This window comes from Rhodobacter sp. JA431 (genome assembly GCF_900217725.1).
GTDB lineage: Bacteria > Pseudomonadota > Alphaproteobacteria > Rhodobacterales > Rhodobacteraceae > Rhodobacter > Rhodobacter aestuarii.
The window spans coordinates 282085-339226 of record NZ_OBMP01000004.1; the positions used below are offsets into that span (position 1 = coordinate 282085).

A 57142-nucleotide genomic window follows, 5' to 3' on the forward strand; every position below is an offset into this window, starting at 1 on the left:
CCGCTTGCCGGTTTGAAGCTGATCACCCCGCGCCGGTTTGGTGACCATCGGGGGTTTTTCTCAGAAAGTTACTCTGCGCGGGCCTTTGCGGAGCACGGGATCGACACGGTTTTCGTGCAAGACAACCATTCCCTCTCGATGACACCGGGCACGATTCGCGGGCTGCATTTCCAAAATCCCCCGCATGCCCAAGACAAGCTGGTGCGGTGCGGAAAAGGCTGCCTTTTTGATGTGGCGGTAGATATCCGCAAAGGCAGCCCGACCTATGGCAAATGGTTCGGTGCGGAGCTGAGCTTCGAAAACGGTCGACAACTGCTGGTGCCCAAGGGCTTTGCGCATGGCTTTGTGACCCGCACCCCGGAAACCGAGATCATCTACAAATGCTCAGATTACTACGCGCCGGAAACCGAGGGGGCGTTGATCTGGAATGACCCGGAAATCGGGATCGACTGGGGCATGGGCGATCTGGAGCCGATGCTCTCCGCCAAGGATGCGGTGGCGGGAACGCTCGCTGCGCTCGACAGCGCTTTCGTCTGGGAGGCGTGACAAAGCGCCACCCAGCGCGCAATTAACCAAGTTAACTTCTTGTTGACCAAACCGGTGCAAAACGGGGTCAAACAGTGAGGAACCAATATGAAGATTTTGGTGACAGGCGGGGCCGGTTTTATTGGCTCTGCCGTGGTGCGTTTGGCGATTGCGCGCGGCCATCAGGTGGTCAATCTTGATGCGCTGACCTATGCCGCCTGCCTTGAGAATCTGGCCTCTGTGGCCGATGCGCCGGGCTATGCGTTCGAGCAAGTTGATATCCGCGATGGTGCGGCTTTGGCGCAGGTCTTTGCCAGCCACAAGCCCGATTGGGTGATGCATTTGGCGGCTGAAAGCCATGTGGACCGCTCGATTGATGGGCCCGGCGTGTTCATTGAGACCAATGTGATGGGCACCTACCAAATGCTGGCCGCCGCGCGGCAGTATTGGGAAGATGAAGGGCGGCCAGAGACGTTCCGCTTCCATCACATCTCGACCGATGAGGTATTTGGCTCCCTACCGAATGACCCAAAGGTCAAGTTTACCGAAGACACAGCTTATGACCCACGCAGCCCTTATTCGGCCTCGAAAGCTGGGTCAGATCATCTGGTGCGAGCGTGGCACGAAACCTATGGCTTGCCGGTGGTGCTGACCAATTGTTCCAACAATTACGGGCCGTTCCACTTCCCGGAAAAGCTGATCCCGGTGATCATTCTCAACGCGCTCGCGGGTAAACCGCTGCCGATCTACGGCGATGGTTCCAATATCCGTGATTGGCTTTATGTCGAAGACCATGCCGATGCACTTTTGCTGGTGGTGGAAAAAGGCGCGCTGGGCCGCAGCTACAATATTGGCGGCGAGAACGAGCGCACCAATCTGCAACTTGTCAAAACGCTTTGCGGCATCCTTGATCAAAAACGCCCCAAAGACAGCGGCTCCTACGCCGATCAAATCACCTTCGTGACCGACCGCCCCGGCCATGATGCGCGCTACGCCATCGACCCAAGCCGCATCCGCAATGAGTTGGGCTGGCGGCCCAGCGTCACGGTGGAAGAGGGTCTTGAGAAGACCGTGCAATGGTATCTGGACAATGAACCGTGGTGGCGCGCGTTGCAAAACCGTGCGGGCGTTGGACAGCGGCTCGGCAAGGGGTAAGCAATGCGCATTCTTGTCTTTGGAGAAAGCGGGCAGGTGGCAACGGAATTGCGTCACCAAGCCGAGGTCACGGCGCTGGGCCGTGATCTGGCCGATCTGAACGATCCCGACGCTTGCGCCGCCCGTGTCACCGCGATGGATGCCGATGTGGTGATCAACGCGGCCGCTTATACGGCGGTAGATAAGGCTGAAAGCGAAGATGAACTGGCCCATGTGGTCAACGGGCTTGCTCCGGCTGCGATGGCGCGCGCCGCTGCGGCGCGGGGGATTCCGTTCCTTCACATCTCTACCGATTACGTTTTTTCCGGTACGGGCGCCGCGCCCTGGGTGGAAAGTGATCCGGTCGATCCGCCCAATGCCTATGGCCGCTCGAAACTGGCCGGTGAAGAGGGCGTGCGCGCCGCTGGCGGGCGTCATGCGATCTTGCGCACCTCTTGGGTGTTTTCTTCGCATGGGGCGAATTTCGTCAAAACGATGCTGCGGCTCAGCGAAAGCCGCGACACGCTCAATGTCGTTGAAGATCAGATTGGCGGCCCTACCCCCGCCGCCTATATCGCGGCAGCGCTTCTCGCTATGGCCAAGGCGATGCAAGCCGGTCACGCGGGCGGCACCTATCATTTCGGGGGCACGCCCTGGGTGAGTTGGGCAGATTTTGCCCGTGAGATTTTTGCCCAAGCGGGACGCAAAATGGTGGTCAACGGCATTCCGACAACGGACTATCCCACCCCTGCCGCGCGCCCGTTGAATTCGCGCATGGATTGCACCGCGATCCAAAGCGATTTTGGCATATCGGCCCCCGACTGGAAGGCGGGCCTTTCTAAAGTACTGAAAGATTTGGGAGTGTAAGCCATGCAACGCAAAGGCATCATCTTGGCGGGCGGCTCAGGCACGCGGCTCTACCCGATCACCACGGGCGTCTCGAAACAGCTACTGCCGATCTATGACAAGCCGATGGTCTATTATCCGCTTTCGGTGCTGATGCTTTCGGGCATCCGCGAGATTGCGGTGATCACCACGCCGGTTGATCAAGACCAGTTCAAGCGCACCTTGGGCGATGGCAGCCAATGGGGGCTGAGCCTGACTTATATCGCGCAGCCCTCGCCCGATGGGCTGGCACAGGCCTATCTGCTGGCAGAGGAGTTTTTGGCTGGCGCGCCTTCGGCGATGGTTTTGGGCGACAACATCTTCTTTGGCCACGGCCTGCCGAAACTTTTGGCCGAGGCGGATGCGCAAACCGAAGGCGGAACGGTCTTCGGCTATCGCGTGGCCGACCCGGAGCGCTATGGCGTGGTCGATTTTGACGAAGCCGGCAAAGTCAGTGCGATCATTGAAAAGCCGACCGTCCCGCCCTCGAATTACGCGGTGACGGGTCTTTACTTCCTTGATGGCACAGCGCCCGAGCGCGCCCGCAAAGTCACGCCTTCGGCACGGGGTGAGTTGGAGATCGTCTCTTTGCTTGAGATGTATCTGGCCGAAGGGAAGTTGAAGGTCGGCCAAATGGGCCGGGGCTACGCTTGGCTTGATACCGGCACCCATGCCAGCTTGCTTGATGCGGGGAACTTTGTCCGTACCCTTTCACAACGCCAAGGCACGCAAATCGGCAGCCCGGATGAGATTGCCTATGAACTTGGCTGGATTGATGCGGATGCGCTGCGCGCCCGCGCCAAGCTCTTTGGCAAGAACGATTACGGCGATTACCTGCTGAAGGTGTTTGAGGGGTAAGGCAATGGAACGCGCCTCGGTCACGATTGTCATGGCGACCTATAACGGGGCCGAGATGCTGCCGATGCAGCTGCAAAGCTTTGCTGCGCAAAGCCTGCGCCCCGCGCGGTTGTTGGTCAGCGATGATGGTTCGCGTGATCAGACGCGCGATCTGGTGCACGATTGGGCGAAGTCCCATCCCGAGATCGAAGTCACGCTGCGCGATGGGCCAAAACGCGGCGCCGCACAGAACTTTCTGTCGCTGCTGCGGCTTCCGGTCGAAGGCGATTTTCTCTCGATCTCTGATCAAGATGACATCTGGCTTGAGGGAAAGCTTGAAGCCGCGGTGACGGCTTTGCAGCAAATCCCCGCCGAGACGCCCGCGCTTTATTGCGGCCGGACTTGGGAGGTATACGGCGATCTGAACCGGCGCCGACTGTCACGTGGTGCGCCGCGTGGGCCGAGTTTTGCCCATGCTTTGGTGCAAAATATTGGCGGCGGCAATACGATGGTGCTCAACCGCGCCGGGGCCGAGGCTTTGCGCGCGGCGGCGCAGGTCACCGGCGAGATTGTTGTGCACGATTGGTGGATCTATCAGGTGATCACCGGGATCGGCGGTGTGGTGCTGTTTGATGAAGTGCCACATATGCTTTACCGCCAGCATGCGGGCAATGAGATTGGTGCGAACCGTGGTTGGCGCGCGACGATGATGCGCGCGCGTGCCCTCGCATCGGGCCGCTTTGCCGCGTGGTGCGCCTGCAATGTTATGGCGCTACGCCAGATTGAACCGCGGCTCACCCCTGAAAACCGCGCACTTTTGAACAGCTTTGACGCCGCGCGCCGAGCCCCGCCCTTGCAAAGCTTGGCGGCGATCCGCCGCGCCGGGCTCTATCGGCAGGGGCTGCGCGGCCAGCTATCGCTTTATGCGGGCGCATTGTTGCAGCGGCTTTAGCCTAGACCCAACGCCCGACCGCCAGCAGGTCGATGGAAAAGGCATCGACTGTGGGATCTGCGCCTAGGCGGATCACCTGCACCCCAGATGCGGCTGTGGTTGAGACATCGCCCACCCCTGCGAGCGCGCGGCGCCTTGCCGTGCTGCTGCCCGCTGGGGCAATGGCGCTGGCGGTCACGACGGGTGGCGCGATGAAGGGAGTGGGAAAGCTCCAACTGCCTTCCGCGCTGCTGTAGGGATCATCCCAAGCGCCGGTGCCGCTCGCGGTAATGGCCCCCAGTGCACGGGTGGCAAAGCAAATCTGAGTGCCATCGGCAAGCCGCAGATAATCGCCATCGGCGGTGGTGCCGCGTTCCAAAACAGCGCCATCGGGCAGGCCACCGTTTTGCGACACGGGGCCCAGAAGGTTGCCGGGTCCATAGCCATAATCGGACCGCATCAGCCGCCCCGGCGTCGTGTCGCTGGGGGATTGTTGGATTGCCGCGCCGCTCGCCAGCCCCGTGGCGGCTGCAAGGCTCAAAGCGGTGGTCCACCCGCTCCCATCAGCACTCACCTTGATGGCAAAATCATCACTGCCGGTGGTGCCCATTTCGGCCCGTCCACTCCATGAGGTCTGAAACAGCAGGCTGGCTGTATCGCTCGGCAGGGCTTTGTTGATTTTCATCTGATGGCCTGCGCCATCGTGGCTGAAAAGGCTGGCCTGAGCAAAGATGGTCAAACGGTTCGTTGTATCGGCGCTGGCGTTGATCCCAACGCCGGCCAGATTGTCGAAGCTTTGTGCGGGTGGCGCCCAATGGCTGCCATCAAAGACCACGATTGCCGCGTCTGACAGATCGCGGGCAGACCACCCTGGCTGCGGCGTGGCAAAAATCCAGCCAGTCTCGGTATAAAGCGCCACTGCATGCGCATGCCCCGCCCAAGCAGAGGTGGGGGCCGATCCGATGATGTAACGGTCCCCCGGCGCGGGTGTCGCGGGCGGGGTGTTCTGGTTCCGGTTCAGAACGGCAAGCTGCACCACCGCATCCAACAAGATCAGCGCCTCGTTGTGGGTGACGTGCTTTTGAGCTTGTGAGGGCAGGATGTGGGGTAGCCCCAGCAGCGGGGTTTGATCGGCCATGTGTCTCTCCGCAGGTGAAGGATTTGCCTCACCCTTCCGCTACGAAGATGAAAATCGGCCAAGTGCCGCGCGCGCCGCTCAGGCGGAGCGCGCAACACTTTTGAGGGTTAGGCAAACAGGAACCAGCCCGCTTCTAGGTCCGGGGCGGTGTAGCCATTGAGGGTGAGGCTGTCGCCCGCGCCGAAGTCGAGGAGTGTTGACCCCGAAATTGTGCTGGCAAAGCTCATCAAATCGGTGAAGTCTGTCACAGCGGAAAGCCCTGTTAGATCAATAAGATCGCCCGCTGCTGCCAAGAAATCGGCAATCACATCCGCACCATCACCGGTGGCAAAGACAAAGTGATCCGCCCCGCTTTCACCATAGAGCGTATCATTGCCCGCCCCACCAACGAGCGTGTCATTATCTGCGCCGGCCAAAAGCAGATCATTATCGGCCCCACCATACATCAGGTCGTCGCCTGCTTCGCCGGCCATGAAATCTCCGCCATCCCCGCCATAAAGCGTGTCATCGCCGGTGGCCGCAAAAAGCTGGTCATTGCCCGCGCCGCCATCAAGGACATCGGCGCCGTCGCCCGCTTCCAGCCGGTCATGCCCCGCCTCGCCCCAAAGCGTATCATTGCCATCTTCGCCACGGATCGTGTCATTCTCGGTGCCGCCCAAGAGCATGTCGTTATCCGCGCCGCCATAGATGTCATCATCCCCGGCTTCCCCGGCGATGAAGTCGCCGCCCTCGCCGCCAAACATCACATCATTGCCGCTGGCACCAAAAAGCTGGTCATTGCCGAGCCCGCCGAACAGGAAATCGGCGCCATCGCCCGATTCAAGGCGATCATCGCCCGTCTCGCCCCAGAGCGTGTCGTTGCCGTCGTCGCCGCGCAGGGTGTCATTTTCGGAGCCGCCTAGCAGCAGGTCATTGCCGAGCCCGCCGTAAAGATCATCATGCCCGGCTTCCCCTGCGAGGAAGTCATCGCCATCTTCACCACGCAATGTGTCGTTGCCGGTCGAGGCAAAAAGCTGGTCATTGCCCGCGCCACCACCCAAGAAGTCAGCGCCATCGCCCGCTTCGAGCCGATCATCGCCATCCTCGCCCCAAAGCGTGTCATTGCCTGCATCGCCACGGATCGTGTCGTTTTCGGTGCCGCCCAACATCAGGTCATTGCCAAGCCCGCCGAACAGATCATCATCCCCCGCTTCGCCAGCAAGGAAATCATCGCCATCCTCGCCGGACAGCGTGTCATTGCCCGTGGCCCCAAAGAGCACATCATTGCCCACGCCGCCGAACAGGAAATCGGCGCCATCGCCGGCTTCCAGCCGGTCGTCGCCGTCTTCGCCCCAAAGCGTGTCATTGCCGTCTTCACCGCGGAGCGTGTCATTTTCGGAGCCGCCAAACAGGTAATCGTTGCCAAGTCCGCCAAAAAGCTCGTCGGCCCCAGTTTCGCCCGCCAGAAAATCGTCACCGTCTCCGGCCTCCAGGCGATCATCCCCGTCTTGGCCCCAAAGCGCATCATTGCCGCCTTCGCCGCGCAGGGTATCATTGCCAAGCCCGCCATCCAGCCGGTTGGCCAAGCTATTGCCAGTAATCGTGTTGGCAAGCTCATTGCCTCGCCCGTCAACGGCGCTTCCGGTCAAGGTCAGGTCTTCCACAAAACTGGTGCCGACGCTCGCAGCAAGCGAGAAGCTGACACTGCTGAAGATCGTATCATTGCCACCCGCATCACTTAGATCGACGGTGCTGACGGTTTCCAAAACCACGTCGGCAGCGTTATCCACCATGTAGAAGTCATTGCCTGCGCCGCCCAAAAGCAGGTCTGCCCCGGCACCGCCCGCTAGCGTGTCATCGCCGTCACCGCCATCGAGCGTGTCATCGCCGCCATTACCGGCCAAACGGTTCGCAGCGGCATTGCCGATGATGAAATCGTTGCCCTCGCCGGTGATGCCATCTTCAATCACCGTGTCGCGCGCGATCGCCAGATTGCCGACAAGCCCTGCGATATTCGAGAAGCTTTCGGCCAGCAGGCTCAGCACCTGATCTGCGGTCGAGTAAGAGACATCAATCGTATCAAGACCACCGCCGTCATAAATCGTCAGCGCGACGGGGTTGCCCCCATAAAGATCGCTGCTCGTGCCCGGCACCAGCGCGTCAAAAAGCGGGCTGAGATACCCTGCCGAGCTTGCGCCCGCACCATAATAGGTATCGCCTGCAAACAGGGTCGAGGCGCCATAGATCGATTGGATTGCAATGACATCAGCCAGCATCGCGCTGACCACCCCGGCATAGGAAGCCGAGGTCGTGTAGTTATCTGTCTGGCTGAAATAGGACATGACCGATAGCTGCCAGCTGTCATTGCCGAAGGTGGCGTCATTGGGGAAGCTGGCGGTGCCGTCGTAATTGCCCATATGGCCAAGGCCCAACGCGTGGCCCAGTTCGTGCACATAGGTTTGGAAGCTATAGCTATCGAGCGTGGTGCCATAGCTTGTGAGCCAAGCCGACGAGATATTCACCACCGATTGCACAATATCGCTGCCCGACGTGGTGAGAGAGGTGAAGGCCCCCGATTGGCTATCGTCAAAGACAATATCCGCAGTGCCAGTGGCAGTGCTGAACTGCACATCTGCCACGGCCTCCCAAGCGGCCATCGCCCAAAGCGCAAGCTGTTGCCCCTCGGCGCTCAAGCCTTGCAGATCATAGGTGATGACACTGGAGCCGCTGGTATCAAAGGAGCGGGCAGAACTGCCAAGGTCGCTCCAATAGCCGTTCACAAGATAATCGGCCATCTCATCTAGGCTGCCATCGGCGGGCAAGCTGGGCGCGGCGGTCTGCACCACGTTCAGCGTGTAGCTGCCAGTAAGCATGTCAAAGGCATCTTGCGCCTGAATGTAGTAATAGCCGCTGGAGGTCGCGGTATGGGTAATCACCGCGCCATCGCCATCATCATCGTCATAGGCGAGCGTCTGCCCATTGCTGTTGAGCAAGGAAACGAAGGGATCGGCCAAGGTGCCGCCTGTCAGTGTGATCTGATAGCTTGCGCCTGCATCCATCCAAAGCCGCACCGCATCTTGATCGCCCGCGCTGGAAATCGCCCCGGAAAAGCTATCGCCCACTTGGATCGTATAGCTGGTGGCTGTGCCCGCGGCGGCATCGGTCGTCTCGACGAGTGCAGCCTGCACCGTGGTAGTTTCAAAAGCGCAAGCTTCCGAATCCCGTTCAATCATTTGGCACATGTCGCACATAAAGCGATCCCCCACTCAGAACAGGAAGGAGACGGTCACGCCAAACAGCGCCCAAAGTCAGACGCGTGGTCAAACAAGGGCGCGGAGGCATTCGCTGGCGTCAAACGGGCGCCACACTACCGTCTTTCCTTCCGATCAAGATGGCCGAAGGCGGCCACGGAGAAAGAGACTGCACCCGGCTCATGCCTGCGACAATCCAGATAATCCTTAGAATTTATTAGGAAATACTTTGTTCACCATGCGCGCATTTACTTGCTGAAGCAAGCGGCCCGCCCATCGGCACGGATCGTGGCAGCGCCATCTGCAATGGCTGTGGCGCGGTTGGAGACAAAGCGCGAGGGCTTTGCCGCAGAACGTCCTTTGGGATCAGGCAAAATTGCCGCGAGCAGTGCCGCTTGGCGCGGTGTCAGCTTGTCTGGCGTGGTGCGGAAGTAATGGAAAGCGGCAGCATTCACGCCAAACACGCCCTCGCCAAATTCAGCGACATTTAGATAGATTTCCAAGATCCGCCGCTTGGTCCAGATCGCTTCTACCGCCGGGGTGAGCAGTGCTTCCATCGCTTTGCGTGCCCAACTGCGGCCCTGCCACAGGAAAACGTTCTTCACCACCTGCTGCGACAGTGTCGAGGCGCCGCGGTTGGCCCCTGAGTCGATCGCTTGCCGGATCGCCCCCATGTCAAAGCCCCAGTGGTTGCAGAAATTGGCATCTTCCGCAGCCACCACAGACCGCAGCATCACCGGAGCGATGTCTTCTGCATCGGTCCATTCTTGGTCAACACCGCCAAGGCGGCGGCTTTCGCTCCACATCGTGTAGGTCGTGGGCGGGTTCAGAAAGTCATAGACGACGATCAGGGCCAGATAGGCGGCCAAGATCCCAAAGGCGAGCCGCACGGCCCAGCCAAGTGCAAGCCGCCACAGCCCGGTGATCTTGCTGCGCAAGCCGATGCTGATCTTTTTCTGTGGTGATTTTTTCTTGCTTCGCCCCATGCCGCCATAAGCCATGCCGGGCGCGGGCTGGTCAAGCTTTTGCCCGGCCCCCGCGCGCCTTGGCCACGGGGCAAAACAAAAGGGCGGCGCTTTGCAGCACCGCCCCTCATCATACTTTGCGGGCCTTACTCGGCCGGAACCGCTTTCGGCTCATCCGACAGCGGGAAGGGCAGGTGCATCAGCATTTCTTTCGGGCAGACCTGCAAGAAGTTCTTCTTCTCGGTCTCCCAATCGGTCAGCAGCGCCAGGCCTTTGGCCGAGCCGGTTTCTTTCACATGCCGCTCGATCAGGCCTTTGAGTTGAGCTTCCCAATGCGGATGGGTCACGGCGCAGGTCACTAGGCTTTCGAGGTTCATGTAATCTTCGGCCACGCTGTCGGGGTCGTAAAGATAAGCCATGCCCCCGGTCATCCCGGCGCCAAAGTTGGCGCCGATGCTGCCCAAGATCACCGCAACGCCGCCGGTCATATATTCACAACCGTTCGAGCCGCAGCCTTCGACCACAACCTTGGCACCCGAGTTCCGCACCGCGAAACGTTCGCCCGCGCGGCCCGCCGCAAACAAGAAGCCATCCGTGGCGCCATAAAGCACGGTGTTCCCGACAATCGTGTTCTCGGCCGCAACCAGCGGGCTGGCCATCGGCGGGCGCACCACGATGGTGCCGCCCGAGAGGCCCTTGCCCACATAGTCGTTGGCATCGCCCGAGACTTCGATCTTCAGACCCGGAGCCGCGAACGCGCCCAGCGATTGCCCGCAAGAGCCGGTCAGCTTCACCGTCAGATGGTCGGGCTGCAGCGCGTTGCGCATCCCGAAGTTTTTGACGATGTGGCTCGAGGCGCGCGTGCCGATGGTGCGCAGCGTGTTGCGCACCGCGTAGCTAAGCTGCATCTTCTCGCCGTCTTCGAAGAAGCGGTGACCATCTTTGATGATTTCCGCATCCAACGTATCGGGCACGTAGTTGCGCGGTTTGGAGCGGTCGTAGACGATCTTGTCCCAGCCATCGACGGTGATCAGCAGCGGGTTCAGGTCAAGGTCGTCCAAGTGGGCCGAGCCACGCGAGACTTGGGTGAGCAGGTCGGCCCGGCCGATGATTTCATCGAGCGAGCGCGCCCCGATCGAGGCCATGATCTCGCGCACTTCTTGCGCATAGAAGGTGATCAGGTTCACGACCTTATCTGCGGTGCCGGTGAATTTGGCGCGCAGTTTCGGGTCTTGCGTACACACGCCCACCGGGCAGGTGTTCGACTGGCACTGACGCACCATGATGCAGCCCATCGCGATCAGCGCGGCGGTGCCGATGCCGTATTCCTCAGCACCCATCATCGCGGCCATGACAATGTCACGCCCCGTGCGCAGGCCACCATCGGTGCGCAGCGTCACCCGCTCGCGCAGGTTGTTCATCGCCAGCACCTGATGCGCCTCGGTCAGGCCCATCTCCCACGGCAGACCGGCATATTTCACCGAAGTCGCGGGCGAGGCCCCGGTGCCACCATTGTGGCCCGAGATCAGGATGATATCGGCTTTCGCCTTCGCCACACCGGCGGCAATCGTGCCAACGCCCGAGGAGGCCACGAGCTTCACCGTCACCTTGGCGCGCGGGTTGATCTGCTTGAGGTCGTAGATCAGCTGCGCGAGGTCTTCGATGGAGTAAATATCGTGGTGCGGCGGCGGCGAGATCAGCGTCACGCCTTTGGTCGAGTGCCGCAGACGCGCGATGAGTTCCGTCACCTTCATGCCCGGAAGCTGGCCACCCTCACCGGGTTTCGCGCCTTGGGCGACTTTAATCTCCAACTCTTCACAGGCGTTGAGGTATTCGGCGGTCACACCAAAGCGCCCCGACGCCACCTGTTTCACCTTCGCCGAGGGGTTGTCCCCGTTCGGTTCGGGCACGAAATGCGCCGGATCTTCGCCGCCTTCGCCGCTGTCGGATTTCGCACCGATGCGGTTCATCGCGACGTTCAGCAGCTTGTGCGCTTCGGGCGACAGCGCACCCAGCGACATGCCGGGGGTGACGAAGCGTTTGCGGATCGCGGTGATGCTTTCCACTTCTTCGATCGGCACCGGTTTGCCCAAAGGCTTGATGTCGAGCATGTCACGAATGTGGATCGGCGGGTTCGCCCGCATCATCGCGGAATATTGCTTCCACATATCATAGCTGGAGCGGTCACAGGCCGCTTGCAGCATATGCATCGATTGCGCGCCCCAAGCGTGCGTCTCGCCGGTTTTGCGGGCTTTGTAGAAGCCGCCAATCGGCAGAACGTCTTGGCCACCAAGCCAGCCTTTGGCGTGGACTTCTTCCAGTTTCCGCTGAATGCCGTAAAGGCCCATGCCCGAAATACGGCTTTGCATGCCGGGGAAGTATTCGGCCACCATCGCCCGCGACAGGCCGACCGCTTCAAAGTTCAGACCACCGCGATAAGACGAGATGATCGAGATCCCCATCTTCGACATGATCTTCAGAAGGCCCGCGTCGATTGCATCGCGATAGCGGCGCAGGTTGTCTTCCAGCGAGCCATCCAGCAGGCCGCGCTCGATCCGATCGGCAATGCTGTCTTGCGCCAGATAGGCGTTCACCGTGGTGGCGCCCGCACCGATCAGCACGGCGAAGTAGTGGCTATCAACGCATTCGGCCGAGCGGACGTTGATCGAGGTGAAGGTGCGCAGGCCCTTTTTCGTCAGCCACGAATGCACCGCCGAGGTCGCCAAGATCATCGGCATCGCGACTTTATCGGTGCCTTGGTGCTCGTCGGTCAGCACAAGGTGCGACGCGCCCGAGCGCACGGCATCTTCGGCCTCGGCGCGGATCCGCTCCAATCCGGCGCGCAGGGCATCTTGGCCCGCGCCTGCCGCGAAAGTGCAGTCAATCGCCGTCACCGTGGTGCCAAAAGCTTTCATCATCTCGCCGAATTCGGCATTGGCGACGAAGGGGCTTTCAAGGCTCCAGATTTCCGTTTGGGTCGCGTTTTCTTCCAACACGTTCTTGAGGTTGCCAAAGCGCGTTTTGAGCGACATCACGCGGCTTTCGCGCAAGCTGTCGATCGGCGGGTTGGTGACCTGGCTGAAGTTTTGCCGGAAGAAATGGCTCAGCGGGCGGTATTGCTTCGAAAGCACTGCGGGCGGCGTGTCATCGCCCATCGAGGCCACGGCTTCTTTGCCGTCTTCCGCCATCGGCGAAAGGATGTTTTCCAACTCCTCAACCGAGTAGCCCGCCGCAATTTGGCGTTTGCGCAGGTCCGCCCCGGTGTGCAGCGCTTTTTCCGGCACGTCGCGCAAGATCGCGTTCAGTTCCACCACTTTGCCGACCCATTCGCCGAAGGGTTGGCTGTTGGCGAGACGGTCTTTGATATCGCGGTCGTGGTAGAGTTTGCCTTCGCGCATATCGACGGCGATCATTTGGCCCGGGCCAAGCGCGCCTTTTTCCCGCACGGTCATTTCGTCGACCGGCACCATGCCCGCCTCAGACCCGGCAATCAGCATGCCGTCGCCCGTCACCACATAGCGCATCGGGCGCAGGCCGTTCCGGTCAAGGCCACCGCAGACCCAGCGGCCATCGGTCATCGCCAGCGCGGCGGGGCCGTCCCACGGCTCCATCACCGCGTTGCAATAGGCATACATGTCTTGCCACGCTTGCGGCATGTCAGAGGCCGACTTCGACCACGCTTCCGGCACCAACATGGTTTTCGTCATCGGCGCCGAACGGCCCGAGCGCACCATCAGTTCAAAGACCGCGTCGAAGGCGCCCGAGTCCGAGGCGCCCGCCGGGATGATCGGCTTGATGTCTTCGGCGGCATCGCCAAAGGCATTGGAGGCCATGCGGATCTCGTGGCTCTTCATCCAATTGATGTTGCCCTTGATCGTGTTGATTTCACCATTGTGGGCCAACATGCGGAAGGGCTGCGCCAGCCACCATTGCGGGAAGGTGTTGGTCGAATAGCGCTGGTGATAGATCGCGAAAGCCGAGGTGAAGCGCTCGTCTTTCAGATCGGGGTAGAACTCGGCCACTTGCTCGGCGAGCATCATGCCTTTGTAGATGATCGAGCGGCACGACAGCGAGCAGATATAAAGCCCGTTGATCTGCGCGGTGACGGCGGCTTTCTCGATCCGACGGCGGATGATGTAGAGTTCGCGTTCGAACTGCTCGTCGTCGATGTCTTTTTCGCAGCGGATCAGGATTTGCTCGATTTCCGGGCGGGTGGCATTGGCCTTCTCGCCCAGCACCGAGGTGTTCACCGGAACGTGGCGCCAGCCATAGATATAATGGCCCATGCGCAGCACTTCGGTTTCGACGATCGTGCGGCAGGCTTCTTGTGCGCCAAAATCGGTGCGCGGCAGGAAGACTTGGCCAACGGCGACCAGCTTTTCGCGGTCCGGCTCATGGCCGGTGCGGCGGATTTGGTCGTAGAAATAAGGGGCCGGGATTTGCACATGGATGCCCGCGCCGTCGCCGGTTTTGCCATCGGCATCCACGGCGCCGCGGTGCCAGATCGCTTTCAGCGCATCAATGCCCGAGGCCACAACCTTACGGCTCGCTTTGCCATCCAGCGCCACCACAAGGCCGACGCCGCAAGAGGAATGTTCGTCTTCGCTTTTGTAAAGCGAATGCTCGTCCATCCATTTGCGCTTGGCTTCCTCAGCGGCAACCCAGGCTTCATCGTAGTTCATCATCTCACTACCTCCTTCGAGGGATGGTCAAGCAGGGGCGACAGATCGGTTAGCATCATGTCGCAATCATATTCGGGGGTGGCGGCGGCAAATCCAGCCTCGCCGGGGAAGGCAAAACTGACCGGTGTGTCATTGCTGGACGAGCGGTCGCCATAGCTGTTTTGATAATCTTCGGTGGCCCCGAAGAAGACGCGCATTTTGCGGCTGATCAGTTGCATGCCCTTGCGGGTGGCTTGGTAATTGCCCTGATCATCTTCGATCCGCATTTCAAAGCGGCAATATTCGAGCGGCACGCCGTCAACGCTGGTGGCTTCCCCGGTCAGTTCATCAAGGCCAATGAAACGTTGCGCTTCGCCAGTGTTAGAGCGGGTGACGAAATCATACTCGTCTCGCCCCTCGGACAGCAGCGCCGAGAAAGAGGCGTTGTCGGCAGAGCCTTCCGCATCAAGCAGTTCCAACTCGCCCGAGTAAAGCGAGACGCTTTCCACCCAGCGGGTTTCCGCGTCGATATGGCTGAGGAAATATTCCCCCTCGCCATCGGCAAAGGAAATCCACTGATCGCCTGCAGGATCGCCCGCACAGGTGTAATAGTTTGCCACCTGACACGAACGCATCTGCACCGTCATATTGAGCGTACAGCCCGAGGGCGGGGTGAACACCGTTCCGGCATGTGCGAGCGGGGCCGCGAAAAGCGCCCCGATCCCTGCCAGAATGGTCCAATGCCGCAGCATGGCTCTACCCCTTGTGAAACATTGCCCGGGCGCTTGTGGCGCACCGGTTGTGATCATTCCGCCGCGACGCGCTCTGCGCCATCAAGGAAGCGGATGATCTGCTCGCCCGCTTCGCGGCCATCGCGGATCGCCCAAACCACGAGCGAGGCACCGCGCACGATATCGCCAACGGCGTAAACGCCGGGCAGGCTGGTCGCATGGGTGCCGAAGCCCGCTTTGATCGTGCCCCAACGGGTCGTTTCAAGCTCTTCGGTGCCCCATTGCTCGGGCAGGTTTTCGGGTTCAAAGCCAAGCGCGGTGATCACCAGATCGGCTTCTTCCTCGTAAATGCCGCCCTCGATCGGTTCGGGGCTTTGACGGCCCGAGGCATCAGGCGCGCCAAGGCGCATTTTCTGCACGGTGACCGAAGACACCGGGTTGCCAGAGAAGCCTTTGGGCGCAGAAAGCCAAACGAATTCGGCCCCTTCTTCCTCGGCATTGGTCACTTCGCGTTGGCTGCCCGGCATATTCGCGCGGTCGCGACGATAGAGACATTTCACCGAGGTGGCACCTTGGCGAATGGCCGTGCGCACGCAGTCCATCGCCGTATCGCCGCCACCGATCACCAGCACCCGTTTGCCTTCGGCGTTGAGCGTGCCGTCTTCAAACTCTGCCACTTCATCGCCAAAGCTTTTGCGGTTCGAGGCGGTCAGGTAATCAATCGCGCGTACGATCCCTTTGGCATCGCAGCCCGGATCGGTCAGCGCGCGGGTTTTATAAACGCCGGTCGCGATCAGCACCGCATCATGTTTGCCGCGGATCGCATCAAAGGAAATGTCGGTGCCGACATTGCAGCTCAGTACAAATTCCACGCCGCCGTCTTCGAGCTGTTTCACGCGGTTCATCACCACGTCTTTTTCCAGTTTGAAGCCCGGGATGCCGTAGGTCAGCAGCCCGCCCGCGCGGTCATTGCGGTCGTAAACGGTCACTTGCACACCGGCGCGGCGCAGCACATCAGCGGCTGCAAGGCCACCCGGGCCACCGCCGATGATGCCAACCGATTCCGTGCGGTCGATCGCCGGTTTGATCGGCTTGACCCAACCACGATCCCAAGCGGTATCGGTGATGTATTTCTCGATTGCGCCGATCGTCACCGTGCCATGGCCGGATTGTTCGATCACGCAATTGCCTTCGCACAGACGGTCTTGCGGGCAGATGCGGCCGCAGATTTCCGGGAAGGTGTTGGTGGCTTGGCTGACCTCATAAGCCTCGGCCAAGCGGCCTTCGGCGGTCAGGCGCAGCCAGTCGGGGATGTTGTTGTGCAGCGGGCAGTTCGAATGGCAATAGGGCACGCCGCATTGGCTGCAGCGGCTCGCCTGTTCGGTGGCCTTTTGATCCGCGAATTCGCGGTAAATCTCATCGAAGTCGTGCGAACGCACGGCGGCATCGCGCTTCTCGGGCGTCTCTTTCGCCGTGCCGACGAATTTCAGCATGCGTTGCTTTGCCATGGTTCCACCTCCCATTGGGGTACATCCGGGTTCGCCCTCTTACACCCGGATCAACCAAATTGAAAGTCAGCATGTGTGACCTAAATGTGGGAAAATGACAGTGTGGCCTGCGGCACTGAGCCGAAAACCCGAAAAAATAAGGAAGCAGTGCTTACCTAGTGGCGATTTTCCCCAGATTTTAGGAGTGATTCGCGGTCAATGAACGACGCCTGCGGCCACCAAGGCCAGCAGCGCCCCCCCGAAGACGATACGATACCACGCGAAGATCGTGAATCGATGCGTCCGAATGTAGCCCAAGAGCCATTTCACCGCGACGAAGGCCGTGACCGTGGAAACCGCAAAAGCGATCCCGAGTGCGGTCCAGTCTTCATGTGCGGATTCGCCGCCCAATTGTTTGAGCAGTTCATAGGCGGTGGCCGCATACATCGTGGGGATGCCCACCAAGAACGCAAACTCAGTCGCTGCCGCCCGGTTTGTGGTGCCCAAGAGCATGGCAATGAAGATGGTCGAGGCGGAGCGTGACGTGCCCGGAAACACCCCGGCGATGATCTGCGCCACGCCAACCGCAATCGCGACCTTCATGGTGATGACAGCGCAATCGGCTTTGCGTTCCGCCAAACGCTCGGCCACGATCATCCAGACCCCGCCCAGCACCAGCGCAATCGCCACCGGCATCACGGTTTCGGGCAGCTCAAAGCCAAGTTTTTTGACCACGAGGCCCAGCACGGCGGTGATGCCAAAGGCGACGCCAAGCTTGATCATGTAATCTCGGTTCTCGGCATCGCCGAGCCCGGTAAAAAGCCCAACGATCCGGCGCCAATAAATCAGCGTCACGGCAAGGATCGCGCCCGCCTGAATCGCGATGTTATAGGTATCGGACCGCGCGCCGAGCCAGTTCTCGGCCAAAAGCAAGTGCCCGGTGGAAGAGATCGGCAGGAATTCCGTGATCCCTTCGATCACACCCAGAACGACATCGGCCCAATATGACATGGCTTAGCTATGCTTGCGCAGGTTTTTGGCCGAGGCTTGGATCGCTTCATATTGCCCATGCGGGCGGAAGCGCCACAAGTAGTCCGGCAGCACCGCGCCCATCGGCGTTGGCGTGATGCCCAGGTCCGCAAAGCTCTTGGCGTTCTTGCTCACAACATTATTGCGATAAAGGTTCTTGAGTTGATCCGTGGTCAGGATGCGGTTGGTGATCAACCCGCCGGTGAGCCATTGCACGGTGTCACCCGCGGTTGCGACCGCTTTCGAGACCGCGCCGGGCAGGCTGATGATCAGGTTCTTGCGCCCAACCACGGAAAGCATCCGCTTCATCAGCTTCTCAAAGGTTTCCACATCCGGGCCACCCAGTTCATAGGTGCCTTGGGCTTGCCCGAGCACGCCCATCACTGCGGCTTTCGCCACGTCATCCACATAAACGGGTTGGAATTTCGTCTCGCCTGCGGTGATCGGCAGCACTGGGCCCAGCTTCGTCATCGCCGCGAAGCGGTTGAAGAAATCATCCTCCGGCCCGAAAATCACCGAAGGCCGCAAGATCAGCGCAGTCGGGAAGGCTTTCAGCACCGCCTGTTCGCCCCAACCCTTGGTGCGGGAATATTTGCTATCTGAGTCGGTATCGGCGCCAATGGCCGAGATCTGCACCAGTCGCTCAACACCCATTTCCGACGCGATCGTGGCAATGCGTTCGGCCCCTTCGGCTTGCACCGCCGAGAAGGTGTTGCGCCCTTCATTGACCAAAATGCCAACGCAGTTCACCACCGCATCCGCGCCTTGCATCGCCGCGCGCACCGAGGCGCTGTCACGCACATTGCAAAAGAAGGGCTCGACTTGGCCAACCGCGCCATAGGGTTTGACGAAAAGCGCCTCGTTCGGGCGGCGCACCGCCACGCGCACGCGCCAGCCCTCTTTTGCCATCCGCCGGGCGATATAGCGCCCCACGAACCCCGAACCGCCATAGATCGTGACAAGCTTGGACATCGCCTCGGCCCCTTGATTGCATACCGTTGTATCCAGATTTAGCCGCAACCCCCTCTCCAAACAAGTCAGAAGGCGGTTGAGTCATCTGGTTGAATTATTTCTTTCACCCCCCGTTGACAGCCCCCGCAGCTACGGATACATCGCCCCCAGACACCTGCCCAGGTGGCGGAATTGGTAGACGCGCACGGTTCAGGTCCGTGTGCCGCAAGGCGTGGAGGTTCGAGTCCTCTTCTGGGCACCATTTACCCCCTACCAAGGGTAAATATGCAAACAACTTCATAAGGTTGCTGTCCTTCAAGGTCCACATTAGGGTCCACGGAAGGTACACACCTATGGGGTTGTTTTTGTCTTTGAAGTACATCAGCGAGCTTGCGCCGGGGCGATATAAGTTCCGCCGTCGCATTCCAGAATCGGCCAAGGCCGTCCTTGGTCAGGCCGAGTTCAAGCGCGTGTTCTCCGCCGCAAGCCCTAGCGCCATTGCTCGCGAACATGCGCGCATCATGGGGGAATTCAATCGTCTGGTTGCATCGGCGAAAACGGGCGGTGTTGCTGGGGCGAAGACCCCAAGGGAAGCCGCAGAGGCGCATCTGAGGCGGGCGGCGGAGTTGCTGAGCGGTGTCTCTGGTGCGCGAGACGATGATGAACGGCGTGAGATTCTCGCCGATACGTTGATTGAAAGTGGTGCAGACGCTGGCCTGTATCGCGCGGTTGTCTTGCCCGACGCGCCGTTGCCCGGTCACACTCTCGAAGATGCCCGAAAGCTCTACGTGAAAGAGAAGCTCAACGGCGGCGAAGGTGTCGATGAACAAAAGGCAGCGGCGCGGGTCGAGCGTGTCTTTGCGCGTGTCCGCAAGGCTCTAGGCAAGCGGGCGGAGACCTGCACCCTCGAAGATCTAAAGCGAGAAGACGCCCGCAAGGTGCGCGACCACATGCTTGCCAGCCCAAAGCAGGGTGGCGGTACTCTCTCGGCGGCGTCGGTGCGGCGGGAACTGAACATTCTTTCCGCTATCGTCAGCTACGGCATCAAGGAATTCGATCTTCGCGGCAAGGTGAGCAATCCATTCGAGGGATTGGAGATTCGCAAAAGCCAAGGCGCGGCCCCCGAAAGCGAGGCCGACAAGCGCGACCCCCTGCCTGCGTCGGTTGTTGCGGCGATGCATGGCAGGCTCACCGACGAACCCGATTTGATATGGCGGCTGCTTGTCGGGACGGGATGCCGCCTCGCCGAGGTCGTCGGCCTTCGGGTCGAAGACATTGTTCTTGCTGATGATCTGCCCTTTGTTCGGGTCGCTTGGCATGAAGAGCGGCGCTTGAAGACCTCTGCGTCCATCCGGGTCGTGCCGCTTGTCGGGGATGCGTTGGAAGCCGCTACGGACGCCGTTCGGTTGCCCCGCAAGGGTAAGATGGTCTTTGAGCGTTATGCGCGCCCACGCGGCGTGGATGCCGCCTCACAGAACCTTATGAAGCACCTGCGCAAGGTCACCAGAAACCCGCGTCACGTTCTGCATTCGCTGCGGCACAACATGAAAGATGATCTACGGCGCGCGGGGGCCGAGAAGGTCGTGCAAGACCTCATCCTTGGGCACGCTTCAAGCTCGGTTGGGGAACGCTATGGCGGTGAAGCCGCGCGCCTTGAGGTGGCCCATAGGGCGATGAAAGCGGCGCTTAGTCTGCGCGAGGATGCCGTAGGCAGTGTGACCAAGGCTTCGGCAGGCGAGAGCGTATAGCGCCGTGGGGTGTCCAAATTGGCTATGTCAGGTTGGACAGGCGCGCCCCCTCGCGGTGCCCGTCGCGGTGAACTGCAGAGGCCGATCGAGTGTCAGTAGAAAAGCTGTTCGAGAGAAAGCGCAGAAACTCGAGCTGCAAGAGAGGATTGAATTCCAGTTTTTTGCGGCGTTGTTGTTGATATATAACGGAAAAATTTTCAGCCCGTCAAGCTTTGTGTAGAACCTCGGTGGAGCGTCCTTGAGGTCGAGGCGGTCTCGATTAGGATGCCGCTTCAATCGCAAGATCTTGGGCGCTATTCTGGACTTCATTTCCCAAAGAGTGAGATTTTCTGCGATGCAATCAGGCCCGAAAATACCCACAGCGATCATCGGCACATTGAGCAAAACGCTGCCGGATTACTTCACGCACGCAGATCTGGACTCCATGTTTCTCATGGCAGGTGCCCCCGAACCTATCCCCGACGGGAGCAAGGCGGCTAAGGTTAAAGCTTGGCTCCGCAAGATCAACGTGGAGTGCGCCGAGCCGTTGAAAATCCTGGGGCTCATCCTTGATGAATTCATGGAGTTGCAGGTGCAGGACCAAGATTTCTGGTCTGGGGAGACGGACAACGTAGCGAAGGTTGAGACATCAAAGGAGCGTGTCAAGGAGATGCTTGCCAAAGATGGCCTCAGCTTTATCCGTGGCGGGACAATTTCCAAAGGTGGCGCGCTTCCGACGTTGTCCCTAGACGAAAGTGTTAGAAAGCACGGCTTGTCATCGGTCGATGTCGAGATCAAACGCGCAGTCGCGATGATTGAGAAAGACCCCCACGCTGCCGCTCAGTACGCCGGGAACGTCCTTGAGGCGACCTTGAAAGCCTACTTAGATCACAAGCAGGTTGCATATGGACGAGGTGATGCACTTGCTGAACTGTGGAAAACGGCATCAGCCCAAATCGGGTTGCGCGCATCAGATTTGGACAGCAAAGACTTGAAGAAGATTGCGTCGGGGCTGCATGGGATTGTCGATGGCATTGCCCACTTGCGAAATACCAAGAGCGGCGCTCACGGGCGCTCTGAGGAGCAACGCCAAAACATCAATATCAAGCCCCGTCATGCTCGACTAGCGATTCACTCGGCGCATACGATTGCCGCATACGTTCTTGAATTAATCGAGTGACTAAAAGGCTTCTTGAAAAAGCCTTCCTCCATTGGTTGAGGCGCACCGCAAATGATCACCCTTGCAAATCCCTTCCGATCAATGACATGGCATTGGGATGGATGCAGGGTCAGAGAAGGTGGTAGAGTGTCGGACCGACTGAGTGGGGTTATGCCCACAGTTTTTGACGGAGTGACGTATAGATCGCGGACTGAGGCGCGCTGGGCGGTGTTTTTTGACCGCCTAGGGGTCTCCTTCGAGTATGAGCCGAGGCAAATTCAGTTGTCTGATGGTCGCGTCTACACCCCCGATTTCTATATAAAAGACTTCGACGTTTTCGTGGAGGTCAAGCCAGATAATCGCGAAATAATTCTTGAAGAGGCCGATAAAGCTTTATTGCTTTATGAGATGAAGATCAGCAAAAGTGTTTGGTTGGTAATGGGGGCCCCCGACCCCAAAAGACGCAACGTCCTGGACTTCTCGATCAGGGACAAATATTCTGGACTCGTGGACTTTTATGAAAGCCTGAGTGATTTCTTTGAGGCAACTGAAATTCGCTCGATGATATTAGAAGATCGGCGAGATGATTGCAGATATTGGTTGAAAGGTGAGGGTGAGTGGGACTTTTGCTATGCAATAGGTGGTCCCGGCATCGAGACTGACCACGATAGGGGGCCAATCTTGCATCAGAACGTTGCCGCAGCGTACAAAAAGGCGATGAAGGCGTTTCAGAATAAAAAGCCAGTGGTACCTTGGCAGGGTTGCCCATTTAAGTGGCATTAATGCGCTTGGCGGCTTGCGTCGTCGCTCTTGGCGTGAGGTGAGAATCGGGGCGAAAATGATTTTTAAAGCCAAGCTTTTGCGGCAATTTTAGTTACGTACGCTTTGATTTGTACGGCGCGTCACCCTTCTGTCCCGCGCCTGTCGCGTTTATCTATTTCAGTCACTAGCTCGGCGGGGAGCAAGGCGTATACCTCGTCAATTTTCTTTGGCTCGGAGATCATTTTTTCTGCGATAACATTCATCAAGAGAAACAGGCTTTCCGCTGTAGCCCTGTCGTCTCTGAGGTCCATTTCCCCAGGATGTACTGCATTGTTTCCGATCACCCGAACGGCATCGAGCGCCCTTTGAATTTTGGTGTCGAGCCCTTTCTCTACAAGAGATTTTATATCTGCGTTGATATTTTTCCCTGGCAACCCAAGTTCTTTACATATCTTTTGGATTCCGAGCCGAATTAATGCGGCCGCGCCCCTTGGTGACAGATTAAGGATGGCGCTGGCCTCATTGTAGTCTCTCAAGATATCCTCGGGTAAGTCGGGATTGGGAGGAGGAGCTTCGCCGTGCTGCGGATATATAAGACGTTCGTGAACCCAGATTGAAAGCTTCTCGCAATTGTAACATTGGGATATGTGCACGTTGTTGACAGATCTTAGCCAGTAACGGTCGTGCTTTTCCTTCTCAAAGGAAGGGGCGCCCTTGATCATATCGAGCACCCACGCCATCATTTCTTCTTTCTGCTCGTGATCGTTTAAAAATGAGTAATCGAATTCATCTTTGTTTGAATCACTGATGACGAATGGTGTGCGGCGCTCTTTCAGAGTGCTTGCCTTAATTTCGAACCAGAATTGTTGCGCCAAAACCGCACAGTGGGGACAATTAAAGGCTGTTTCGTGCACTGAAGGGGGAGCGTACTTCATGATAACTCCGTGCTGAAAATCGACGACTTCGGGCTCTCTTTAGCCAACTTTCATTTCGCCTCGAGATTCGCGCAATGTCAAATTACTTTACTAAGCCAGTCCTTTAAGCCGATCATCAATAGCTACGGTATCAAGGACAAGAACAGCCAAGCCTTCGGGTGGGAACTTTGGTGGCTTGAAGATTTATAGAAGAGGCCTATCAAACATCCCACCGCAAAAATCTGTGACCCCGAGATAAACACCTACTGCCCGCGCCTGTCCCCCGGTGGGGTGGGGTGACCCTGGCCGAGGCGGTCAAGGCCTTGCTTCGAGGCGGCGGAGGTCGCCGTGCTCATCGCCGTGGCCGTCAGCGGCCCCGCTTGGTCATCCTTCGGGTGCCTCTCCCTGCCCAGCGCATCGGTGACCGCTAGGCTATACCGTAGCGTACACCTCAGAAATGCCCGAAAGGGCTGTCCGTAAGGGTTGACTTTAGCTTTCGTACAGGTTTCCTATCGGTCAATACCTTTCCGTACATCCTGAGGCCACCATGTCCCGCACCATTCTTTACGCCCGTGTCTCCACCGAGGACCAGAACAGCAGCCACCAATTGGCCCAGGCCGAGGCCGCAGGCTTCACCTTCGATAAGGTGGTGGTCGATCATGGCGTCTCCGGTGTCTCGGTGCCGCTGGCGGAACGCCCCGAGGGCAAGCGCCTCTTCGACATGTTACACCGGGGCGATGTGCTGGTGGTGCGCTGGGTCGACAGGCTGGGGCGGAACTATCAGGACGTCACCGACGTCATCCGCCACTTCATGCGCGAAGGCGTGGTGATCAAGACCGTGATCAATAAGCTGACCTTCGACGGGGCGACGACAGACCCGATGCAGGCCGCCGTAAGGGACGCACTGATCGCCTTCATGGCTGCAACGGCGCAGGCCCAAGCGGAGGCCACGAAAGAGGCCCAGAAGGCGGGCATAGCGGCGGCAAAGAGCGACCAGGCGAAGTACCGGGGCCGCAAGCCCAGCTTCGACCGGGACCAGTTGTCGGCGGTGCAGCAGATGCTGGCAGACGATGCGGGGGCAAGCCAGATCGCCAAGGCCACGGGGCTGACCCGGCAGACGGTTCTGCGCATCCGTGACGACGTTGCCGGGGCCGAGGCCGCATTGGCCCGCTGGCAGCGAGAAGATGCCTGAGCGGTCGCCGTTTGCGGGGCTATGGCGAAGCAAATCAAGTAGCCCAACATCTATGCGATTAACCCCACCCTTAGAGGAGAGATACATATTAGGTCATACTAATGGTGCACCTTCAGGTTCCCGCTTGGTCTTCCTTATCGGTTCCCGTTACGGGGGCATCAGGTGCCTCGGTGGCGGAGGTGTCTCCGCCGAGAAGATCATCCCTGCGACAGGGACCGTGGCGATGGGGAGGGCGTCAGCAACGTTCCGTCAGAGCGCATAGGCTGCCCCAGGAGCGGCACAGGCAGGCAGGGCCAAGCTGTTCTAGCGGGGCTGATCAGTGGTCCTCAGTTCGCAGTTAGGGCTACCTGTGGCGATGCGATGGCGGCGAGGGGCAGTCCGTTGACATGAATGAGGCTAGGGCAGCAGAGGCCGCTGCCGCGACCAAACCACGTCATTGACGTGATCTACAGGTGATGTGATGGCGGGGTCGTACAACCGCAAACTCGTTGTTGCAGAGCGCCCAACGCACAAAATCTGTGGCGGCTTGCCTTCGAGGCCACGGCCAATCGGTTAAAGCCGAGGAGAGTTATTTTCTTCTGTGTTGGTGGCGTGGTCATTGTCAATTCGCCGTCGCGTTTCTGTCTTCAAGGCTGCAGCGAGCGCGCACTTCCGCCTTGACCGCGCGCCCTGCGCAGGTCCACAAGGAAGCTCGCATAAGGTCCACGCCGAGGGATAGCGAGAATTTTATGTCGTTGTTTGTCAATGTGTTATGTGTTAGGTGGTATGGTGCCGTCAGCCTCTTCTGGGCACCATTTACCCCCTACCAAGGGTAAATATGCAAACACTCTCGTAGGTTGCAGCTTTCACGGTTCACTCTAGTGGGCCTGAAGATGCGCACCTAGGAGAGTTTTTTGCTTTTATGCGCGTCTGGCCGCTTGCGTTGCAGTGAACAAAACGCCCAAGCGAACCGTCAACGCTTAATGCCGCTTCTCTATATACCGCACATCTCGCGTATTTAGGCGCAATGGTGCCGCGCCAGACCTTGCTCTAAGATCAGCACCACTGCACGCGGGGCTGTCTTAAATGCCAAGCGTCGGAGCGGTGCCGTGCGATATCTGTCGTGTTGGAAGCGCGTGCTGAGTTGAGGGCGCGTCCGCTTAATAACGGTGCTTGCGTTAAGACTGTGATCAATTATGAGGCAGAGACGCCTAGCTTGACGCTACGACACACTGGAATTTTGAGACTTATGAAGACCCTACCGGATTTCACCATCGTCATTCCTACACATCGTCGCCCGACGCTGTTGCCGCGTGCTGTCGAAGGCGCGCTAGCAGCCTGCGGCGCCACGGGCGAGGTGGTCGTCGTGGCAGATAATGATCCGGGTGCAGCAGAATCGTTGTCTGCATTTGCCACAGAACCGCGCTTGAGGCTTGTCGATAACCCCGGGCCGCATGGGGCGTCGGCCGCGCGCAATTGTGGGATTGCGGCGGCGCGCGGGCAGGTGATCCTGTTTCTTGACGACGACGACGATATGGTCGCCGACTATCCGGCAAGGGTGATGGCTGTCGCCAAAGCCGGGCGTGCAAGCTGGGGCTTTAGTCGGCATTTCACGCGCAATAGCTTCGATGCCGCCCCCGAGCTTGCACCGCGCAAAAAGCGCCGTCAGGGGCAAATTCAGCGTTCTGTCCCGTTTAAGCGCAATACGGCGGGCACCAGTAACGGATTTTGGGTCAAACGAGATCTTTGCTTGGACGTCGGCGGTTTTTGCCCAGATTTGCGGGTCGATGAAGATACGGATCTTTGCTGCCGCCTTGTCGCCGCTGGGCATCAGCCTTGGTACGAAGAACTGCCGGGAACGATCTTGAATCGTGTCGGGACGATTCAGCGGCTGACGAACAGCGGCGCCGACCGTTCTTGTGCGGAGTGCTATGTGAAAGTGTTGCAGCGAAATGCTGGCGCTTTGCGCGATGTGCCGGGGGCGGTTTCTTTCCTTGCTTCGCGTGCTCAGCACAAGATGCTGCGTGCGGGAATGGGAGGTTCGCTTGATATGGTGTATCGCGAGGTCGCTTCGCCTTGGCTGAGGCTGGTGTTGCGCACTGAGCGTTTGCTTTGGGAAAGAAAGCACGCGAAAGCGGGTTTGGCGAAGGCAATCTAGCGCGGCCTTGGTGTGGCGCGGCAAAATCGCCATTTCTTGTAATGGCGGGGCGGTGGCAAAGCCCGCGCAAAGCGCTTATACCTATGCAACACTTGTGAAAGGGCTGCCGGTGACTGTCCATCTGCATCAAAACGATCTTCCCGAAGGCCTTGATCTGGGCCCAGTGGTCGCAATCGATACCGAAACCATGGGGTTGGACCCGCGCCGCGACCGACTTTGCCTTGTGCAGATGTCTTCTGGTGATGGCGACGCGCATCTGGTGCAGATCGCGAAAGGGCAAACAGAAGCCCCGCGTCTGTGTGCGATGTTGGCCGACCCGAAAGTGGAGAAGCTTTTCCATTTCGCGCGCTTTGATGTGGCGGCGCTTTACAATGCCTTTGGGGTTGTGACCGCGCCGGTGTTTTGCACCAAGATCGCTTCCAAGATGGTGCGCACCTTCACCGATCGCCACGGGTTGAAATATCTGCTGCAAGATCTCGTGGGCGTCGATATCTCCAAACAGCAGCAGACATCTGACTGGGGCGCGCCGGAGCTAACGGCGGCGCAACTCGATTATGCGGCTTCTGATGTGCTTTACCTGCACCAACTCAAATCCGTTTTGGTAGAGCGGCTGCACCGTGAAGGGCGCATGGATTTGGCTCAGGCTTGTTTTGATTTCCTGCCCGCGCGCGGGCAACTCGACCTGATGGGTTGGGATGAGCCGAATGACATCTTCCACCACTGATTACGCCAATACCGCCCGCCGCGTGATTGAGATTGAGGTGGCCGGGCTGATCGCTTTGGCCGACAGCCTTGATGGCGCTTTTGCAGCTGCGGTCGAGATGATCTTGCAAGCGCAGGGCCGGGTGATCGTCTCTGGCATGGGCAAGTCGGGCCATATCGCGCGCAAGATTGCGGCGACGCTGGCAAGCACGGGCACGCCCGCGCAATTTGTGCATCCGGCGGAGGCGAGCCACGGCGACCTTGGTATGGTGACCGAGGCGGACGTGGCGCTGGTGCTGTCCAACTCTGGTGAAACGCCGGAATTGGCCGACCTGATCGCGCATACGCGGCGCTTTTCCATTCCGCTCATCGGGGTCGCCTCGCGCCCGGAATCGACGCTTTTGCGGCAAGCAGATGTGGCGCTGGTGCTGCCCAAAGCCGAAGAGGCCTGCGGCACGGGGGTGGTGCCCACGACATCGACCACCATGACTTTGGCGCTGGGCGATGCTTTGGCCGTGGCGCTGATGGAGCATCGGCAGTTCACGCCGGAACATTTCCGGACCTTCCATCCGGGCGGCAAGCTTGGGGCAAAACTGTCGAAAGTGGCGGATCTGATGCACCGCGATATGCCGCTGGTGGCCGAAGACACACCGATGCCCGAGGCGCTTTTGATCATTTCGCAAAAGGGCTTCGGTGTTGTCGGCGTGACCGATACGGCTGGTCAGCTTTCTGGCATTGTCACTGATGGTGACCTGCGGCGGCATATGGAGGGGCTTCTGTCCCACACCGCTGCGGAGGTAATGACGCGTAATCCGCGCACGATTGATCCGCAAGCGCTGGCCGAGGCGGCGGTGGCCGCGATGAATGAACGCAAGATCACCTGTCTTTTCGCGGTGGAGGCGGGGCGCCCCGTTGGCATTTTGCACATTCATGACTGTTTGCGCGCCGGGGTGGCGTGATGGTTCGCGAAAGCCGCCATTCGATGCTGGTGCAATGGGCCAAGGTGGCCCTGCCGCTCTTGGCATTGGTGCTGCTTTCGACCCTTTTTCTATTTTCCGGCAAGGTCGATCCGACCACGGCTTCGATCTACGCCAAGGTCGATGTGGATGCGCTGGTGGCCGAACCACGGCTGACCACGCCGGAATATTCTGGCATGACGGAAGAGGGCGCCGCGCTCACCGTCCGGGCGACGACTGCGACGCCAGATCCAAATGGCAATGGTGCTTCGGCCAGTGATGTGATCGCCAAATTGGAAGGTGCCGATGGGGCGGTGACCGATTTGACGGCGGCGGCTGGGGTGCTTGATCCGCAAGCCGGGCAGATCAGCCTGTCAGAGGGGGTCGCGGTACAAACCTCGTCGGGGTATCGCATGGCCACCGAGGCGGTGGATATGGCCACCGACCGTGGCATATTGAATGCGCCCGGCGCCGTGCGCGGAGAGGGCCCTTTTGGCACGCTGGAGGCCGGGTCGATGCAGATGGGGCGCAGTGATCCAAGTTCGCCTTACGATCTGCACTTCAAAGGCGGCGTGAAGCTGATATACCAGCCGGAGAAGTGAGGTTTCGATGCGCCGTCTGCCCCAGATTTTTTCCGCTCTGATTTTCTTTTCCCTGACCGCAGGGGCCGTTCAAGCGCAGCAGGTGGCCTTTGCCGGTCTGCGCACCGATACCTCTGAGCCGGTCGAGGTCACGGCCGATAGCCTTGATGTCAACCAGACCGATGGCAACGCGATTTTCACCGGCAATGTGGTGATCATCCAAGGCCCTTTGCGGCTTTCAGCGGCGCGGGTGCAGGTCGAATATGGCTCGGCCGAGAAGAAAAGCATCTCTGAGCTGCAAGCCTCGGGTGGGGTGACTTTGGTCACCGCCAGCGAAGCCGCCGAATCGCGCGATGCGGTTTACAATGTGGCGGCGGGCTCTGTGGTGATGACGGGCGATGTGCTTTTGACCCAAGGCGATAATGTTCTCTCGGGGCAGCGCCTTGATGTCGATCTGAAAACCGGAACCGGACAGATGCAGGGCCGGGTGCGCACGGTGCTGCAACCGGATCAGACCCCATGAAAGATATGGCAAGCCCGGCCGAAAGCAGCCCATCGGGGCTGAGCGTGGTCAGCCTGCGCAAAAGCTATCGTAAGCGGTTGGTGCTGCGCGATGTGTCTTTGACGCTCGACCGGGGCGAGGTGGTGGCGCTGTTGGGCCCGAACGGCTCCGGCAAGACCACCTGTTTCTATGCCATCGCAGGGCTCGTCTCGCCCGATGCGGGGCAAGTGCAGATCGACGGAGTCGATGCCACCTCTATGCCCATGTATCGCCGTGCGCGGCTTGGCATCGGCTATTTGCCGCAAGAAGCCTCGATTTTTCGTGGGCTGACGGTGGAGCAGAACATCATGGCCGTTTTGGAAATTGCCGTGGATGAGGTGCACCGCCGCCGCGAACGGCTCGAAGAACTATTGGGTGATTTTGCCATCGCCCATCTGCGCCAAGCGCCGGCGCTTGCGCTGTCGGGGGGCGAGCGACGCCGGGTGGAGATTGCCCGCTGCTTGGCTGCCGATCCGAAATATCTTTTGCTGGATGAGCCCTTTGCGGGCGTTGATCCGATTGCCGTGGGTGAGATTCGCGCGCTGGTCGCGCATCTGAAGGAACGCGGTATCGGGGTGTTGATTACCGATCACAACGTGCGCGAAACGCTCGAAATTGTCGATCGCGCTTATATTTTGCATGATGGCCATGTGCTGATGTCTGGCCGGACCGAGGAAGTGGTTAAAGATGAGAATGTACGGCGTGTGTACCTCGGGGAAAATTTCCGCATCCAGTAATGTGCAGGAGCGAACAGTTTGCGCCAAGTCATTGACAGCGGCGCCGTTCCGTTCCCAAATGAACCCATGCGTAACCACGGTCCTTATGCCCCAGTTGTCGCGCCGCACGTTTTCGGCTCAGTTGGGCTTGTGAACCAGACCTCCCCAGTTTTCGAAAAAAGTTTAACCAACCCGCAACCTTGGCATGAGAGCCCAGGATCGGGACAATAAAGTGAAGGAGAAGCCATGCGTTACCAGATCAGCGGAAAACAGCTCGACGTTGGCGAAGCCCTGCAGACACATGTGAAGACCGAACTGGCAGAAACGGTCGACAAATACATGCAGCGGCCGACCGATGCGACCGTCGTCTTTTCGCGCGCCGCGCATGAGTATGTCTGCGAAACGACTGTGCACCTGTCCACCGGGCTGACCGCTTCGGCCGCGGGCCGGGCCGGGGATGTTTACGCCGCTTTCGAAGCGTGCCGCGAAAAAATGGACAAACAGCTGCGTCGTCACAAACGTCGCCTGAAAGACCACCATCGCGACCGTGTCTCTCCGGTTGAATTCGGGGACGCCGGGTTGTATGTGCTCGCCGCGGAAGAAGACGAGTCGGATACCGATAGCCTTGCACCCGTGATCGTTGCCGAGATGGAGACCAAGGTCCCCACGATCTCGGTGGGCGAAGCGGTCATGCAAATGGAACTGTCGCATAAACCGCTGCTCGTGTTCCGCAACGAGAAACATGGCGGGGTCAACGTCGTCTATCGCCGTGAAGACGGCAATGTCGGCTGGATCGACCCGCGCAACAGCAAGTGAGCGTCTGATGGGCGCAGAAAAAGGACAGATGGATCTTTCCACCCTGCTCAAACCGGCAGCGGTCAAAGTTTTGGCCAATACCACGAGCAAGAAGCGCCTGTTCCAGGATCTCGCAGATATCGCGCATTCAGCCTACGGGCTGGATGCGACGCAAACGATTGATGCTTTGCAAGAACGTGAAACGCTTGGTCCTACCGGCGTTGGGCATGGCGTGGCCCTGCCGCATGCGCGGCTGCACGGGCTGACCGATGTGGTGGGCGTGTTCCTCAAGCTCGAAAAGCCGCTCGACTTTGATGCGGTGGATCGCTTGCCGGTCGATCTGGTTTTTGCGCTCTTTGCGCCCAAAGATTCGGGCGTAGAGCATCTTAAAGCTTTGGCGCTTGTGTCGCGCACCCTGCGCAACACGGAAACCTGCACCAAGCTGCGGGCGAATTCGGACCCGGCAGCGCTGCATGCGGTTCTGACGGCGGCACAAGGCACTCAGGCGGCTTAATCAGCCGCCTTTTTCTTCCACGGACCAAAGCCAAACTGCATGTAGTCGCGCGAATAGGTATCGGCGGCGGCTTGCTCCAGCGCAGGGGTCCAGATCTCGGCCAGCTTCACCGGGGCAGTATCGCCCTCGGGTGCGCCAAAATCCGGGGCCTCAACACCCACCATCTGCGCGAGCAGGCCAAGGTCTTCAGACAGCCGATCTTCGCGGGCAATCAGATCGGGCAGGGCGAATTGCGCAAAGCCCTGCAGGCTTGCCGACTGCGTGGCCCATAGCGGCTGCACCGGCAGGCTGGTTTGCGCGTTCAGGTTCGTTTTCAGCCAAGCCAAGAAGGCTTGTAGCCCCCCTGCCCACTCTGCGGCGGGCAGGGTCTTCCCCTCGGGCGCCAGCGGCAGCTTGTAGCTTTGGCGCAGCACAGCACGTGTCTCGGCAAAATTGTCCCAAGCCTGCAATGCAGCAAAGGCCAGATGGGCGCGCAGCAGCGGATGGCGCACCACGGTGAAGCTGCGATGGCCTGTGTGTTTGCGTTTCCACTGACGAAGGGTCTTTTGCGAAAAGCCTTCCTCCAGCCCACCAAGCTTCGCCATCCAATCGCGGATTGGCGCATCCAGCGCGGGGCGCAGTGGCATGTACAAGAGCCCCGCACCGCAGGCCACAAGGTTGGGCACATTCGGCCCGCGCCGGGGCTCAAAATTGGGCGTGCGCGACAGGTTGAACCGATCCAGCCGCGCAAGCGAGCTTTCCATCGCCGGGAAATTGGCGACCTTTTCCTCAAGCGCGGCGGGGTTTTGCACCACAAGGCTTGAGGGTAGGGCGCTCAGCCGCGCCTCGACGCCGAGCCATTTTGCAAGACCATTCAGCACCGCCACATCCTGCGCGTCTTCGTAGTCGATGTAGAACGCACTTTGCCCGGTGGTTTGCAGGGCATGCATCAACGCGACTTGAAAGCCCTGCAACCCTTCCAGATGCGCCTCAAACTCTGCCGCATCGAATTGGGCAAGCGCCTCTTTGCGGTGCTTCGCATCGCCCAGTTTCCACTGGTTCGTTGCGCGGGCAATTTTCAGGCTGACATAGCTTTCCGCCGGGTTGCGCGTGAGCACGATTTTGGCGCAGCGCGGATCATTGATCATCGCATCCAAGACGCGCGGATCGTGGTCATGAAAAAAACGGCAACCATTCAGGCCCTCGGTCTCGCAGATGCGTTTCCACAAGGCCATCGGGTCGGCATCGCGCGCAGCACGGGAAATGCCCAAAAGCTCGGTCTTGTTGGGGTAGCCGATCAGGGCAGGGTTGAAGGCCTCGCCGTGGCAATGCACACCCGCCAATTCGTTCAGCGCGGCTTCCAAAAGGTTGGAGCCGGTGCGCATTTCGGCAAACACCACGAAGCTGTTGAAACGGCTCATGCGTCACTTCACCAGATAGGGGCGGCCACGCCGCGGGGGTTGTGTCAGCAGATCGCCATAGACCGGGAAATCGCCCATCAAGCGCGGCTGCATGCCCTGATTGCGCAGGTTTTGCAGGAATTGGCCAAAGCCCGTGAGGTCCACCATCTGCGGGGCCTCTGTCAGCCGCCGTGTCGCGCGCGGGCTGATTTCATCAATGATCGTCTGTAGCGGTTCCATCGGGTTTTCGATGAATTCCGCCATGTTCCAAATCCGCACCCGCGCTTTGACATACATCGAGCGTAAGATGTTCAGATGATCGACCTCAATCTGCTGCAGCCGCGCCGCCTCGCGCCGGATTTCCAAGAAATTCATGTTGGAATGAAAAAGCGGCACCGCCCATGCGCCCGAAATGACCGAGATCTGCGCATTTGGATCGGTGGCGGTGAACCAGTTGATGTCTTGTGTGTCGCGCGGGCTGAACATGAAGCACTGCCGCTCGCCGCGTCCGTTCCAGATCAGGTTTGTCAGGAAGGCGCGGGGGTTATAATCGCGCAAGGTGGCACTGTCAGGGATGCAGCCGTTAAACATCGGCTCGCGGCCCGCAAATTCGGCGCGCTCCGGCCCGAACAAATGCCCATGCACCCGTGCGCCGACATATTTGGCAAGCCAGCCTTCAAAGTTCTCGAACAGGTCCGAAAACCCTTGGAAAATGGAGTAATGCGCCGAGGTCTTGCCATTTTCATGGTCTTGCCGGGGGAAGCGGCTTTGCATGTAAAGACCTGGGCGGCCCTTGGTGCGCCGCTCCACTGCCTTGGAAAACAGCCGGTCAATTTTGGAAGGGTTCGGCTCTGCAATGCTTTCCGCCGGGCGTTCCGACAGAAAGTTTGCATAGAGCTTGTCGGCCTTGGGCCAGATTTTGCGCGCCACAAAGCAATCTGAGCGCCGCAAAAGCTGCAAATGGTCATCGTAGAAGATATGCGGCTTGCCCTGATAGTCGAACTTCGACAGCGTCAGCGAGCGGCTTTCGATATTGCTTGAATAGAGCCGCGCGAGCGATTGGAAGTAGCTTTCATCCGGAATCCAGACGCGCGAGAAATAGCGGTCGTAGGTGGGGCGGTCCGGGTCTTGCAAAATGGCGCTGAGCGTGCGGCGGCTTAGGCACCACCATTGGCTGCCCAGATGCGGCACAATCCCGCCGGGAATGCGCCGCTTCACGCCCAAACGCCGTTGTAGCCGCACGTAACGGTCAAACAGCCTGCGCTGCTTTTTCCATGAAAACGGGAAGCGCAGCGTGAAGCGCTCCATATCAATGCCGCCCACCGTCCAGCCCACCTCGGCGGTGGTGACGCTTTCGATGAAATCGGTCTGTGGGCGCGCGGCCAGATAGTCATTCAGCTCATCTACGGGGCGCAACGGCAGGCAAGAGCCAGAGGCCAAAAAGACGTGTTGCACCTCGGGGTGGCGATCCAGCATTTGCTCGGCCCCGGCTTGCGCGGCGGCGACCAAAGACCATGTGCCCCATTCGCATTTTTGCCGCTTGGAGAAAGAGACATTGCTCAGATCTGCCAAGCTGCGGCCAAGGGCGGCGTAATCGTGCTGAGAGACGCGCGCATCGACATGAATCACCACCGGGGCGCCATGCGACCCCCAGTAGCGCGCCACCTGCGCCGCCCGATCAAAGGCGGTGTGGCACATCATGATGAAGCCGACTGTCACCCCGCGCCCCTTACGCCCAATTGCCTTTTGACATCAGCCCGAGAATCTCAAGCTGGCGCCAGTTGATGTACCTCTCAGACCATTTGGTCCACAGATCGGGCTGGTTGCTCAGCCGCTCGTTATACGCCTGATACTCGCGCGAACTGGCATAATGCTCGCGCCGTTCCATCTCTTCGCTGACCTTCTCGGTCAACGGCGACAAGAACTTTGCGTGCAACAAACACCCCGATGGTTTTTCCCCACCCCAAGCATCATAGACCATGTTCAGCCCGCGCGGCAGGATCATATGCGTCGACGAGGCAAAGACATAGCCGCGCTGCCATTTCACCAGCGGGATCTTATTGAGCGCCGGGGCCGAGATCGGATCATCGGCAAAGAAGGTTCGCGCGCGGGGTCCGCCTTGAATCCACAGGTTCCGCATCGCGTTGTTGCGCGAGATCATATAATTGCCGGCATCAAACCACGATGCAATTTCAAACGGGTTTTGCCCTTCACGATAGGGCACCGCATCCACCGGGCCTTTGGGATACATATCCACCAGCATCGCCGGGAAGGAGCGGATGTCGTAAGTATCCAGCCAATCGGTCAGCGCGTCGATCGGGCGGGTATCGCAAAACGGGTAGACAAAGAATTCATCGGGGTCGACCACCAGCACCCAATGCCCGGTGCCATGACGGCGCAGCAGGTGGTTGAGCCAATCCATCCCGAAATTTGCGGATTTATACGAGCCATAGCTGACCCAAACAGAGCAATCCTCTTGGCCGGCCAAATACTCGCGCGAGCCATCCTCGCTGCCATTATCGACGAAGATGAAATGCTTCACCCCAAGGTCACGATAATAGCGCAGAAAATATGGCAGGCGGATGCGTTCATTGCGCAGCGTGCAAAACACCAAAACATCGGAAGATTTGATCTGCGCGGTGCGATTGGCGACGACCGAAAGCTCGCGGCGTTTGCGAAACGCGCGTATCTGGCGGAAACGGCGCTTGCGCCGCAGCCTGATGAGCTCTCTGATTTTCAACGCCTGCTCCTTTAGACCTTAATCGCGTTGTCGCCGAAATTGATTTCCGGTCGGTTAAACGGTCCACATCTTGTGCTGTGATCCCCTGCTCTGAACGCGACAAGACCTCAAATGTTCAATGACTTGTCATACTTAACATACGCGGAGTTTCTAGGTCGGTAAACTCCTCTGAAACCCGTCATGCCTGCCATGCGCCCGGTGTCATCAGCCCATCTTCTACCAACCCCTGCGGCCCGCGATAGCTGCATGATTCCGCCGTGCTAAGATCGGGGTCTGCGGCGACCCCGGCGTAATAGGCATCATAATCCTTGCAATGGGTGAAATGCTCGCCGCGCAACTGCTCAGATTTGGCGCGTTCGGGGGCGCCTTCCAGAAATTTTGTGTGCAATAGAACTCCGGTGGGCAGGTTCAGCCGCGCATCAAAGGCCCGGTTTAGCCGCCGCGGAAGCGCGACATGGGTGGAACTGACATAGGCATAGCGCCAATTCCATTTCACCAGCGGGATTTTGTGCAGATGAGGCGCAAGCTCTGGTCTGTCGGTAAAGAAGCAGCGTTTGCGCGGCCCGCCTCGGATCGAGATATTGCCAAATCGCGCCTGCTGTTCCCAAGTGTAGCCCTGCGCATCATAAAGCGGCAAAGCCTTGGTCGGATCATCGCCCGGGTCTGAATGCGCGGTTGAAAGCGGCCCAGGCGGATAAAGATCCAGCATCAGCGCGCCAAAACTGTTTGCGCCCTGCGCCTCCAGCCATGCGGTTAGCTGTTGCAGCTTTTGGGTTTCGCATCCGGGGTAGACCAGCAATTCATCCGCATCGACCGTCAGGCACCAATGGCGCTTGCCGTAATGGAGCAAAAGCCAACTGATCCAATCCATCCCAAAGCGCGAGGCGCGATAGCTTGCTTGCGTCGACCAGACGGACACATCCGGCTGGCGCTGCAGAAGCCCCAGCGTGTCATCGCTGCTGTCGTTCACAACAATGAGGAAATGGACGACCCCGAGTGCCCGGTAATGCTGCAAAAAATAGGGGAGCCGCAGCGCCTCGTTGCGCATCGTGGCAAATAGCAGGATGTCCTCAGGCTTCAGGATCGCGGTGCGGTTCTCCACACGACGCAATGCGTGACGCGCGCGCAATGCTCGCCACAGCAACCTTCGCCGTTTCAACCGCAGCCGATAGCGCGCCCGCAGCTTTGAGAATGCACCCATCCCCGCCCCCTCTTGCGGGGCAAGTATTCATATTTCGGGGGGCGAGGCCAGTGCCTAGCCTACGAAAGAGGCACTGGGCTCAAAGAATGGGTCAGCTGTCGTAATGCCCGTTTTGATGCCAGCGCCAAGCATCGGCAATCATCGTGGTCAGGTTGCTGCGCTTCGGGGTCCAGCCCAAATCACGCTCCGCTTTGGTGGAGCCAGACACCAGAACGGCGGCATCGCCGGGGCGGCGGTCACCTTCAATGATCGGCACTTCGCGATTGGTCACCGCTTGCGATTGCGCGATCACTTCGCGGACCGAGAACCCCTTACCCGAGCCAAGGCAGAACACATCCGAGCCTTTGCCCGCTTCTAGCCATTTGAGCCCAAGCACATGGGCATCGACCAGATCGCAAACATGGACATAATCGCGGATGCAGGTGCCATCGGCGGTCGGGTAGTCCGAGCCAAACACCGTCAGCGCGGGGCGGCGCCCGTCAATCGCATCGAGCATCAGCGGGATCAGGTGCGTTTCTGGCTGGTGGAATTCGCCCACCTCGGCCTCCGGGTCGGCCCCTGCCACGTTGAAATAGCGGAAGATCACCGAATTGAGGCCGTGGCTCGCGCCGAAATCACGCAGCATGTCTTCAATCGCGCGTTTCGAGCCGCCATAGGCATTGATCGGGTGCTGCGGCGTGGTTTCATTGAGCACCACACCATCTTGATCGCCATAGGTCGCGCAGGTCGACGAGAAGACGAAATTCTGACAGCCCGCCGCGCAGGCAGCCTCGATCAGGCTCAGCGACGACAGAACATTATGGCGCCAATATAGCCCCGGATTGCGCATCGACTCGCCCACAAGGCTCAGCGCTGCGAAATGCATCACGGCAATCGGCTCCCAACGGGCAAAGACCGCATCAAGGCGGTCGCGATCCATCAGGTCGCCTTCTTCCAGCGGGCCGAATTTCACGGCCTCGCGCCAGCCGGTGACAAAGCTATCATAGGTGACGGGTGTATAGCCTGCATCGCGCAGGGCTTTACAAGCGTGGGAGCCGATATAACCGGCCCCCCCGGTGACAAGGACGTTTTTCGACATGATTATTCCGCGGCGTCCCGCATCGCCATCATGTCGCCCAAGAAGTCCGTGAACTCATCACGCAGATCGGGGCGCGCAAGGCCAAAGGCCACGGTGGCTTGCAAGAAGCCCGCTTTCGAGCCGCAGTCATAGCGTTGCCCGCGGAAACGAAAGCCGTAGACCGGGTTGCCATTGTCGATCTCTTCGGCGATCGCATCGGTCAGCTGAATTTCGCCGCCCGCGCCCTCTTTCTTCTTGTTGAGGTTCTGCATCACCTTCGGCGTCAGGATGTAACGGCCGATCACGGCGAGGTTCGACGGCGCCACGTCCGGGGCGGGTTTCTCGACCATGCCCTTCACGCGCACCAGCGAGCCCATGTCCTCGGAAATATCCAGAACCCCGTAGGACGAGGTTTTGTCATGCGGAACTTCCATCGCGGCAACGATATTGCCGCCGGTTTCCGAATGCGCTTCCATCATCTGTTCCAAGCAGGGCTTTTCGGCGGCGATCACGTCATCGGTCAAGATCACCGCGAAGCTCTCGTTGCCGATCAGGCGGCGCGCACACCAGACCGCATGGCCCAGACCCATGGGGCGGTTCTGGCGCACATAGGCGATGGCCCCAGAATCCATATTGGTGGTTTTGAGAGCTTCCAAAAGCTCCGTCTTGCCCTTCTTGCGCAGCGAGGTTTCCAACTCGGGCGCATCATCGAAATAATCCTCAAGCGCGGATTTCCCGCGCGAGGTCACAAAGATAAATTCCTTGATCCCGGCGGCGCGGGCTTCGTCGATGGCGTATTGGATCAGCGGGCGGTCAACCAGCGTCAAAATCTCTTTCGGGATCGACTTGGTGGCGGGGAGAAAGCGGGTTCCGAGGCCTGCAACTGGAAAGATCGCCTTCGTTACCTTGCGTTTCATACATCACCTTTGCTGTTAGAAGCTATGAGTGCGAAATCCTTGTGCACTCCGCGCATACTGTCTCTTTTTGGGTCATTCCTCAAGCGTGTGGTATACGAAAGGTTAAGTGAAACAAATACGACACCAAGGTGACGTTCTTTGGCGCATTGGGTTACGCGAGGCCCATTTCCGCCATCATGGACTCAATCCGTGGCACGTCCGAGGGGTTGTTCAGCTCCCAAAACTGCCGCCCGCGCGATTCGACTTCAACGCAAAGGACAGCGCGCCCGTTTTCCAAAAACCGCAGTTGTTCCAGCCCTTCGAGCGTTTCAAGCGGGCCAACCGGCCAGTTTGGATAGGCGGCGAGCGTCTCAGGCCGATAGGCGTAAACCCCCACGTGGTGAAAGACCGGCGTCGGTTCCTGTGCGCTATAGGGGCGGGAGGTGAAGGGGATCACTTCCTTGGAAAAATAGAGCCCGCGATTGTCTGCGCCAAAGACAGCGGTCGTGCCGCCCACCCGATCATGGCGGCGATCTTCGCGCAGGCTTTCCAACATCGCGCCTTCGCAGCGCAGCACCGGGGTCGCGAGTTCGGCCCAAGGGTTGGCGCGCAACCCGGCGAGCAGATCTTCAATGAACCAAGCGGGCGTCAGGGGGGCATCCCCTTGCAAGTTCACAACAATGTCATAGCCGCCGCCAAGGCTCGCCAGCGCCTCGGCCACGCGCTCGGTGCCGTTGGCGCAATGGTCGGAGGTCATCACCACTTCGGCACCAAAGCTGTTGGCCTCCGCCTCAATGCGCTCATCATCGGTGGCCACGACAACGCGGTCCACGCCTGAAACCGCCATCGCTGCTTCCCAACTGCGCTGGATCAGCGTTTTAGAGGTTCCATCGGCGCCGCGCAAATGCACGAGCGGCTTGGCAGGATAGCGCGTTGAGGCGTAACGCGCGGGGATCACAATAAGAACAGACATTACTTCGCCAACAAAACGCCGGGGGCAAAAGCGATGAAGAACGGGTTGGCAAAGCCTTCCTTGCCGTAGGTGAAGGGGCTGTGGTCATCAAACCGGACGACCTCGCCACCGGCACCGCGCAAGACGGCATCACCCGCCGCCGTGTCCCATTCCATCGTGCGGCCAAGGCGCGGATAAAGATCGGCCTCGCCCGTGGCAACCAAGCAAAACTTGAGCGAGGAGCCAGCCGAGGTCATGTCTTTCACCGCATATTGCGCGATGTAATCATCGGTCGCCTGATCGCGGTGCGATTTGGACGCAACCACCATCAAGGCGCGATTATCGGGCATCGAGACCGAAATGGGATGTTGCGTGCCGATGGTTTCTTTGTCGAACTCTGGCCCTTGTTCTTCCACCGAGCGCCCATCGGCGAGCGTATAGAACAGCCGCCCTTTGGCGGGCGCATAAACCACACCGCGCAGAGGCACGCCATTTTCGACAAAGGCGATATTCACTGTGAAATCGCCGCGGCGCTGCACGAATTCTTTTGTGCCATCAAGCGGGTCGACGATCAGGAAGGTGGAGACACTCTGCCCATGCGAGGCGGCTTGTTCTTCCGTCACCAGCGCCATTTGCGGGAAGGCCTCAGCCAGACCGGCGGAAATCAGCGCATCGGCGGCTTCATCCGCTTCGGTCACGGGCGAGGCATCCGATTTCGTCTTCACCTCGAAATCGGGGGCGTTGTAGATCTCCATGATCCGGTCCCCGGCCTCGAGCGCAAGGCGGCGCATGACGGTCACAAGGCGGTCGAAATCCATTTTTCCCTCCATTCGGCCCAAGTTCGGCCAGATTGCCATGCGATAGCGCAGACTTTATGGTGTGCCGTCAAGGGAACGGCAAGTTTTCAGTGCAAAAATCCCGGTCGGCCAGCGCGGCGGAGTCATGTTCAGAGCAGAACGCAGCAAAAGTACCCTTGGTTCAGGCTTCAGTATTCTGGAGCTGATCTATCATGCCACCGTGCGTTCCATTCGCAAAACGCAACGGCATGCGATTTGGGGGCTCATCCAGAACATCATGCAAACGGTGGTGCTCGTCATCACCTTCTACGTCATGTTCAACGTTCTGGGCCTGCGCGGCAATACGATCCGTGGCGACTTCCTGCTTTACATCATGTCGGGGATTTTTCTGTTCCTGACCCATACCAAAGCGATGGGCGCGGTTTTCGGCTCCGAAGGCTCTGCCTCGGCGATGATGAAACACGCCCCGATGACCACGGCGGTGTCGATCTCTGCGGCGGCCTTGGGCGCGCTTTACATCCAATTGCTGTCGATGTTCGTGGTGCTTTACCTCTACCACGCAACAATGGGCCCGATCGAGATTTACAACTGGGTTGGCGCCATGGCGATGGTGATCCTGTCATGGTTCACCGGGGTGGCGCTGGGCATGGTGTTCTTGGCGATGAAGCCATGGAACCCAAGCTTGGTCTCCTTGATCCAAAGCGTTTATGCGCGGGCCAATATGATTGCCTCGGGCAAGATGTTCGTGGCGAACCTGCTGCCGCATAAGATGCTGGTCTTGTTTGACTGGAACCCGCTTTTTCACACCATTGACCAAGCGCGGGGCTTTGCCTTCATCAACTACAATCCGCACTTTTCAAGCTGGCAATACCCCGTTTATGTGGGCATTGCCTTCTTGGCGATTGGCCTGATGGGCGAGTTTTATACCCGCCAGCATGTGTCCTTTAGCTGGGGTGCAAAGCACTAAGCTTCGGGGAAGACCCGCTTAGCGAATGGTGTCCCCGCGCTGGATCACCGGTTCCAATTCGATGATCTCGCCCCCCGGTCCGGGGTTTGCCGCGCGCGCGGCCACGATCTCGGCGGCTTTGGAGCCAATCTCGCGGCGGCAGGCATCCATCGTTGCCAATTGGCGCGGCAGCCCTGCCAAAAGTTCCACCCCGTTAAACCCGGCCAAGCCAAGTTGGCCCGGCACATCAAGGCCCTTTTCGAGGCAGTAAATCAGCCCGCCCGCCCCGATCATATCGTTCGAGTAATAGAGGAAATCGATGTCCGGGGTGCGCGCGAGCATGGCCTCGGTCATTTCGCGGCCTTTAAGCAGCGCAGAGCCGCCCGAATAAAACTCGGTATCGGTCAGCGTGATCCCCGCTTGCGCCAGCCCCTCGTTGAAGCCTTCAAGCCGTTTGCGGGCACGATGATCCTCGGGCATTTTGGTGCCAAGGAAGCCGATCTTGCGATAGCCCGCAGCCACAATGGCCTCGGCCATCTGCCGCCCGGCGCGGCGGTGCGAAATGCCTACCACGGCATCCACACCCGGCCCGTCGACATCCATGATCTCAACCACCGGCACGCCCGCATTTTCGAGCATCGCCCGCGAGCCTGCGGAATGCTCCAGCCCGGCAATGATCACGCCAGAGGGCCGCCAAGACAGCATTTCATAAAGAACCCGTTCTTCTTTTTCGGGCGAATAATCGGTCACGCCCACCACGGGTTGCAGCCCGGTGTCTTCCAAAACGGCAGAAATGCCCGAGAGAACTTCGGGAAACACAAGGTTCGAGAGCGAGGGAATAATCACACCCACAAGGTTCACCCGCTGCGAGGCCAGCGCGCCGGCGATTTTGTTGGGCACATAGCCAAGCGTGCGCGCGGCTTCGAGCACCTTTTCTCGCGTGGCTTCTGAGACATCGCCCCGGTTGCGCAGCACCCGGCTCACAGTCATTTCCGAGACGCCCGAGGCTTCGGAAACATCGCGCAGGGTCAGGGGGCGGCGGGTGTCGTTGGGCGAACGGCTCAAGAGAGTTCCTTTCAAAGACAATCCCTTCTGATAGCGCCAAAACTTTCGCTTGCGCAAGAGTGCCATGGGGTATACGTTATCGCTAACAATTGCGACACCACAGCGCGGTGTCTAAAAAACCTCCGAAGCAGCGCCCAGAAACCAGCGCGTCACGGAGTGTAAGACGGGGGAGCCGTGGGCCAATGCGCTCCCCCAACTACTTCCTCAAAATATCTCGTGATGCATTCCCGTATGCCCTTATGGCGCGAGGTCGGTGTTCTGTCAGACAATGACTTCAAAACGGCGCATAGAGCCGTTTGGTTCCAAACAGGGCGGAAGAGAGGCGCAGCACATCTAGGGCGCGCGAACTTGCCACGCCGCCGATACAGGCAAGCGACACTGTGGTGAGTGTGAACAGAAGTCCTGTGGGGTCAAGTCCGAGGAAGCGCGCAGCGAGAGGTTTCATTGCGACAACAAAGAAGGCGTGGGTAATGAGCAAGATCAGTGTGTTTCTGCCGATGAACGCAAAGAGGTGAACGATCATATTTGGCAAAATCGCTGCGAGGTTTGTGAACACGCCAATGATGCCCAGAACCCATGCGATTTGAAGGAAGGAGAACTCTTTTAGACCTGAATGGTTCAGAATCAAACACGTCGCGATAGCGAGGATGGACAGCCAGGTATTTTGCTTAACATCTTGTTTTAAAGCTGAAATTGTTAGGCCAATCAGGAAAAACGCGGGCGCGGATTGCCGAACAATACCAAGTTGAACGGCACCCCCCAAAAGCAACACGGCTCCGAACCAGACGATCCGATCATCTTCGAATAATTTGCGAGACGCTGCACGCGACACCGCGAAGCTAAGCTGGATCACGATCAGTGCATGTACGAACCAAAACGCACCGATCGGCTGGAAGAACACGCTCATGACGAAACTTCTCGCATCCGAGGTGGCTTCGTTGCTTGTTGGCAGGCCAATGCGGGCAGAGATCAGCAGGCCTAAAAGATAGAGTGGTTCAAAGACCATGTAGGGCACAATAAGCCGACGCAGCAGTGGAGTGGTGATCGCTTTCCCTTTGAGCCGATCAAAGAAGAAGAACCCGGAAACAACTAGGAATGCGGGCATGTGGAAAGAATAGATCCAGCCGCGCACCTCAAGCTGGATATCTTGCAGCGTCCCAATGTGCCCGACGTGCCCATAAATCATCAGCACGATCAAAACACCCTTTAGGAAATCTATCCCGCTATCGCGTGCGTCGGCCGGAGTGGAGAGAGCCATCACTTTCTTTCCTTTTTTCAAGGTAGCTGTGAGGACGGGTAGGATAATGAATTGGGGCCGCACACCTGATCGCAACCGCCTCGTGCGCAACCTTAGGTTGTTGTGTTCACTTAAATCAAGCGACATCGCTGCGGTGAATTGAACATGAGACGGCACTCAGGAGGCTTGCGTTCATAGACATATCGCCGCAATAAAGCGCTATCTTGGTTTAACGTGGCCCCGTGGCTCAACTGGATAGAGCAGCCCCCTCCTAAGGGGCAGGTTGCAGGTTCAAATCCTGCCGGGGTCACCAAAAAAACCAATGACTTGCGCCTAGCGCGCGGCGCATCAATCCCGCTCAATATCTGTGGTGCGCCACAGATACCGCCGAAAACGGTTCGTTCGGATACTCTGAAAAATGAAAACCCCGGCGCGCTGGCGGGCGCAACCGGGGCAGAATTCGAAGCATCTATCTTCAAGACCAAAGAATACCGGCTTCGAGCTGAGTGGGCAAGAGCCGTCTGGTTCGCGCTCGACCATTGCCACCCCGAGGACGCTGCGCAGATCTGCGCGGGCTTTCTCGACAGCCTGAGCACCCAAGGCCCGTCCGTAAGTCATCCTTTCGGCATGACCTCGGGTGAAGCAATGATTTGGGCTGACTGCGCCCCGATTCACGAGTTGGCCGCCTATGTCGCCGCAGGGCTCGATCGTCTGCGCGGTCTCGCGCTCGCCAAGTCTGCGCGCAAACGCCTGTTCTGGGCGCTCTGGCAGGGCTTTGATCCTGAGGACCGACGCGCCTTCCTTGCCCAAGTTAAGGCGAGGGCCGTGCAATGACCATTCAAAGTCAGATCACGCCCTGTCTCGAAGAACTGCTGTGGAGTTGGCCGAGCGTTATCAGGCACGCTCAAGACGGCTGGGCTCGCGGATTTGCTCTGAGCATCGCCAAACAATCCCGCCGTAAGAATTGGCAGCCCTCGGTTAAGCAACTGGAAATCATGCAGCGCATGGTGGCCGAGCTTTACCGTCCGCCAGCGCCCGAGGAAGCCGACGACTGGAACCCGATCGAGGAGGACGACGAAGGCGTCTGAGCAGTTTTGAACCTGTGTCGTTTGGACGGTTCAGACGGTGGCGCTCGACACAGAAATGGCCTGCCACGGGGCATCCCATAGGCCAACCGCAGCCCGAAAGCTCGAAGCGGGGGATCGGCACCAGACCCGGTGTCGCAAGTAGCGAGCAAGCCCGAGGCGGGGTCATACGACCTCGGGCGCCCAGAAGCGATGGACCGGCTCCGTTGAGCAGATCTTCACGCAGAGGGCTAGGGACCAACCTGTGCCAAGCGCACGGGCTGGTCTCCCTATGCCCTTCGCTCCGAACCTCACCATTGAGCAGAACAGAATAGGATAGAGAAACATGAACGCGATGACACGAAACGAGACATGGCAGAGGATTGGTGATCTGGCCGATCGGGTGCGCCGCCTTTGCCCGGATCACCGCAACCCCGAACGCTTCCACATAGAGAAGAGCGAGATCGAACACGAGCTTCGCCGCCTCGCTTCGGTCGCGGGTCCTTCTGGCGAAGCAGCGATACGGGTAATTCGCACCCCGACGCATGGCTAGCTGGCGAGATTTAGAAAACTAAAATCAAACAGTTGAGATAGGTTTAGCCGTGACACTCTTCCAGACATTGCCAGATGCAGCGCCCGCCGAAATGACGAAATCGGCCTTCGCGGGTCATATCGGCGTGTCGAAAGGCCGGATTTCCCAGATGATCCGCGACGGTCTGCCAATTCTCGACAATGGCCGCGTTCCGGTCGAGGCCGCCACCGCCTGGTATCATGCCAATGTCCGGCATAGTGCCCAGACTGCCAAAAAGGCGGCCGACGATCTGGCGCAGGTTAAGCGTGAGCGCGAGGAAGCGCACCGCGATCTTCTGCGCCTTCAGGTCGAGGAAAAGGCCGGGCGTCTGATTGACCGACGCGCCGCCGAAGCCGCGATCTTCGAGCGCGCAAGGGCCGAGCGTGACGCTCATCTCGCATGGTGTAGTCGCATCGCGCCCCTGATTGCGACCGAAACCGGCTGCAATCTCGCCACTCTCTTCGCGGCGCTTGACCGGGAAATGCGCGCCCACCTGGAAGAGCTGGCGTCCCTTTCGATCGAGGAGCTTCCAAATGCTTGATGCCCGCGCAATCGCTGATGCCGCTTGGCGATCTGGTCTGCGACCGGAACCTCAAATCACAGTTTCGGAATGGTCTGATCGGTTCCGGCGCCTGCCCTCGACCTCGGCCGAGCCCGGCCGCTGGCGCACAAACCGGACTCCCTATCTTCGCGAGATCATGGACGCGCTTTCCGTTGCCTCGCCGGTCGAGCGGGTGGTGATCATGAAGGGCGCCAGACCGGGGGCACCGAGGCGGGGCTGAACTTCCTCGGCTATGTGATCTGCAATGCGCCCGGTCTCGCGATGCTTGTCATGCCTTCGATCGACATGGTGCGCCGCAACACCCGAACCCGGATCGACCCGTTTTTTGAGATCGTGCCGGAAATCGCTGCCCGCGTCGTGCCGGCAAAGAGCCGCGAGGCAGGCAACACGGCCACCCACAAACGGTTCACTGGGGGCGAACTCGTGATGACCGGGGCGAATGCTGCGTCCTCTCTGCGCTCGACCCCGGCCCGCTTCCTGGTCATGGACGAGATCGACGCCTTCCCGCTCGACGTTGAGGGTGAAGGCGACCCGATCGCCCTGGCGATCCAGCGCACCGTTACCTATCGCGGCCGCCGCAAGATCCTTATGATCAGCACCCCGACGATCAAGGGCTTCAGCCGGATCGAGGCCGCCTATCAGGAATCGGATCAGCGGCGCTTCTTCGTCCATTGCCTGCATTGCAGCCATGCATTCGTCATTGGCTGGCAAACTATCAAATGGCCGAAGGGTAAGCCGGAAGCTGCCGCCTGCGTTTGCCCTGAATGCGGCAGCCTGCACGAAGAACGGGACAAGCCAGCGATGCTGCAAAGCGGGGAATGGCGCGCTACTGCGGCGGGCGATGGGCGCACACAGGGTTATCACCTGCCTGCGCTTCTCTCACCCTTCGAAACATGGGCCGAGATCGCGTCTGAGCATAGCCGGGTCGCCGCCGATCCTGCCCGCCTTAAATCGTGGATCAACACAAAGTTGGGCGAGACATGGGAAGAGGAAGCCGCCCAGACGGTCGATTCCGGTGCTCTGTCCCGCCGTGTCGAGCATTGGGGCGAGGCCCTGCCGCCCGGCGTGGCCGTCATCACGGCCGGGATCGACACCCAAGACGAATGGCTGGCGGTCGAGCTTGTGGGATGGGGTTCGGGTGAAGAAAGCTGGTCGCTTGGCTGGCACCGCCTTTATGGCGATCTGACCGGCCCCGCGATCTGGGCCGACCTCGACAAGCTGCTGTCCCAGACCTTCGCCCACCCTCTGGCGGGCCCGTTGCCGGTCGCGGCCGCCTGCATGGACAGCGGCGGGCACCACACGCAAAGGGTGCTAGAATGGACCGCGCCGCATCTATGCCACCAAAGGCGGATCGCAGACCGCCCGCGCGGCATGGCCGCACAAGCCGACTTTTTCCAAGACCGGCAAGCTGCCCGTTTATGTGATCGGCGTCGACACGATCAAGGAAGTCGTCTTCGCGCGCCTGGCAAAGGCCGAGGCCGGGCCGGGCTTCTGTCATGTGCCAGCGGGCCGCGAACCCGCGTGGTTCGCCGAAATGGTGGCCGAGAAGCCCTTCACCACCTATTCCAAAGGGCGAGCGATTCGCGAATGGCGTAAGAAGGCCAGCGAGCGCAACGAGGCTTTCGACTGCCGTGTCTATGCTGCAGCTGCACTAGAGGCGCTTAAGATGGGCGGATTTAGCGTGGATCAGGAGGCTGTGCGGATTTCCGGAAGCGTCCGAATCGCTGAAACAAGTGCCCTAGCAAGAGTGAAATCGCAGTGGATGACGCGATGAGGTGAAAGCGAATTCTTGACAAACATTTTCAAAAGTGACTCACAAGGATTCTTGCGCGAGTCTTTAAAATATACTACATACGAGATGCGCACGGGAGCCTGACATCTATGGCGTCGGGGCTACGGCCCCGCCCGGCGTCTACCTTCTCACCAGATCGTTTCTGAACCTGTCGCGTGGGTGATGAACAATGCCGTGCCCCTGTATCGACCCGTCTGGTTTGCGCCGAATTCTAGGTTTCAGGATTGCTGCCAGTTCTCCGTCTTTGGTCGAGTAGGCACGGTGAATCGCGCCTGCCACGAAGTCGGCCAGTTGGATGCCGATCGAATGACAGGAGTCTTGTAAGAACAGGCCCTCTATAAACCGGTCATAGCCAGACACGGTGCTACCAGTGCCGCTGGTCAAATTGTCATGATGGGCTCTGAACAGCCGATCATTGTCACGGCCGCGATGGTCCGCGATGGTGACCCCGAGACTTTTATGATCCTGCAAGAAATACTGGAACCGTTCTGAGAGCGGCTTGTAGGCAAAGTGATAAAGCTCTTGCTGGTCGGTCACTGAGGCGTATTCAAAAGCCGCTCCAATGTCGGTAACGCAAGCAATGATCGTAAGCGGAGAGCGCGCGATAATGTGTGCAAAAGTCTGACTGAGCGCCTTCCGTTCTGCCGCATTTTTTCCAAGCATTGGGTTCTCTGCTGAGGAATTATGCGGGGAGAAGTAGCGCCACTTCAATTCCCCTCGCAGTGCGTTTGATGTGCAGAAGCCTCGCACATCGTTTGCAATCCCGCGCCAGTCGGCATCTCGGATTATGACCGCGCCCAACGTGAAGTAGGGCCGATCGGGGTTCGGGCGAGACGGTGGTGTGCCGCTTTCGTCAATGAAGCAAAGGTGCATTGCGAATCCAAATGACGGTCGAGTGTAAAAACAATTCGCGATCGACTATGACACCTGTAGCGTCGGCAGGAAATGCAATTTGGGGCCGCTATACTGCCCCGATCACCCTTCAACGCTTTTCTCGGGCGCGGGGCTCGTCATCAAGTCTCCGACTTAGCCAGTTGCTGCCGCAGCTCAAGGAGCTCTTGCGCGTTAGCTTGCAAGGCTGAGATCAGTGCCCGCATCAAATCGTTTGCTTCAGCTTGAATTTCAGAGTGCTTCTTGATTGCCCTTTCAAGGCCGTAAAGGTCATCTGATTCCATTTTCTTTCCCTGCTATTTTAAGTCTTACACCTGCCCCGCCACCGTTCTCGGGGAGGAACTCGACGCCAGCCGCCTCAAGCGCGGCCTTGATCGCGGCAACCGTGGCTTCGCGCAGCTCCTCGCCCCGTTCAAGCCTCGACACTGTTCCCTGCGAAACCCCGGCAAGAGCCGCCAAATCGCGGACCCCGAGGCCGGTTGCAGCTCTTGCCATGCGGCATTGCGCGGCGTTCATTTATAACCCTGTTATAATTTCTCTTGACGCCATGGCGGCACGGTGGGAAATATAACCTTGTTATAAAATCCACGCAAGGAAGCAACGCTATGCCCGCACATAACCCCACTTCGGGGAACGCTCCAGGCTTGCCTGCCGTTCTGCCCCGCCGCTCTTTCCTCGCCGCCCTTGCACCGCTTGGCGCGCTTGCGGTGGCCTCGCCCGCGATCGCGCGCACCATGACGCGGGAAGAGCAGATCGAGCATCACAAGTCCGCGCTGTTCCGGCTCTATGCCGAAACCGTGCCCGAGGGCACAGAGCTTCAGAACTTCATGATGGATTATTCACCGCGCGGCGAGTTTTACCAAATGAACGCCCGCCGCCCTGATCAACTTGGGCACAAAGATCCGTGGTGGCACTTCGCCTCGCCCCGCAACGAATGGGAATATTGCGAGGTGCGCGCATGATGGCACCGCTATAAAATAGGTTGCAAGAGACCATTTTAAGGCGTATGCAATAGGAATGGTCTTACAAGCCCACTTATGGATTGTCTAATGTCGAAACCCGGAATGCGCTTTCGTCCTATGTTGGTCAGCCAGGTCGCTGAGGTGGCCGGAGAGCAGCGTGAAACCATACGCACTCGCGAAAAGTTGGGGGTGTATGGCTTCGATCGCCCTAAGGGATGGAAGCGATACACCGACCTTGAGACCCTGGTGATCTCTGTGCACGCCGCCCTTAAGCGCGCGGTGAAAGACGATGATCTTGCCCAGTTCGGCTGCATGCTGGCCGCCAAGGCTATCATGGATGAGTGGACAGAGGACGAACAGGGAGTCCCATACTTCGACGAAGAAACGTTCCAGCGTGAGCGTTTTCTGTTTTTCTGGCGTGACGCTGCGGGCGCGTGGACCGGCGATATTGCCTCATCTGTCAATGAGATCGAGGCGCAGATTAACGAGAGGATCGTCAAAAGTTATTCGGATGTGCCGATTTTTACGACCGTGAACCTCGCCACCATCCTGAAAATGACGCTGGTCCGCATGATGAAAGTGCAGATCAAAGCGGAAGCGTCGAAATCTGGGGGTGATCAATGAGCATTCCTTTCCTGTCCCGCATCTTTCGCCCTGCTGCGCAGCGTTCCCTTGAGGCCGCGTCCGGTTCCCATCGGTGGACCGGGCGCCCGGCTTCGGGAGACGCGCAGGCGTGGGTGAGGGCAGGAGCGGGCACCGTGGCGGTCAGGGCGGCGCATTTCGCGCTGGACAACCCCCATGGTGCCCGAATGGTTCAATCTCTGTCCGACAATGTGGTGGGCGCGGGCATCAAGCCTAAGGCCCGCTCGGATAGCCCGATCGTCAACGCAGCGCTGCACCGCGCCTTCGATACCTTGACCGATGAAATCGACTGGACCGGCCAGGGCGATTTCTACGCGATGCAGCGCGCCGCGATGGCCGATATGGTGATCCATGGCGAGGCGCTGCTGATGTGGCGGGCCTCGGCTAGTGGCATTCCGCAGTTGCAACGCCTGCACCCGGAGCAGCTGGATCGGTCGATAACGCGCGTCGTTTCGGATGACATTCGGATCATCCAGGGCGTCGAATTCCATGCCTCGACGGGCCGCCCCAACTCATACTGGATTCGCCCAAGCGCACCGGGCGATGCTCTGGCCGGGATGGCCGCTCCTGCGGTTCGCATCCCGGCCAGTTCCATTATCCATATCTTCCGCCCGCTGTTGCCCGGTCAGGTGCGCGGCCTGTCGTGGCTCGCCCCAGTTTTGCTGTCTGGGCATGAGATCGACCAACTTCTGGACGCGCTGCTAGTGCGGGCGAAGGTCTCGGCCTTGCACACTGGCTTCATTTACAATGCCGATTCCAGCTCGCCCTATTCCGGTCAGCAACAAGGCGATGTGCTAACCGTGGGCATGGAGCCGGGCAGCCTGGTCAACCTGCCATCGAACAAGCGCATCGAGTTTTCCGAGCCGCCGGACAGCGGGAACGCACCCGAACTGGCGGTGAGCATCCTGCGCACGATGGCGGCGGGCATCGGTCTGACCTATGAGCAGCTGACCGGAGATTACAGCCATGTCAGCTATTCCTCGGCCCGTGCCGCGACGTTGGAATTCCGCCGTTTCTGCGAGGCGATCCAGCATCACGTCATAGTTTTTCAGTTCTGCCGCCGCGTCTGGACCGAGTTCCTGCGCTGGCAGGTGTTGATCGGCACGGTGCCCGCCACCGCATTCGCCGACCCGGCCAAAGGTCTTCAATCGGCCAAGTGGCTGCCGCCTTCCTGGCCGTGGGTTGATCCGCAGAAGGATGCGAATGCCGCGATCCTCGAAATGAACGCCAACCTGTCGCCGCTACGCCCGCGCTCGTGTAACCACTCATGGCGCGCCGAAAGGGGAGACGCGGCCCGTCAGCCCCGGTACAGTCCGCCGTGAGCTTGGCGTTCTGTCGGCCGCGATCAACTTCTGCCATCGGGAAGGCTATCTCACCCACACCGTCACCGTTACCCGCCCTGAGCAACCCCCGCCTCGAGAGCGCTGGTTGACCCGGCAGGAGGCGGCCGCGTTGCTCCGGGCTGCCCTCAGGTTGACCCGTGGTCGCCACCTGGCGCACTTCATTCTGCTCGCGCTTTACACAGGCACAAGGAAGGACGCGATTCTTCGGCTCGGCTTCCTGCCCAACACGGCTGGCGGCTGGATCGACGTAGACCAAGGGGTGCTGCGTCGGCGTGGCGAACAAGAGCGCGAGACCAAGAAGCGGCGCCCGCCTATGAGGCTGTCGCGCAAGCTTCTCGGCCATTGCCGACGTTGGCGCGCGATGGGCGATATTTGGGCTGTGACCTATCAGGGCCAGCGCGTCGATGATGTGAAAAACGCCTTCGCCGCAGCCTGCGAAAACGCGGGCCTTAGCGACGTCACGCCTCACACCCTGAAGCACACTGCAATCACCTGGGCGATGCAGAAGGGCATGCAGATCGACGACGCAGCGCAATATTTCGGGACGTCCCGCGAAACCATCATCCGGGTCTATTGGCATCACAGCCCATACTTTCAGCAGGACGCGGTGGCGGTGATGGATCGCAATCAGTGATGAACCACAGTTTCAGCCGCCTCTAGACAAGTCGAGACGTGAACAAAACAAGGGAAAAACGGGAAAAATGAGCGAACTTAGCCAGCAAAATTATCCTCCTAAGGGGCAGGTTGCAGGTTCAAATCCTGCCGGGGTCACCACCTGCTTCTAAGCGAATAAAAACAAATCCTTACGGTGCTTTCAGCCATTTGGTGTGGAAGCGGCGCGCGATTTCCGAAGTGGGTCGGTCGCAATGTCATCGTCGACGAGCTGATCTCGGCATGTCGCCTGCGCCTCGCCGCGACATCATAGTACTGAACGGTCCGCCAAATTTTCTTGAGCGGATCAGCAAACCCAGCAAGACTTCTCTTTGACGCGGATAGATCGGACGGCGTGAGGTGAAGCGCAATGACCGCACATGAGATTGCCGAATTGAGCATTGCAGCAGATGCTGAGCGGCCAGAAATTCGTGCGCTTGACGTCTCAATGTTTGATCGCGCCGATTTTCTCAACATGCTGCTGCAGCGATCGGAAACCTTGTTCGATGTGGCGCGGCCGGGGCGCATCATCAAAGCTTGGAGCGAGGGTGATGAGGCGCCAATCGCAGAACAAATCGAACGGCTCGGCGCAGAGATCGCGCGGCGTACGGCGGCGGTGATCTTGGGTGAATACCGCCCGATGCAGGCGCGTATTCAGGCGCTAAACCCGCGCCGCGTCGCTGATATTGGCTGCGGCTATGCAATTTGGGATTTGCTCGCGCATCGCGATACGGGCTGCGAGATTGTGCTGATCGACATCGAGGAAAACGACCACCGTCATTTCGGCTATGCGAATGAAGGGGCGGCTTACACAAGTCTTCAGAAGGCACGTGCCTTCTTGGTGGCAAACGGTGTTCCCGAGGAAAAGGTTCAAACCCTGAACCCGAAAACGGATGATCTGGCGCAAGCCGGGCGGATTGACCTTGCCGTCAGCTTCGTTTCTTGCGGCTTTCACTATCCTGCTGCGACCTATCTTGATTTCTTCCGCAGTCAGGTCGCCCCGGCGGGGTCTGTGCTGCTTGATCTACGGCTTAGATCGGTGGAGCCTCAGATCTGGGACCTTGCGGCGATGGGGCCAATCGAGACGATCTCTGGCCATCCAAAGGCGCGGCGCATTTTGTTGCGAAAGATGGGTGAGCCGTCCGCAGCCAGCATAAAATAAGGCCCGCTCGCGCGGGCCTTTGGTGTTTCGATTGCGTCTTGTTCAGATCGCGCGGTCAGTGCCGGTGGTGTCGATCACCCGGCTCGGCAGGCCGATTTCGCCAAGCAGTTCGAGGAACGGGCGCGGCGGCAGATCTTCGACATTGGCCATGTGCCCCACATCCCACACGCCTTTCGCGATCAAGATCGCGGCGGCGACCGGCGGCACGCCAGCGGTGTAGGAAATGCCTTGGCTGCCAACCTCGTTATAAGCTTCCTTGTGGTCGGCCACGTTATAGATGAACACCTCGGCCGGTTTGCCGTCTTTGGTGCCCTTGATCACGTCGCCAATACAGGTCTTGCCGGTGTAATCGGGCGCAAGGCTGGCCGGGTCGGGCAACACGGCTTTCACCACCTTAAGCGGGATCACTTCCTGCCCCTCGGCGGTTTTCACCGGCTGTTCCGAGAGCAGGCCTAGGTTCTTCAGCACCGTGAAGACGTTGATGTAGTGATCGCCAAAGCCCATCCAGAAGCGCACATCGGCGTGGGCATAGCGGGCCGAGAGCGAATGCACCTCGTCATGACCGGTCATATAGGCCTTTTGCTTGCCAACAACGGGCAGATCCCATTCCTTGCCGACCTCGAACATCTTGTTCGACTGCCACGCGCCCTGCTGCCACGAATAGACCGTGCCAGTGAATTCGCGGAAGTTGATCTCCGGGTCGAAGTTGGTGGCAAACCAACGGCCATGTGAGCCCGCGTTGATATCGACAATGTCGATGCTCTCAATCGTGTCGAGGAATTCTTCTTCCGCCAGACGCGCATAAGCATTGACCACGCCCGGGTCGAAGCCCACGCCCAAAATAGCCGTGACGCCCGCTGCTTTACAGGCTTCGCGGCGCTTCCATTCATAGTTGCCATACCACGGCGGGGTCTCGCAGATTTTTTCCGGATCTTCGTGGATCGCGGTGTCCATATAGGCCACGCCGGTGTCGATGCAGGCTTGCATCACCGTCATATTGACGAAGGCGGAGCCCACATTGATCACGATCTGCGCGCCGGTCTTGCGGATCAGCTCGGCCACCGCCGCGCTGTCCATCGCATCGACGGCATGCCCTTCGAACGTGCCTTGCACTTTCATCGCGCTCTTTTCGTGCACCGAGGCGATGATTGCATCGCATTTGGATTGGGTGCGGGAGGCGATGTGCAGGTCACCCAGAATGTCGTTGTGTTGCGCGCATTTGTGGGCAACCACTTGCGCGACGCCACCGGCACCGATGATAAGCACGTTCTTTTTCACTTCAGCTGGCTCCTTTCATGAGCAAGGGAAGGGGGGCGATCAGCCCCTCAGGACAGGGATGTCAGGTAATCCTCGTAACCGAACTGTCGAATAAGCTCGATCTCGCCGGTTTCTCGTTTGATCGCGATCGACGGCATGTTGACGCCGTTGAACCAGTTTTTCTTGACCATCGTATAGCCCGCCGCATCCGCGACCGAGATCCGGTCGCCAACGTTCAGCGGCTGTTCAAAGCGGGCCTCGCCAAAGATATCGCCCGCAAGGCAGGATTTACCGCAGATCTGATAGGCATGATCACCGGTTTGCGGCAGTTTTGCGCTTTCGCGGTAGATCAACAGATCGAGCATATGCGCTTCGATCGAGCTGTCGACGATGGCGAGGTTCTTGCCGTTATCAAGCAGGTCCAGCACCGTCACCTCAAGCGAGGTGGATTGAGTGATCGACGCTTCACCCGGCTCCAAATAGACCTGCACGCCGAAACGATCCGAGAAGGTTTTGAGCCGCTTGGCCAGTTCTTCCAGCGGGTAGCCTTCGCCGGTGAAGTGGATGCCGCCACCAAGGCTCACCCAATCAAGCTTTTCCAAAAGCGGGGCGAATTCGCGCTCAATCCGGCCAAGCTGTTCGTCAAACAGAGCGAAATCGCGGTTCTCGCAGTTGTAGTGGATCATCACCCCGGTGATGAGATCGGCGACGCCCAAAAGCTTAGTCACATCCCATTCGCCCAGTCGGGAGAAAGGGCGGGCCGGGTCGGCCAGATCAAAGCCAGAGGTCGAGAAACGCGGGTTCAGCCGCACGCCACGCTGAATGCCCGCCGAGGGGCCTTCAAATCGGGTCAGCTGCCCCACGGTGTTGAAGATGATCTTGTCCGCGTAAGAACACGCCTCGTCGATCTCACGATCCGACCAAGCCACCGAGTAGGCATGGGTTTCTTTGCCAAACTTTTCCCGGCCCAAGCGCAGCTCGTACAGCGAGCTGGAGGTGGTGCCGTCCATATAGGGGCGCATGATGTCAAAGGCAGACCATGTGGCAAAGCATTTGAGCGCCAAAAGCGCCTTTGCCCCCGAAGCGGCCCGCAAAGCCTCGACCTTGCGCATGTTCGTCAGAAGCCGGGCTTCGTCGATCAGGTAGAAGGGTGTCGGAATCATGGGCGCCCCCCCGAAAAAAGTGAAGCCGCGATATAGGCCCCTAACCCTTGTGACGCAACAGGTTTTGGGCTCAGTCGACGCGCAGCCGTTCCTTGGCTACGCCCAGCGTGTAACCTTTACGTGAAATGTTTCTAACCAAAAGTTCTGAGACCAGCGCATTGCCAAGCGCGTCGCGCAGCCGCTTGATGCGGGTCGCGCCTGCGGCCTCATCACAATCGGCTTCGGGTTTGCCGGAGATCATCGCCTCGATCTGCGCGCCGGTTAGCAGTTCATCATCCATCCGCGCTTCGGCGAGAACAGAAAGCGTGTCTATGGCGGCGGGGGTCAGGGTAAAGGCCATATCATTCAGCATCACCGCGTTTTCGGCGCGCAGAATGCGCAGGCTTTGCACCTCAATCCCGGTGCGTTGAATCGCACTCATGCGGCGGTTCAGGCTGGCAATGGTGACCAAAAGCACGAGCGCCGCGACCATCAAGACGGTGGCAAAAACCAGCAGGATGAAAATGATCACGCGGTAAGAGGCGAGCACCTCACCAAACGCGGTGCCCGATTGCGCGAGCACCTCCAACAGCCGCAACTGGGTTGGGTTGGTCAGCGCGTCGTTTTGCACAAAGATCTGCTCAACCCGAGTGTTGAACGCATTGGCATCTGGCAGCGATAGGAACAGCAAAGCCGCCGCCGCCGCCAAGGCCACGGCAATCGCGGCCACACCCCAGATCATCGCGCGAGAGCCGGTTTTCAGCCCCTCAGTAACGGAGGAAGTAGCCACCAGCACTCGCCTTCTTAGATTGCAAACTTTCGGGCCCGAAAGTGGATACGACATTGAGCAAAACCCAACCGCCTGCCGCGAGTCGCGGGGTCAAAACAGCCGCCGCCGCGCCGGGCGAACAGGCGTTGTCGGGAACCTGGGCCACACCATAATGCAGCCGCAAGGGATTGTCCTGCTTTGCCTTGTAATCGGCATAGCACTGGGCCTGCGCAGGTGCGGCAAAGGCCATAAAAGCAAAGGCTATGAGCGCGTGTTTCATCATGTGTTCAGGCTGCGCGCAGTGGCGCTGTTATGCAATAGCCAAAAGGGGTTGCGGGGTTTGATATCCAATAACACGAGGTTGATATTGTGTTTCGGAACGCTTGAAGCCGATGATCGTTTTATCCCAAACGCGGTTCGCCGCACGAACGTTAGGACATTCCCATGACAATGACTCTTCGTAACCGTTTTACCGCCGCCCTGACCGCTATCGCACTTGCCACGGGTGGTTTGACCGCCACTGGAACGCCTGCTGCCGCGATGAGTGATAATGACAAGGCTGCCTTGGGTATTGTGCTGGGGATCGGCGCGATGGCGCTGATTGCAGATAGCAAAAAAGACAGCCGTGCCCATTCGGAACCTGCGTACCCCCGCCACGATGTGCGTTCGGAGCGCCGCGATGATCGCCGCTGGGATGACCGCCGCCGCGATACGTGGCGCACCATTCCGGGAAACTGCGTGGTGAACTTTGGTGGCCGCGAGACCCGCAGCAATTTGGTGTCGGCGCGCTGTGCTGCCGATGCCGTGGGTTGGCGTGCGCTGCCGACAAGCTGCAAAGTCCGCCTGCATAATGACCGGAGCCGC

At 59.2% G+C, this 57142-nt stretch carries 54 protein-coding genes, 2 tRNA genes and 1 pseudogene (2 of these 57 running past the window's edge); 31 read left to right on the top strand and 26 right to left on the bottom strand.

Annotation, left to right across the window (positions count from 1 at the left end):
• The 5 genes from rfbC to CRO18_RS10555 form a co-directional block, all read left to right on the top strand.
• Positions 1–546 carry the 3' portion of a dTDP-4-dehydrorhamnose 3,5-epimerase gene (rfbC, locus tag CRO18_RS10535; protein WP_097082082.1) on the top strand. Its footprint begins 18 nt before the window's first position, so 546 of the gene's 564 nt are visible here — the last part of the coding sequence; its start codon lies beyond the left edge, outside the window; it ends in the stop codon at positions 544–546.
• Positions 547–633: 87 nt separating this feature from the next.
• Positions 634–1680, top strand: a complete 1047-nt coding sequence (gene rfbB / locus CRO18_RS10540) for a dTDP-glucose 4,6-dehydratase (protein ID WP_097082083.1) — start codon at positions 634–636, stop codon at positions 1678–1680.
• A gap of 3 nt (positions 1681–1683) precedes the next feature.
• The gene (rfbD, locus tag CRO18_RS10545; RefSeq protein ID WP_097082084.1) at positions 1684–2526 is read left to right on the top strand and encodes a dTDP-4-dehydrorhamnose reductase; all 843 of its coding nucleotides are present in this window, start codon (positions 1684–1686) and stop codon (positions 2524–2526) included.
• A gap of 3 nt (positions 2527–2529) precedes the next feature.
• Entirely contained in the window at positions 2530–3402 is an 873-nt protein-coding gene (gene rfbA / locus CRO18_RS10550; protein WP_097082085.1) for a glucose-1-phosphate thymidylyltransferase RfbA, read from the top strand.
• Positions 3403–3406: 4 nt separating this feature from the next.
• Positions 3407–4333 carry a glycosyltransferase family 2 protein gene (locus tag CRO18_RS10555; protein ID WP_097082086.1) on the top strand — a complete coding sequence of 309 codons (927 nt, stop codon included), beginning with the start codon at positions 3407–3409 and terminating at the stop codon, positions 4331–4333.
• A gap of 1 nt (position 4334) precedes the next feature.
• Here CRO18_RS10555 and CRO18_RS10560 read toward each other — a convergent pair whose 3' ends face one another.
• The 8 genes from CRO18_RS10560 to CRO18_RS10610 form a co-directional block, all read right to left on the bottom strand.
• The gene (locus CRO18_RS10560) at positions 4335–5450 is read right to left on the bottom strand and encodes a DUF2793 domain-containing protein (RefSeq protein ID WP_097082087.1); all 1116 of its coding nucleotides are present in this window, start codon (positions 5448–5450) and stop codon (positions 4335–4337) included.
• A 107-nt stretch (positions 5451–5557) separates the two neighbouring features.
• A complete protein-coding gene (locus CRO18_RS18620; RefSeq protein WP_170952631.1) occupies positions 5558–8662 on the bottom strand; it encodes a M10 family metallopeptidase in 3105 nt (1034 codons plus the stop codon).
• Between the two features lie 266 nt (positions 8663–8928).
• Entirely contained in the window at positions 8929–9666 is a 738-nt protein-coding gene (mtgA, locus tag CRO18_RS10585; protein WP_097082166.1) for a monofunctional biosynthetic peptidoglycan transglycosylase, read from the bottom strand.
• Positions 9667–9791: 125 nt separating this feature from the next.
• Positions 9792–14330 (bottom strand): glutamate synthase large subunit, encoded by a 4539-nt coding sequence (gene gltB, locus CRO18_RS10590; RefSeq protein WP_097082088.1) that lies wholly within the window; start codon positions 14328–14330, stop codon positions 9792–9794.
• The gene (locus CRO18_RS10595) at positions 14327–15058 is read right to left on the bottom strand and encodes a hypothetical protein (RefSeq protein WP_097082089.1); all 732 of its coding nucleotides are present in this window, start codon (positions 15056–15058) and stop codon (positions 14327–14329) included. The genes gltB and CRO18_RS10595 overlap by 4 nt, the downstream gene beginning before the upstream one ends.
• A 53-nt stretch (positions 15059–15111) precedes the next feature.
• Complete coding sequence (locus CRO18_RS10600; RefSeq protein ID WP_076484284.1) at positions 15112–16545, bottom strand: NAD(P)-dependent oxidoreductase; 1434 nt, start codon at positions 16543–16545, stop codon at positions 15112–15114.
• A 195-nt stretch (positions 16546–16740) separates the two neighbouring features.
• Positions 16741–17535 carry an undecaprenyl-diphosphate phosphatase gene (locus CRO18_RS10605; RefSeq protein WP_076484283.1) on the bottom strand — a complete coding sequence of 265 codons (795 nt, stop codon included), beginning with the start codon at positions 17533–17535 and terminating at the stop codon, positions 16741–16743.
• 3 nt (positions 17536–17538) lie between these two features.
• Positions 17539–18525, bottom strand: coding sequence for a complex I NDUFA9 subunit family protein (locus tag CRO18_RS10610; protein ID WP_097082090.1), 987 nt, complete (start codon positions 18523–18525; stop codon positions 17539–17541).
• A 156-nt stretch (positions 18526–18681) separates the two neighbouring features.
• On the opposite strand from CRO18_RS10610, the gene CRO18_RS10615 reads away from it, so the two are divergent.
• The 4 genes from CRO18_RS10615 to CRO18_RS10630 all read left to right on the top strand — a co-directional run bounded on the left by CRO18_RS10615 (position 18682) and on the right by CRO18_RS10630 (position 22173).
• Positions 18682–18766, top strand: a tRNA-Leu gene (locus CRO18_RS10615).
• Between the two features lie 91 nt (positions 18767–18857).
• The gene (locus CRO18_RS10620; RefSeq protein WP_097082091.1) at positions 18858–20252 is read left to right on the top strand and encodes a site-specific integrase; all 1395 of its coding nucleotides are present in this window, start codon (positions 18858–18860) and stop codon (positions 20250–20252) included.
• A 319-nt stretch (positions 20253–20571) separates the two neighbouring features.
• A complete protein-coding gene (locus tag CRO18_RS10625) occupies positions 20572–21411 on the top strand; it encodes an abortive infection family protein (RefSeq protein WP_249276043.1) in 840 nt (279 codons plus the stop codon).
• A gap of 150 nt (positions 21412–21561) precedes the next feature.
• A complete protein-coding gene (locus CRO18_RS10630) occupies positions 21562–22173 on the top strand; it encodes a hypothetical protein (protein ID WP_097082093.1) in 612 nt (203 codons plus the stop codon).
• 119 nt (positions 22174–22292) lie between these two features.
• Here CRO18_RS10630 and CRO18_RS10635 read toward each other — a convergent pair whose 3' ends face one another.
• Complete coding sequence (locus CRO18_RS10635; protein ID WP_212710108.1) at positions 22293–23087, bottom strand: DUF4145 domain-containing protein; 795 nt, start codon at positions 23085–23087, stop codon at positions 22293–22295.
• Positions 23088–23613: 526 nt separating this feature from the next.
• Here CRO18_RS10635 and CRO18_RS10645 point away from each other — a divergent pair.
• From CRO18_RS10645 to CRO18_RS10685, 9 genes are all read left to right on the top strand, one after another.
• Positions 23614–24258, top strand: coding sequence for a recombinase family protein (locus CRO18_RS10645; protein WP_097082095.1), 645 nt, complete (start codon positions 23614–23616; stop codon positions 24256–24258).
• 1102 nt (positions 24259–25360) lie between these two features.
• Complete coding sequence (locus CRO18_RS10650) at positions 25361–26395, top strand: glycosyltransferase family 2 protein (RefSeq protein ID WP_143128624.1); 1035 nt, start codon at positions 25361–25363, stop codon at positions 26393–26395.
• A gap of 109 nt (positions 26396–26504) precedes the next feature.
• Positions 26505–27119: a ribonuclease D gene (locus CRO18_RS10655; RefSeq protein WP_097082168.1), complete on the top strand. Its 615-nt coding sequence runs from the start codon at positions 26505–26507 to the stop codon at positions 27117–27119.
• On the top strand, positions 27100–28056 hold the full coding sequence (locus CRO18_RS10660; protein ID WP_097082097.1) for an SIS domain-containing protein: 957 nt from the start codon (positions 27100–27102) through the stop codon (positions 28054–28056). Before CRO18_RS10655 ends, CRO18_RS10660 begins: the two co-directional genes overlap by 20 nt.
• Positions 28056–28655: a hypothetical protein gene (locus CRO18_RS10665; protein WP_076486406.1), complete on the top strand. Its 600-nt coding sequence runs from the start codon at positions 28056–28058 to the stop codon at positions 28653–28655. Before CRO18_RS10660 ends, CRO18_RS10665 begins: the two co-directional genes overlap by 1 nt.
• 7 nt (positions 28656–28662) lie before the next feature.
• Positions 28663–29157: a lipopolysaccharide transport periplasmic protein LptA gene (gene lptA, locus CRO18_RS10670; protein ID WP_076486407.1), complete on the top strand. Its 495-nt coding sequence runs from the start codon at positions 28663–28665 to the stop codon at positions 29155–29157.
• On the top strand, positions 29154–29912 hold the full coding sequence (gene lptB / locus CRO18_RS10675) for an LPS export ABC transporter ATP-binding protein (RefSeq protein WP_097082098.1): 759 nt from the start codon (positions 29154–29156) through the stop codon (positions 29910–29912). Before lptA ends, lptB begins: the two co-directional genes overlap by 4 nt.
• A 225-nt stretch (positions 29913–30137) precedes the next feature.
• Entirely contained in the window at positions 30138–30707 is a 570-nt protein-coding gene (hpf, locus tag CRO18_RS10680) for a ribosome hibernation-promoting factor, HPF/YfiA family (protein WP_076486408.1), read from the top strand.
• 28 nt (positions 30708–30735) lie between these two features.
• The gene (locus tag CRO18_RS10685) at positions 30736–31200 is read left to right on the top strand and encodes a PTS sugar transporter subunit IIA (protein WP_076486409.1); all 465 of its coding nucleotides are present in this window, start codon (positions 30736–30738) and stop codon (positions 31198–31200) included.
• Here the strand turns inward: CRO18_RS10685 and CRO18_RS10690 are convergent.
• The 8 genes from CRO18_RS10690 to cysQ all read right to left on the bottom strand — a co-directional run bounded on the left by CRO18_RS10690 (position 31197) and on the right by cysQ (position 40243).
• Positions 31197–32600 carry a nodulation protein NodH gene (locus CRO18_RS10690; protein WP_097082099.1) on the bottom strand — a complete coding sequence of 468 codons (1404 nt, stop codon included), beginning with the start codon at positions 32598–32600 and terminating at the stop codon, positions 31197–31199. The genes CRO18_RS10685 and CRO18_RS10690 overlap by 4 nt on opposite strands.
• 3 nt (positions 32601–32603) lie before the next feature.
• Complete coding sequence (locus CRO18_RS10695; protein ID WP_076486411.1) at positions 32604–34298, bottom strand: beta-1,6-N-acetylglucosaminyltransferase; 1695 nt, start codon at positions 34296–34298, stop codon at positions 32604–32606.
• Between the two features lie 10 nt (positions 34299–34308).
• Entirely contained in the window at positions 34309–35319 is a 1011-nt protein-coding gene (locus CRO18_RS10700; RefSeq protein WP_097082100.1) for a glycosyltransferase family 2 protein, read from the bottom strand.
• Positions 35320–35497: 178 nt separating this feature from the next.
• Positions 35498–36520 (bottom strand): glycosyltransferase family 2 protein, encoded by a 1023-nt coding sequence (locus CRO18_RS10705; RefSeq protein ID WP_097082101.1) that lies wholly within the window; start codon positions 36518–36520, stop codon positions 35498–35500.
• Between the two features lie 91 nt (positions 36521–36611).
• The gene (gene galE, locus CRO18_RS10710; protein WP_076486414.1) at positions 36612–37598 is read right to left on the bottom strand and encodes a UDP-glucose 4-epimerase GalE; all 987 of its coding nucleotides are present in this window, start codon (positions 37596–37598) and stop codon (positions 36612–36614) included.
• 2 nt (positions 37599–37600) lie between these two features.
• Entirely contained in the window at positions 37601–38494 is an 894-nt protein-coding gene (gene galU, locus CRO18_RS10715) for a UTP--glucose-1-phosphate uridylyltransferase GalU (RefSeq protein WP_076486415.1), read from the bottom strand.
• Positions 38495–38645: 151 nt separating this feature from the next.
• Positions 38646–39446 (bottom strand): manno-octulosonate cytidylyltransferase, encoded by an 801-nt coding sequence (locus tag CRO18_RS10720; protein WP_097082102.1) that lies wholly within the window; start codon positions 39444–39446, stop codon positions 38646–38648.
• Complete coding sequence (gene cysQ / locus CRO18_RS10725; protein WP_097082103.1) at positions 39446–40243, bottom strand: 3'(2'),5'-bisphosphate nucleotidase CysQ; 798 nt, start codon at positions 40241–40243, stop codon at positions 39446–39448. The genes CRO18_RS10720 and cysQ overlap by 1 nt, the downstream gene beginning before the upstream one ends.
• 124 nt (positions 40244–40367) lie before the next feature.
• On the opposite strand from cysQ, the gene CRO18_RS10730 reads away from it, so the two are divergent.
• Positions 40368–41189, top strand: a complete 822-nt coding sequence (locus tag CRO18_RS10730; protein ID WP_076486418.1) for an ABC transporter permease — start codon at positions 40368–40370, stop codon at positions 41187–41189.
• Positions 41190–41207: 18 nt separating this feature from the next.
• Here CRO18_RS10730 and CRO18_RS10735 read toward each other — a convergent pair whose 3' ends face one another.
• Both CRO18_RS10735 and CRO18_RS10740 read right to left on the bottom strand, forming a co-directional pair.
• Complete coding sequence (locus CRO18_RS10735; RefSeq protein WP_076486419.1) at positions 41208–42233, bottom strand: LacI family DNA-binding transcriptional regulator; 1026 nt, start codon at positions 42231–42233, stop codon at positions 41208–41210.
• Between the two features lie 274 nt (positions 42234–42507).
• Positions 42508–43491 carry an acyltransferase family protein gene (locus tag CRO18_RS10740; protein ID WP_170952632.1) on the bottom strand — a complete coding sequence of 328 codons (984 nt, stop codon included), beginning with the start codon at positions 43489–43491 and terminating at the stop codon, positions 42508–42510.
• Between the two features lie 215 nt (positions 43492–43706).
• Here CRO18_RS10740 and CRO18_RS10745 point away from each other — a divergent pair.
• The 6 genes and pseudogenes from CRO18_RS10745 to CRO18_RS10765 all read left to right on the top strand — a co-directional run bounded on the left by CRO18_RS10745 (position 43707) and on the right by CRO18_RS10765 (position 47441).
• Positions 43707–43783, top strand: a tRNA-Arg gene (locus tag CRO18_RS10745).
• Positions 43784–43797: 14 nt separating this feature from the next.
• A complete protein-coding gene (locus CRO18_RS10750; protein ID WP_076486421.1) occupies positions 43798–44304 on the top strand; it encodes a hypothetical protein in 507 nt (168 codons plus the stop codon).
• Complete coding sequence (locus CRO18_RS10755) at positions 44301–44558, top strand: hypothetical protein (protein ID WP_083952312.1); 258 nt, start codon at positions 44301–44303, stop codon at positions 44556–44558. The genes CRO18_RS10750 and CRO18_RS10755 overlap by 4 nt, the downstream gene beginning before the upstream one ends.
• A 322-nt stretch (positions 44559–44880) precedes the next feature.
• Complete coding sequence (locus tag CRO18_RS18625) at positions 44881–45087, top strand: hypothetical protein (RefSeq protein ID WP_139327862.1); 207 nt, start codon at positions 44881–44883, stop codon at positions 45085–45087.
• A gap of 91 nt (positions 45088–45178) precedes the next feature.
• The gene (locus CRO18_RS10760) at positions 45179–45646 is read left to right on the top strand and encodes a hypothetical protein (protein WP_097082105.1); all 468 of its coding nucleotides are present in this window, start codon (positions 45179–45181) and stop codon (positions 45644–45646) included.
• A gap of 157 nt (positions 45647–45803) precedes the next feature.
• Positions 45804–47441 (top strand): annotated as a pseudogene (locus CRO18_RS10765) (phage terminase large subunit family protein).
• A gap of 138 nt (positions 47442–47579) precedes the next feature.
• Here the strand turns inward: CRO18_RS10765 and CRO18_RS10770 are convergent.
• From CRO18_RS10770 to CRO18_RS10775, 3 genes are all read right to left on the bottom strand, one after another.
• Complete coding sequence (locus CRO18_RS10770) at positions 47580–48332, bottom strand: DUF3800 domain-containing protein (RefSeq protein WP_076486424.1); 753 nt, start codon at positions 48330–48332, stop codon at positions 47580–47582.
• A 140-nt stretch (positions 48333–48472) separates the two neighbouring features.
• Positions 48473–48634, bottom strand: a complete 162-nt coding sequence (locus CRO18_RS18820; protein ID WP_170952634.1) for a hypothetical protein — start codon at positions 48632–48634, stop codon at positions 48473–48475.
• Positions 48621–48866, bottom strand: coding sequence for a helix-turn-helix domain-containing protein (locus tag CRO18_RS10775; protein ID WP_212710110.1), 246 nt, complete (start codon positions 48864–48866; stop codon positions 48621–48623). Before CRO18_RS10775 ends, CRO18_RS18820 begins: the two co-directional genes overlap by 14 nt.
• An 89-nt stretch (positions 48867–48955) precedes the next feature.
• Between CRO18_RS10775 and CRO18_RS10780 the strand changes: the two genes are divergently transcribed.
• From CRO18_RS10780 to CRO18_RS10800, 5 genes are all read left to right on the top strand, one after another.
• Positions 48956–49312: a hypothetical protein gene (locus CRO18_RS10780; protein WP_097082107.1), complete on the top strand. Its 357-nt coding sequence runs from the start codon at positions 48956–48958 to the stop codon at positions 49310–49312.
• A gap of 117 nt (positions 49313–49429) precedes the next feature.
• Positions 49430–49936, top strand: a complete 507-nt coding sequence (locus CRO18_RS10785; protein ID WP_212710112.1) for a hypothetical protein — start codon at positions 49430–49432, stop codon at positions 49934–49936.
• A complete protein-coding gene (locus CRO18_RS10790; RefSeq protein WP_097082109.1) occupies positions 49933–51276 on the top strand; it encodes a phage portal protein in 1344 nt (447 codons plus the stop codon). Before CRO18_RS10785 ends, CRO18_RS10790 begins: the two co-directional genes overlap by 4 nt.
• Positions 51277–51382: 106 nt before the next feature.
• Complete coding sequence (locus CRO18_RS10795) at positions 51383–51931, top strand: tyrosine-type recombinase/integrase (RefSeq protein WP_170952635.1); 549 nt, start codon at positions 51383–51385, stop codon at positions 51929–51931.
• 387 nt (positions 51932–52318) lie between these two features.
• Positions 52319–53110: a methyltransferase domain-containing protein gene (locus tag CRO18_RS10800; RefSeq protein WP_097082111.1), complete on the top strand. Its 792-nt coding sequence runs from the start codon at positions 52319–52321 to the stop codon at positions 53108–53110.
• Between the two features lie 42 nt (positions 53111–53152).
• Here CRO18_RS10800 and CRO18_RS10805 read toward each other — a convergent pair whose 3' ends face one another.
• From CRO18_RS10805 to CRO18_RS10820, 4 genes are all read right to left on the bottom strand, one after another.
• Positions 53153–54388, bottom strand: coding sequence for a saccharopine dehydrogenase family protein (locus tag CRO18_RS10805; protein ID WP_076486225.1), 1236 nt, complete (start codon positions 54386–54388; stop codon positions 53153–53155).
• Positions 54389–54435: 47 nt separating this feature from the next.
• Positions 54436–55530: a carboxynorspermidine decarboxylase gene (locus CRO18_RS10810; RefSeq protein ID WP_076486226.1), complete on the bottom strand. Its 1095-nt coding sequence runs from the start codon at positions 55528–55530 to the stop codon at positions 54436–54438.
• A gap of 70 nt (positions 55531–55600) precedes the next feature.
• Positions 55601–56251 (bottom strand): helix-turn-helix domain-containing protein, encoded by a 651-nt coding sequence (locus tag CRO18_RS10815; protein ID WP_076486227.1) that lies wholly within the window; start codon positions 56249–56251, stop codon positions 55601–55603.
• A gap of 25 nt (positions 56252–56276) precedes the next feature.
• Positions 56277–56558 (bottom strand): hypothetical protein, encoded by a 282-nt coding sequence (locus CRO18_RS10820; protein ID WP_076486286.1) that lies wholly within the window; start codon positions 56556–56558, stop codon positions 56277–56279.
• A gap of 164 nt (positions 56559–56722) precedes the next feature.
• On the opposite strand from CRO18_RS10820, the gene CRO18_RS10825 reads away from it, so the two are divergent.
• Positions 56723–57142: the 5' portion of a hypothetical protein gene (locus CRO18_RS10825; protein ID WP_139327853.1), read on the top strand. 63 nt of this gene lie beyond the right edge of the window; 420 of the gene's 483 nt are visible here — the first part of the coding sequence; it begins with the start codon at positions 56723–56725; the stop codon falls past the right edge of the window.

Excerpts from the sequence above, each read along its gene's own strand:
- CRO18_RS10645 (WP_097082095.1), top strand. The coding sequence starts at position 23,614 with ATGTCCCGCACCATTCTTTACGCCCGTGTCTCCACCGAGGACCAGAAC.
- CRO18_RS10770 (WP_076486424.1), bottom strand. The coding sequence starts at position 48,332 with ATGCACCTTTGCTTCATTGACGAAAGCGGCACACCACCGTCTCGCCCG.
- CRO18_RS10720 (WP_097082102.1), bottom strand. The coding sequence starts at position 39,446 with ATGTCTGTTCTTATTGTGATCCCCGCGCGTTACGCCTCAACGCGCTAT.
- CRO18_RS10740 (WP_170952632.1), bottom strand. The coding sequence starts at position 43,491 with ATGGCTCTCTCCACTCCGGCCGACGCACGCGATAGCGGGATAGATTTC.
- rfbB (WP_097082083.1), top strand. The coding sequence starts at position 634 with ATGAAGATTTTGGTGACAGGCGGGGCCGGTTTTATTGGCTCTGCCGTG.
- CRO18_RS10705 (WP_097082101.1), bottom strand. The coding sequence starts at position 36,520 with ATGGGTGCATTCTCAAAGCTGCGGGCGCGCTATCGGCTGCGGTTGAAA.
- CRO18_RS10685 (WP_076486409.1), top strand. The coding sequence starts at position 30,736 with ATGGATCTTTCCACCCTGCTCAAACCGGCAGCGGTCAAAGTTTTGGCC.
- CRO18_RS10810 (WP_076486226.1), bottom strand. The coding sequence starts at position 55,530 with ATGATTCCGACACCCTTCTACCTGATCGACGAAGCCCGGCTTCTGACG.
- CRO18_RS10815 (WP_076486227.1), bottom strand. The coding sequence starts at position 56,251 with ATGATCTGGGGTGTGGCCGCGATTGCCGTGGCCTTGGCGGCGGCGGCG.
- CRO18_RS10755 (WP_083952312.1), top strand. The coding sequence starts at position 44,301 with ATGACCATTCAAAGTCAGATCACGCCCTGTCTCGAAGAACTGCTGTGG.
- CRO18_RS10560 (WP_097082087.1), bottom strand. The coding sequence starts at position 5,450 with ATGGCCGATCAAACCCCGCTGCTGGGGCTACCCCACATCCTGCCCTCA.
- hpf (WP_076486408.1), top strand. The coding sequence starts at position 30,138 with ATGCGTTACCAGATCAGCGGAAAACAGCTCGACGTTGGCGAAGCCCTG.
- CRO18_RS10620 (WP_097082091.1), top strand. The coding sequence starts at position 18,858 with ATGGGGTTGTTTTTGTCTTTGAAGTACATCAGCGAGCTTGCGCCGGGG.
- CRO18_RS10665 (WP_076486406.1), top strand. The coding sequence starts at position 28,056 with ATGGTTCGCGAAAGCCGCCATTCGATGCTGGTGCAATGGGCCAAGGTG.
- rfbD (WP_097082084.1), top strand. The coding sequence starts at position 1,684 with ATGCGCATTCTTGTCTTTGGAGAAAGCGGGCAGGTGGCAACGGAATTG.
- CRO18_RS10600 (WP_076484284.1), bottom strand. The coding sequence starts at position 16,545 with ATGGCAAAGCAACGCATGCTGAAATTCGTCGGCACGGCGAAAGAGACG.
- CRO18_RS10595 (WP_097082089.1), bottom strand. The coding sequence starts at position 15,058 with ATGCTGCGGCATTGGACCATTCTGGCAGGGATCGGGGCGCTTTTCGCG.
- galE (WP_076486414.1), bottom strand. The coding sequence starts at position 37,598 with ATGTCGAAAAACGTCCTTGTCACCGGGGGGGCCGGTTATATCGGCTCC.
- gltB (WP_097082088.1), bottom strand. The coding sequence starts at position 14,330 with ATGATGAACTACGATGAAGCCTGGGTTGCCGCTGAGGAAGCCAAGCGC.
- CRO18_RS10635 (WP_212710108.1), bottom strand. The coding sequence starts at position 23,087 with ATGAAGTACGCTCCCCCTTCAGTGCACGAAACAGCCTTTAATTGTCCC.
- CRO18_RS10785 (WP_212710112.1), top strand. The coding sequence starts at position 49,430 with ATGTTGGTCAGCCAGGTCGCTGAGGTGGCCGGAGAGCAGCGTGAAACC.
- CRO18_RS10800 (WP_097082111.1), top strand. The coding sequence starts at position 52,319 with ATGACCGCACATGAGATTGCCGAATTGAGCATTGCAGCAGATGCTGAG.
- lptB (WP_097082098.1), top strand. The coding sequence starts at position 29,154 with ATGAAAGATATGGCAAGCCCGGCCGAAAGCAGCCCATCGGGGCTGAGC.
- CRO18_RS10605 (WP_076484283.1), bottom strand. The coding sequence starts at position 17,535 with ATGTCATATTGGGCCGATGTCGTTCTGGGTGTGATCGAAGGGATCACG.
- CRO18_RS10760 (WP_097082105.1), top strand. The coding sequence starts at position 45,179 with ATGACGAAATCGGCCTTCGCGGGTCATATCGGCGTGTCGAAAGGCCGG.
- CRO18_RS18625 (WP_139327862.1), top strand. The coding sequence starts at position 44,881 with ATGAACGCGATGACACGAAACGAGACATGGCAGAGGATTGGTGATCTG.
- cysQ (WP_097082103.1), bottom strand. The coding sequence starts at position 40,243 with ATGGATTTCGACCGCCTTGTGACCGTCATGCGCCGCCTTGCGCTCGAG.
- CRO18_RS10610 (WP_097082090.1), bottom strand. The coding sequence starts at position 18,525 with ATGTCCAAGCTTGTCACGATCTATGGCGGTTCGGGGTTCGTGGGGCGC.
- CRO18_RS10820 (WP_076486286.1), bottom strand. The coding sequence starts at position 56,558 with ATGAAACACGCGCTCATAGCCTTTGCTTTTATGGCCTTTGCCGCACCT.
- CRO18_RS10775 (WP_212710110.1), bottom strand. The coding sequence starts at position 48,866 with ATGAACGCCGCGCAATGCCGCATGGCAAGAGCTGCAACCGGCCTCGGG.
- CRO18_RS18820 (WP_170952634.1), bottom strand. The coding sequence starts at position 48,634 with ATGGAATCAGATGACCTTTACGGCCTTGAAAGGGCAATCAAGAAGCAC.
- CRO18_RS10555 (WP_097082086.1), top strand. The coding sequence starts at position 3,407 with ATGGAACGCGCCTCGGTCACGATTGTCATGGCGACCTATAACGGGGCC.
- CRO18_RS10730 (WP_076486418.1), top strand. The coding sequence starts at position 40,368 with ATGTTCAGAGCAGAACGCAGCAAAAGTACCCTTGGTTCAGGCTTCAGT.
- CRO18_RS10690 (WP_097082099.1), bottom strand. The coding sequence starts at position 32,600 with ATGAGCCGTTTCAACAGCTTCGTGGTGTTTGCCGAAATGCGCACCGGC.
- CRO18_RS10660 (WP_097082097.1), top strand. The coding sequence starts at position 27,100 with ATGACATCTTCCACCACTGATTACGCCAATACCGCCCGCCGCGTGATT.
- rfbA (WP_097082085.1), top strand. The coding sequence starts at position 2,530 with ATGCAACGCAAAGGCATCATCTTGGCGGGCGGCTCAGGCACGCGGCTC.
- mtgA (WP_097082166.1), bottom strand. The coding sequence starts at position 9,666 with ATGGGGCGAAGCAAGAAAAAATCACCACAGAAAAAGATCAGCATCGGC.
- lptA (WP_076486407.1), top strand. The coding sequence starts at position 28,663 with ATGCGCCGTCTGCCCCAGATTTTTTCCGCTCTGATTTTCTTTTCCCTG.
- CRO18_RS10790 (WP_097082109.1), top strand. The coding sequence starts at position 49,933 with ATGAGCATTCCTTTCCTGTCCCGCATCTTTCGCCCTGCTGCGCAGCGT.
- galU (WP_076486415.1), bottom strand. The coding sequence starts at position 38,494 with ATGAAACGCAAGGTAACGAAGGCGATCTTTCCAGTTGCAGGCCTCGGA.
- CRO18_RS10630 (WP_097082093.1), top strand. The coding sequence starts at position 21,562 with ATGCCCACAGTTTTTGACGGAGTGACGTATAGATCGCGGACTGAGGCG.
- CRO18_RS10780 (WP_097082107.1), top strand. The coding sequence starts at position 48,956 with ATGCCCGCACATAACCCCACTTCGGGGAACGCTCCAGGCTTGCCTGCC.
- CRO18_RS18620 (WP_170952631.1), bottom strand. The coding sequence starts at position 8,662 with ATGATTGAACGGGATTCGGAAGCTTGCGCTTTTGAAACTACCACGGTG.